We start from the raw sequence: 56,398 nt of genomic DNA, 5'->3' as shown, positions 1-56,398 counted from the left end.
CGGCCCCGCAGCCGGGCCCGGAGGCTCCCGCGGCCCCGGCGGTGAGCCGGCTGTCGGTACGACGCTGGGGCTCGGCACGGGCCCGTCCCCGTTCGCTTCCGACGGTGCGGGCACCACGGGCCGCACCGGCCCGGGCGGCGAGCCGTCCGGCGGGCCGGGGCAGCACCCGGACGGGCCGCACGGCGAGCCGCTGTCCAGCGACACCATGGTCAGCGGTGTCCCGGAGACCGGGCCCGGCAGCGGTGCCGCGGTGCCGCCGCCGGGGCCCTCCTCGGCCGGGCGGTCCGCCGGAGCGCAGGAGCCGCGGGCACCGAAGGCGACCAAGCCGGCGGCGCCGCAGGCCCGCAAGGGCGGCCGCTCCAAGCTGATGCTGGCGGGCGTCGCGGTCGTCGGCGTGCTCGGCGTCGCCTACGGCACCGGCCTGCTGCTCGACCACGCCGACGTACCCAGGGGCACCACCGTCCTGGGCGTCGAGATCGGGGGCCTGAGCAAGCACGAGGCCGTCAACGAGCTGGACTCGGCGCTCGGTGACCGCACGAAGCAGCCGTTCACCATCGAGACCGGCGGTGGCCGTACCGAGCTGAAGCCGAGCGTGGCGGGCGTGACGCTGGACACCGAGGCCACCGTGCGGGACGCGGCGGGCCGCGACTACAACCCGGTCTCCGTGATCGGTTCGCTCTTCGGCGGCTCGCGCGAGGCGGACCCGGCGGTGAAGGTGGACGACGCCAAGGTGCGCTCGGCACTGAAGCCCGTCCTGGACAAGGCGGAGGCCAAGTCGCCGTCCGAGGGCATGGTCACCTTCACCGGCGGCAAGGCCGTCGCGGTCAAGGGATCTGCGCACAAGGTCGTCGATGTCGCCAAGGCGCCGGACGCGCTGCGCAAGGCGTTCGAGCAGCGGGCGGCCAGCGGCACGAACAAGCCGGTCGACCTGCCGGGTACGGTGCACCGGCCCAAGGTGTCCGAGGCCGAGCTGAACAAGGCGGTCAAGGACTTCGGCGCCACCGCCATGTCCGGCTGGGTCTGGCTGGAGGCGGGCGACGTGAAGGTGCCGTTCAGCCAGCAGACGATCGGGACGTTCCTGACGATGCGGCCCGGCGGCAGCGGAACGCTCCAGCCGGTCGTCGACACCAAGAAGCTGAAGGCCACCTACGGTTCGGCGTTCGACGGTGTGGTGGTCGAGGGCGGCGCCGGCACGGTCAAGATGACGCCGAAGCACGCGGCCGCAGCCATGGTGCAGGCCCTGCGCAAGAAGGCCCCGCCGGAGCCGGAGCAGCGCGTCGCCAAGGTGCCGGGCGCCGTCTCCCGGTGACGCCGTCGCACGGCTGAGCCCTCGGCGGGCCCACGCGGCAGGGGCGCCCCGCGACACCGCGGGGCGCCCCTGCCGCGTCCGGCGGCCGCCAGACGTGTCATGCCGCCCGGTGTGACATCTGTCAGTCCCAGGTCACGACCGCCGACACTGCCGCCGGGCCCCGCCGCCCGGCGAACATGGGGGCATGACATCGACGCAGGCCACGACAGTCGCCAGCACAGCCGCCCGGCCCCCGGCCACGACGCCGGCCGTCCGGTTCACCGCGGCGAGCAAGACCTACGGCACGGTCCGCGCCCTCGACGAGCTGACCGTGAGTCTCCACCCGGGGGAGACCGTCGCCCTGCTCGGCCCGAACGGGGCGGGCAAGTCCACCACCTTGGATCTGCTGCTCGGACTCCGTACCCCGGATGCGGGCGGCCGCGTGGAGCTGTTCGGCACCACGCCCCGGCAGGCGGTCACCGACGGGCGGGTGGGCGCCATGCTCCAGTCCGGCGGGCTGATGGAGGGCGTGCGGGTCCGCGAACTGGTCTCCCTCGCCTGTGACCTGCACCCGCGCGGCCGGTCCACCGAGCAGGTGCTGGCCGCCTCCGGGCTCACCCAGATCGCGGACCGCATGGTCGGCAAGCTGTCCGGCGGGCAGGAGCAGCGGGTGCGGTTCGCGCTGGCGACCGCGGGCGACAGCGACCTGATCGTCCTGGACGAGCCCACCACCGGCATGGACGTCACCGCGCGGCGCACGTTCTGGTCCTCGATGCGGGCCCGGGCCGCGCAGGGCCGCACCGTGCTGTTCGCCACCCACTACCTGGAGGAGGCCGACGAGGTCGCCGACCGGGTACTCGTCCTGCACCGCGGCCGGTTGCTGGCCGACGGCAGCGCCGCCGAGGTCAAGGCCATGGCGGGCGTGCGCCGGGTCGGCTTCTGCCTGGATGCGGTGCCCGACGGGGTGCTGGAGGCCCAGTTGCGCGCGCTGCCGGGCGTGCAGGAGGTGGAGCTGTCCGGAGCGGTCGTACGGATGCGTTCGGCCGACGCGGACGCCACCGTGCACGCCCTCTACGCCCTGGGCCTCTACCCGCGCGACCTGGAGGTCACCGGGCTCGGCCTTGAGCAGGCGTTCGTGACCCTCACCTCCCGTGCGGAGCAGGCGTCGGCCGCGCAGCCCGCGCCCGACGACGGCTCCTCCTCCGACCGCACGCCCCGCGACCGTAAGGCGGCCACCAAGTGAAGACCCTCGTCAAGCTGGAGATCATGCGCTCGCTGCGCAACAAGAAGTTCATGTTCTTCTCGGTGATCTACCCGCCCGTCCTCTACGTGCTGATCGCCGGCAGCAACAGCTCCTCGAAGATGCCCGGCCTCGACATCGACCTGGCGCTGTACTACATGGTCGCGATGGCGGGCTTCGGCGCGATGACCGCCGTACTGATGGGCAACAGCGAGCGCATCGCCAAGGAGCGCGAGGCCGGATGGGTGCGGCAACTGCGGCTGACGGCACTGCCGGGACGCGGCTACGTGATCGCGAAGATCGCCTCGGCGGCGACGGTCAGCCTCCCGTCGATCCTGCTGGTCCTGCTCACCGGCGCCGTCGGGATGGACGTGCGGATGGCGGCCTGGCAGTGGATCTCCGTGGCACTGTGCTGCTGGGCGGGCAGCTTCGTCTTCGCGGCGCTCGGTGTGGCCATCGGCTACCTGGCCGTCGGGGACGCGGTACGGCCCATCACGATGCTGTTCTACTTCGGGCTCGCCTTCCTCGGCGGCATGTGGCTGCCGATGGCCAGCCTGCCCGGCTGGGTGCAGGACCTCGGAGAATGGGTGCCCACCCACGCCTACACGGCGCTCGGACAGGCGATCGAGGCCGGCCAGGCGCCGCACCTGAAGGACATGGCCCTGATGGTGGGGTACCTGTTCCTCTTCGCCGGAGCGGCCGCCTGGCTCTACCGGAAGGACACGCGCACGGCATGACGCAGGAGCCCACCCGGACCCTGGTCGTCGGCGACACCACCGAGACCAGGCGGCAGAAGTGGACGAAGGCCGCCATGATCGCGGTCTGGATGGTCTTCCTCGGCAGCCCCGTCGACGACCTGCACGCGGGCGGTCACAGCACGCCCGCGACGGTCTGCGGGGCTGCCGGACTCGGCTGCTTCGTCGTCGCGTACGTCTCGCTCGTCTACCGCCACACCCGCACCCCGCTGCCCAGCCGCACGGTCCACCTGCTGCTGGCAGCCCTCTTCGTGCTCGCCCTCACCCTGTCCCTCACGTTGGGGGACGCGTGGCTGGTGCTGTTCGTCTACTACGCCGTCGCCTCGGGCGCGGTGCTGCCGGTGCCGCGCGCCGTGGGCGCGGTGGCGGCCGGCGTGCTGGCGCTCGCGCTGCTCGGCACCGGCCTGGGGGAGCGGCCCTGGTGGGGGGTGTGGACGTCGTACGCGATCCCCGCGGTGCTCGGCGGCTTCGCGCTGATGGCCGCACGGCAGACGGTCCGCACCATGCGGGAGCTGCGCGAGGCCCGCGCCGCGGTGGCCGCGCTGGCCGCCAACGAGGAGCGGCTGCGGCTCGCCCGCGACCTGCACGACCTGCTCGGGCACTCGCTCTCCCTGATCACCCTCAAGAGCGAGCTGGCCGGCCGGATGCTGCCCGGCCACCCGGAGCAGGCCGCCGAGCAGGTCGCCGACATCGAACGGGTCAGCAGGCAGGCCCTCGTGGACGTCCGTGAGACGGTCAGCGGCTACCGCCGCCCCACCCTCGCCGTCGAACTGGCGGGCGCCCGTACCGCGCTGGAGACCGCCGGCATCACCGCCGACCTGCCCCACCGCCCGCCGTCCGCGGCGCTGGCGCCCGGCGCCGAGGGGGTGCTGGCGTGGGCGCTGCGTGAGGCGGTCACCAACGTGGTACGGCACAGCGGCGCCCGGCACTGCACGGTGACGCTCGCCCCCGTCGAAGCGGACGCCGCGCGGGACGCCGCCGCGGGCGGGTCCGGCGCCGTGCGGCTCACCGTCACCGACGACGGCAAGGGTCCCAGCGGTGCGGCGGAGGGCAACGGGCTCGGCGGGCTGCGGGAGCGGCTGGCCCTCGTGGACGGAGCCCTGAGCACCTCCGCGGGGCTCGACGGGGGCTTCACTCTGCGGGTCACGGTGCCGTCGCTACCCTGATGCGCGTGATCAGACTGCTGCTCGCCGAGGACCAGGTCATGGTCCGCGAGGCGCTCGCCGCGCTGCTCGGGCTGGAACCGGACATCGAGATCGCCGCCCAGGTCGGCCGGGGCGACGAGGTCGCGGCGGCCGTCGCCGAGCACCGTCCCCACGTGGCGCTCCTCGACATCGAGATGCCGGGCCTGTCGGGGCTGGACGCGCTGGAGGGGCTGCGCGCCGCGCACCCCGAGGTGAAGGTCCTCATCCTCACCACCTTCGGCCGCCCCGGCTACCTGCGCAGGGCCATGGAGTCGGGCGCCGACGCGTTCCTGGTCAAGGACGCGCCCGCCGCCCAACTCGCCGACGCCGTACGCCGGGTGCTGGCGGGCGAGCGGGTCATCGACCCGGGACTGGCCGCCGCCGCGCTCGCCCAGGGGGCGAGCCCGCTCACCGACCGGGAGCGCGACGTGCTCGGTGCGGCCCGCGCGGGGGCGGGCAACGCCGAGATCGCCGCTGCCCTGCACCTGTCCCACGGCACGGTCCGCAACTACCTCTCGACGGCCATCCAGAAGACCGGCGCCCGCAACCGGGCGGAGGCCGCCCGTATCGCCCGCGACCGGGGCTGGCTGTGACCCGGGGCGGAGCGCCCTGCCGAAGGCGCGCTCCCTCGCCCGCCCGGCCGGACGCCGTACGTCAGTTCAGCCGGGCCCGGGCGGCCCGGGCCGCCCGGCGCATGTGCTCCGCCGCGTTGGGCTCCATCGCCGCCACCACATCGGCGTAGCTGTCCATCTCCCGGGCGCCCCGCGCGAACGCGCCCCGCTCCACCAGCAGTTGTGCCCGCTCGAAGCGGAGCCTGCCGGGGTGGTGCGGCAGCAGCAGGGACAGCTCGACCGCCCACAGCCGCACCCCGGTCTGCTCGGGGCGGCGGGCGGCCCAGGCCCGGATGTTGTTGAGGACCCGCAGCACCGTCTCCAGCGGCCCCGCCGGCTGGAAGGAGGCGGCCGACAGCGGTGCCCCGCCGGCCGCCCCGGCGACCATGACGGACAGCTCCTCCTCGGCCAACTGCTTGCCGCCCCCGAACGGGTCGGCCAGCACATGGTCGCCCTGCGGGTCGCCGAAGCCGACCACGAAGTGCCCCGGCAGCGCCACCCCGTACACGGGGGCGCCCGCGCGCCGCGCCACCTCCGTCCAGACGATCGACAGCAGGATCGGCAGGCCGCGCCGCCGCCGCAGCACCTGGGGCAGCAGGGAGGAGGCCAGCCGCTGGTAGTCGGAGGCGGCCCCCTCGAAGCCGAGCTCGTCCGCCAGCAGCCGCCGCAGGGCGCTCGCCCACTGCGCGGGCGTCCGGCGGCGCTCGTACGGCAGCAGACCGGCCAGCCGGTCGAGCTCCGCCTGCCCCGCGTCGACGACGCGGTCGACGGCGACCTCGTCGACACGGCCGCCGGCACGGTACAGGGCTGCCTCCGCGCCGATCAGCAGGCACAGCAGCGCCAGGTCGGGCAGCGGCTCGCGCGCCGCCTCGGCGAACCGCTGCCCGAGCACGCCGGGTACGACGTCCTCGTCCGGGCCGCCGCCACCGGGCGTGCCGGGCGCTGTACCTCCGCCGGTTCCGCCGTTCTCGTCGTGTCCGCCGCCCATGTCAGTCCTGCGGGGCGAGCAGGTAGTGGTACGCGTGGTGGTCGGCGAAACCGAGCCGGTCGTAGAGCGCGATGGCCGGCTCGTTGTCCCGCTCCACCTGCAGGTAGGCGGCCGACGCGCCCTCGGTGAGCGCCGTGCGGGCGAGCTCGGCCAGCACCGCCTGCGCCAGCCCCCGGCGGCGGTGCGCGGGGTCCACCTCTATGGCGGCGAACCCGGCCCAGCGCCCGTCCACCACGGCCCGGCCGATCGCCGCCGGCGGCCCGGAAGGCACCTGGGGATCGGGCACCGTCGCACACCACACCGAGGGGCCGCCCGCCAGCACCGTCCGTGCGGCTTCCGGCAGCGTGGCGCCGTCCTGCCGGCGGTACAGGGAGAGCCACCGCTGGTCCGGGGCCCGGTGCAGCACCACCCGCTCGTCCGCGGCCCGGTCGGCCAGCGGGGCCAGCGCGGCCACCCGCAGCACCGCGTGCCGCTCGGCGCCCCAGCCGCGGGCGCGCAACTCCTCGTCCAGCCCGGCCTGCTCCTGCGGCACGATCTGGACCCGTACCGGCAGGCCGCGCTCGCCGTACCACTCGCCCGCCCGCACCAGCGCGGCGTCCAGCGGCAGGCCGGGGTCGCCCAGCGCGAGCACCGAGTTCGCCCGCGCCGTGAACCCGCCGGCGGCCCGCAGCGTCCACCCGCCCAACTGCCGCACCTCGGCGGGCGGCCAGCCCCGCGCCGCCACCGTGACCAGCTCCCGCACATCGGCTGCCGGAATCCCGCGACGGCGCGCGGGCGTGCGGGGAACGACCTTGCCGGCGACCATCGACACCTCCTCGACCTCGACCCGCTCACCATCGCGCCGCGTGATGCCGAGCACACCGCCGGTCCACGATGTGAGAATGCCCAGGGTGTCGGTGAACCGCCCACCGCGCTCGCCGGCACCGGTCAAAGACCGTACCGATACGCGTTTACCCACGTCGGAAGGGGTGATGCGGACCTCCAGGCGTCCGCTCGTGGTGAATTCCACAGCTCTATCCGCCCCTCCTGTTCGTCTTGCGTCCGGGAACGGAGATACTAGATGTGGGCATCGCCGCCGTCCGAAGCGAACCAGCGCTCCCGCGCGCCCACGGCGGAGCCGGTGCACCCCCGGCCCGCCAGCCCTAACGAGGAGGAACGACAGCGTGACGTACGTCATCGCGGAGCCTTGCGTCGACCTGAAGGACAAGGCTTGCATCGAGGAGTGCCCCGTCGACTGCATCTACGAGGGCCAGCGGTCCTTGTACATCCACCCGGACGAGTGCGTCGACTGCGGTGCCTGCGAGCCTGTCTGCCCGGTCGAGGCCATCTTCTACGAGGATGACACTCCCGAGGAGTGGAAGGACTACTACAAGGCGAACGTCGAGTTCTTCGACGACCTCGGTTCTCCCGGCGGCGCCAGCAAGCTCGGCCTGATCGAGAAGGACCACCCGCTGGTGGCCGCGCTGCCGCCGCAGGAGCACGACGAGTGAGCCACGTCGCCTGAACGACGAGTGAGCCGCCTGCGGGCGGCTTTCTTGACGCAGTCCCGTTACGTCGGTCCCGCCGGTCCGCGCGTACGGGACTGCGGCGTTTTCCGAGACTGCGCCCCCGGCCGAACTGCGGCGTTTCCCAGAAAGTGAGCCCCATGTCCTCCGTCTCCGACCGCCTCCCCACCTTCCCCTGGGACCGGCTGGAACCGTACAAGACCACCGCCGCGCAGCACCCCGACGGCCTCGTCGACCTGTCCGTGGGCACCCCCGTCGACCCGGTGCCCCCGCTGGTCCGGCAGGCGCTGACCGACGCCGCCGACAGCCCCGGCTACCCCACGGTGTGGGGCACGAAGGTGCTGCGGGACGCGCTCACCGGATGGTGCGGGCGCCGGCTGGGGGCGCGCGGCATCACCGAGCACCACGTGCTGCCCGTCGTCGGCTCCAAGGAGTTCGTGGCCTGGCTGCCCACCCAGCTCGGCCTCGGCCCCGGCGACCGGGTGGCCTTCCCCCGGCTCGCCTACCCCACCTACGAGGTCGGCGCCCGCCTCGCCGGCGCCGAACCCGTCGCCTACGGCGACCCGCTCGAACTCGACCCGGCCGGGCTGAAGCTGCTGTGGCTCAACTCCCCGTCCAACCCCACCGGGCAGGTGCTCGGCGCCGAGCAGCTCCGCTCCGTCGTGGCCTGGGCCCGCGAGCGGGGCGTCCTCGTCCTGAGCGACGAGTGCTACCTGGAGCTGGGCTGGGAGGCCGACCCCGTCTCCGTGCTCCACCCCGACGTGTGCGGCGGCAGCTACGAGGGGCTCGTCGCCGTCCACTCCCTCTCCAAGCGCTCCAACCTCGCCGGGTACCGTGCCGCGTTCGTCGCCGGGGACGCGGCCGTCCTCGGCGACCTCCTCCAGATCCGCAAGCACGGCGGCATGATGATCCCCGCACCCGTGCAGGCCGCGACCGTCGCAGCCCTCGGCGACGACGCCCACGTGGCCGGGCAGCGGGAGCGGTACGCCGCCCGCCGTACCGCCCTGCGCGGGGCGCTGGAGGCCGCCGGGTTCCGCATCGAGCACAGCGAGGCCTCGCTGTACCTGTGGGCCACCCGCGGCGAGTCCTGCTGGGAGACCGTGGCGGACCTCGCCTCCCGGGGCGTCCTCGTCGCCCCCGGCGACTTCTACGGACCCGCCGGCGCCGAGCACGTGCGGGTCGCCCTCACGGCCACGGACGAGCGCGTGCAGGCGGCGGTCGCCCGTGTGAAGGGCTGAGCGCCCCCGCCCCGGGGCGGACACGCGAAGGGCCGCCCGGACAGGACGTCCGGGCGGCCCTTCGGCACGCAGCCGGCGAGCCGGACTGCTGACGGCATCAACCGAGGGGCAGACCACCCAGGTTGCCGGTGGGCAGGCCCTTGCCGGTGGCGGAGGAGGCGGTGTCACCGAGCAGGTCACCGGCCTGGCCGGTGGCGTCCCCCGCGAGGTTCTGCGCGGCCGGCGCGGCGGCCTTGCCGGTGCTGCCGACGGCCCTCCCCGCGGCCGGGACGGCGTGCTCGACGACGTCGCCCCCGGCCTCGCCGGCGAGCTCGGTGGTGTCACGGGCCGTCTTGTCCAGCGTGTTGCCGACGCCCTCGCCGTCCAGGTTGCTGAGACCGCCGACCGGGCCGGCGGGCAGCTCCACGGCGCTCGCGGCACCGGCAGCACCGACGACGGCGGCAGCGCCAACTGCCGACAGCAGCGCGGTGCGGGCGATCCGGCGCGTGAGGGGGTTGGACATGGTGCTCCTTCGGCGGAGAGAGGTTCTTGGCGTGTCAGCCGGGGACGCCCGGTCAGACGCCGTGCCTATCGGGCGGGACGCCGGGGAGGTTGCGGGCTGCGCGGGTAAAGGATTGGCAATCCAGGTTTGCCGCGTGCGGCGCCAAACTGGGCATTCCACGCGCGCTGTTGACCTGTACCGGAGAAGTCGAAAAGGCCCGCGGCCAGCGCAGTTCGGCCCCTGCGGTTCACTCCTCGCGGTGACCGCCTCCCGAGCGACCGCGCGGCTGCCCGGTGGACCGGCTTCCCTCCCACGGGGGAGCGTGGGCACTGGTGACCGGCCGGCCACCTGCCGGCCGCGGCAGTGCGCAGGACGGCCCCGCCGGTCCTAGTGGCCGGCGGCGAGGCGCAGTTGGACGGGGCTGTCGGCGGAGGAGCCCTTCGCGTCCTCCGCGCCCTCCCCGCGCCAGCCCTCGGTGGAGCGGTCCGCGCTCCATACCCGTCCGTCGTAGGAGATCTGCGTGATGCGCAGCCCCTCGGCGTTGGCGATCGCCCAGTGGGCCAGCTCCCAGCCCTCACGGCTCCCCGGTGCCGGGACCGAGACGGTGGGCGGTGCCCCGCTGCGGGCGGCTTCGGCGCGCGGAGAGGCGCCGTGTTCCGCCGCATCCGACGTGCTCGGCTTCCCGGCGCCGTCCTTCAGCATGTCCCTGCCGAAGTCGCGGGTGAGCCGCTTGCGTACCCGCTCGGGGTCGCCCGGCTCGGCGGGTTCCTGGCCGCTCGACGTGCAGGTGAGCGCGGACGGGTGCCGCCCGGTGAGGGCCGCGGCGAGCAGGGTCGCGTCGGTCTCGTGCTTGGCGTACGCCTCCGGGTAACCGCTGCGCTGGACGCGCTGGGCCGCCACGGTCAGCGGCAACCGGGAGTAGTCGGGGATCTCCACCAGGTGGTCGTAGAACCGGTCCGTCGAGTAGATCGGATCCCTGATCTGGTCGACCGTGCCCCAGCCCTGCGAGGGGCGCTGCTGGAAGAGGCCGACCGAATCGCGGTCCCCGTGCGGGACGTTGCGCAGTTCGGACTCCTGGATGGCCGCGGCCAGCGCTGTGGTCACGGCCCGTTCGGGCAGCTCGCGCCGCGAGGCGACGGCGGCGATCGTCGCGGCGTTGGCGGCCTGCACGGGCTTGAGCTCGTACGAGGGCGAGCCGTCCGCGGAGCCGGAGGCACGTACGGTGCACACGGGGGTTCCGTGGCCCGACACTCCGCGCGCCGCCAGGTAGGCGGCGACGGCGAGCAGTACGACGCAGGCTGCGGCGATCCTGAGCAGCTTGCCGCGGCGGGCGCGTGCGGGCGCGCGCGAGGAAGGATCCGGTCCGGAGTGGGGCACGCGCCCCAAGGTAGCGGCTGAACGCGTCCCTGGGGCCTGTCGGTGGCAAGCCGCCCCAGTGGCGTGCGGCACGGTCTTCCTCCGCGCGGGCCTCCTTACCCTCCCCCGGGGGGGGCGGCTCTCACCGTCCGACCGGACCTCACGCGGCCGCGCGGCTGTCCCACCGTAGGGTTGGCACCATGACCGACAGCGCACTCGACCTTCAGCAGGATGCCGCACGGCTCACCGCGCGGCTGGTGGACTTCCCCTCCGAGAGCGGGAACGAGAAAGCGCTGGCTGACGCCGTCGAGGAGGCGCTGCGCCCGCTGCCGCACCTGCGCGTCGACCGGTACGGCAACAACGTGGTCGCCCGTACGGGGCTGGGCCGTACCGAACGCGTCATCCTCGCGGGGCACATCGACACCGTGCCGATCGCCGACAACGTGCCCTCCCGGCTGGACGAGGACGGCCTGCTGTGGGGGTGCGGCACCAGCGACATGAAGTCGGGCGTCGCCGTCCAGTTGCGCATCGCCGCGACGGTGCCCGAACCCAACCGCGACCTGACGTTCGTCTTCTACGACAACGAGGAGGTCGCCGCCCACCTCAACGGCCTCGGCCACGTCGCCGACGCCCACCCCGACTGGCTGGCCGGTGACTTCGCCGTGCTGCTGGAGGGCTCCGAGGGCGAGGTCGAGGGCGGCTGCCAGGGCACGCTGCGGGTCCACCTGCGCACCCGGGGCACCCGCGCGCACTCCGCACGGAGCTGGATGGGCGCCAACGCCGTCCACGCGGCGGCGCCGGTCCTCGACCGGCTGGCCTCCTACGAGCCGCGGCGGCCGGTCATCGACGGCCTGGAATACCACGAGGGCCTCAACGCGGTGCGCATCGAGGGCGGTGTCGCGGGCAACGTGATCCCCGACGTGTGCACCGTCACCGTCAACTACCGCTATGCGCCCGACCGCGGCGAGCAGGAGGCGGTCGAGCACGTGCGGGAGGTCTTCGCCGGGTGCGGGGTCGAGGAGTTCGAGGTCGACGACAGCTCCCCCGGGGCGCTGCCGGGTCTCGGGCATCCGGCGGCCCGCGCCTTCCTGGCCGCGGTGGGCGGGCAGCCGCGGCCCAAGTACGGCTGGACCGACGTCTCCCGCTTCAGCGCGCTGGGCGTGCCCGCCGTCAACTACGGCCCCGGCGACCCCAAGCTCGCGCACAAGAGGGACGAACGGGTCGACACCGCACTCATCACCCGGTGCGAGGAGCGGCTCCGCCGCTGGCTCACCGACTGAGCAGCCGGTTCACCGCCCGGGGTGTGTCGGCCCACCGGCAGAGGCGGTGGCCCACCGCTGAGAGGCCGCCGCGTTCCGTCCGGGCCGCGTACCTCCCGGACAGCTCCCGATCAGCCGATGGCCTCCTGTTTCCCGCACGGCCGTCCCCGCCGTCCGCCTACCCTGGACGGAAAGATCACTGACGGAAGGAGAGCCGTATATGGCCGACAAGAGCGGCGGGGAACCCGCCGAGCAGCGGCTGGGGCCCGTCGTGCGCCGCCGCGACCAGGTGCAGCCGGGCACCACCGACCAGCGGCTGCTGGACACCGCGGGCCCGTCCGACTTCATCCACCAGGACCCCTGGCGGGTGATGCGCATCCAGTCCGAGTTCGTGGAGGGCTTCGGTGCGCTCGCCGAACTGGGGCCCGCCATCAGCGTCTTCGGCTCCGCCCGCACCCCCCTCGACGCCCCCGAGTACGACAAGGGCGTCCGGATCGGCAAGGCGCTGGCCGAAGCGGGCTTCGCCGTCATCACCGGCGGCGGTCCCGGCGCGATGGAGGCCGCGAACAAGGGCGCACTGGAGGCGGGCGGCACCTCGGTGGGGCTCGGCATCGAGCTGCCCTTCGAGCAGGGCATGAACGCCTACGTCGACATCGGCATCAACTTCCGGTACTTCTTCGTCCGCAAGACGATGTTCGTCAAGTACGCCAGCGGTTTCGTCGTCCTGCCCGGCGGTCTGGGCACCCTCGACGAGCTGTTCGAGGCGCTGACCCTGGTGCAGACCCAGAAAGTCACCCGCTTCCCGATCGTGCTGTACGGCACCGCGTACTGGAAGGGCCTCATCGACTGGGTCCGCGGCTCGGTCGTCGCCACCGGCAAGGCCTCCGAGCGCGACCTGGAGCTCTTCCACGTCACCGACGACATCGAGGAGGCGGTCACGCTGGTCACCAAGGAGGTCGGCGGCTGACCGGTCCTGGCCGTGCGGCTCAGGCCAGGCCCCGGCGGGCCACCGCGGGGGGACGGTGGCCCGCGATGGAGGCCACCATGTCCAGCACCTGCCGGGTCTCGGCCACCTCGTGCACCCGGTAGACCCGCGCCCCCAGCCAGGCGGAGACGGCGGTGGTGGCCAGCGTGCCCAGCAGCCGGTCCTGGACCGGGAGGTCCAGCGTCTCGCCGACGAAGTCCTTGTTGGACAGCGAGACCAGCACCGGCCAGCCCGTCTCCGTCATCCGGCCCAGCTCCCGGGTGGCCTGCAACGAGTGGCGGGTGGTCTTGCCGAAGTCGTGGCCCGGGTCGATGAGGATGGACTCGCGCGGCACCCCGAGCCCTGCCGCGCGGTCGGCCAGCCCGAGAGTCACCCGGAGGATGTCGTCGACGACCCCGCTGGGGCCCTCGCCCCCGGCCGGAGCGGCGCCGTCGCCACGTCCCGCCGGCGGGTACGCCGTACGGTGCGGGCGGGTGCGCGGCTCGGCGCCGCCCGCGTGGGTGCACACCAGCCCGGCGCCGTACCGCGCCGCGACCTCGGCCAGCCGCGGGTCCACCCCGCCCCAGGCGTCGTTGAGCAGGTCGGCCCCGGCCTCGCACACGGCCTCGCCCACCTCGTGCCGCCAGGTGTCGACGCTGATCACCACGTCCGGCCAGCGGCGGCGCACCTCCGCGACGAAGCCGACCGTGCGGCGCACCTCCTCCGCGGCGGTCACCTCGTCCCCCGGCCCCGCCTTCACCCCGCCGACGTCGATGATGGCGGCGCCCTCGGCGACCGCCTGCGCCACCCGGTCGAGTGCCGGCTCGTCATGGAAGGTGGCGCCGCGGTCGTAGAAGGAGTCCGGCGTGCGGTTCACGATGGCCATGATCACCGGCTCGTGCTCACCGAACTCGCGCGTGCCCAGGCGCAGCATCACCCGTCCTCTTCCTCTCCCACCGGTGCCGCCCGCGGCCCGCATCCGCGTGGTCCGTGCACCGATCCCGCCGCCGACCATAGCTGTCGGTGGGCCGTGGCACGATCGGGGTCTGCCCAGATACTGAACGACCACTCGGGGAGTCGTGCCGTGTTCGTGTTCCTGCTGATCTCGCTCGTCGTGGTCGTCGCCGCGGTCACGCTCGCCCTCGTCGGCAGCGGTGGGCGCCCCGGGGCGCCCCCGCGCGGCGCACCGGGCGGCCTGGCCGACGTCCCGCCCGACCTGCTGGACGAGCCGCTGCCGGCCGAGCGCGCCGTCACGCACGCGGACGTGGCGGGGCTGCGCCTGGCCGTGGGGGTGCGGGGCTACCGGATGGACCAGGTCGACGACGTGCTCGACCGGCTCGGCGCCGAGCTCGCCGAGCGGGACGCCCGTATCGCCGAGCTGGAGTCCGCGCTGGCGGGCGCCCAGGCCGTCGCGATCGGCAGAGGCGAGGGCTCCTCCGTCACGGCGGAGGCGCAGGAGATCCGTGAGAGGCACGAGCCGCACGAGGGGCCGGGGACGCGTCCGGCGCACGGTGCCCCGACGACCTGGGGGGCGGACGAGGAACCGTGGGGCCACCGGCCGAACGGCCGCCCGGAGGGAGACCAGCGATGAGCAGGCAGACCGGGACCGAGGCGGTCGCCGCAGCGGTCGCAGCCACCGGCACCGGGCGGCAGCCCGCGGCGCCCGAGGGCGGTGCCCTGCCGGGCGCGGACGGCCGCCTGCGCTGCCCCTGGGGCACCACGGCAGAGGACTACGCGGCCTACCACGACACCGAGTGGGGCAGGCCGGTGCGCGGCGACGACGCGCTCTACGAGCGGCTGTGCCTGGAGGGCTTCCAGTCCGGGCTGTCCTGGCTGACGATCCTGCGGAAGCGCGAGGCGTTCCGCGCGGCCTTCGCGCGCTTCCACATCCCGGACGTCGCCCGCTTCACCGAACAGGACGAGCAGCGGCTGCTGGCCGACCCCGGCATCGTCCGCAACCGCGCCAAGATCGCCGCCGCGTTGCACAACGCGCGGATCGCGGCCGCATGGGAGCCGGGCGAGCTGGACCGCCTGGTGTGGTCGTACGCGCCGGACCCGGGCGGCCGCCGGGCGCCCCGCACGACGGCCGAGGTGCCCGCCACCACCCCCGAGTCGACGGCGCTGGCCAAGGAGCTGAAGAAGCGGGGCTTCCGCTTCGTGGGGCCCACCACCGCCTACGCCCTGATGCAGGCGTGCGGGCTGGTCGACGACCACCTCGCGGACTGCTGGTGCCGGGACGCGGCCACCGGGTGAAGCGCCGCGCGGCGCCCGGAGCGGGAGGTCAGCGGCCGGTGAAGCGGGGCTGCTCCTTCCGCACGAACGCCTGGACGGCGGTCCTGTGGTCGGCCGTACCGCCCACCCGCACCTGGAGTTCGGACTCCTTGCCGAGGGTCTCGGCGAGCGAGTGCGAGGCGCTGTAGGCCAGCGACTCCTTCAACGCGGCATAGGCGGCGGTCGGCCCCTGCGCCAGCGTGCGCGCCACGGCGCTCGCCTCCGCGGCCAGTTCGGCGGCCGGTACCACGCGGTTGACCAGGCCCAGCTCCAGGGCCTCCTCGGCCTTGACGCTGCGCGGGAAGAGCAGCAGGTCGGCGGCGCGCGCGGGGCCGACCAGCCGGGGCAGGGTCCACGAGAGGCCGGAGTCCGCGGTCAGCGCGATCCCGGCGAAGGCGGTGGTGAAGGCCGCGGTGTCCGCCATCACCCGGTAGTCGCAGGCGAACGCGAAGCCCGCGCCCGCACCGGCCGCCACGCCGTTCACGCCCGCCACCACCGGCTTGGGCATCCCCGCCAGGGCGAGCGTGATCGGGTTGTAGTGCTCCTCGACCGTGTTCAGGGCGCTGCCGCCGTTGCGTTCGAGAGAGCCGGTGTGCTCCTTGAGGTCCTGGCCCACACAGAAGGCCCGCCCGCTGCCGGTGAGCAGGACGGCCCGCACCTCCTGGTCGGCCGCGGCCCGGTGGAGGGTGTCGCGCAGCGCGACCTTGGTCTCGTTGTCGAGGGCGTTCATCGCGTCGGGGCGGTCGAGGGTGACCGTCGCGAGACCCTCGCTCAGTTCGTAGCGCACGGTGTCGGACATACGCTCAGCATGACGTGGATCAACGGCGCCGGACAGGGCACGCACCCGCCCGGCGGGGCCGTCCGATGTGACCTGCGTCAAACGCGCAGGCGCGGGCGGGGGAGCGGCGACGGGGCAGTATCGCAGGCCGATCGCCGGATTGGGCGGTTTTGTGGACGATCGGTCCGCAAGAGATGCGGACCGATGTTGGTCATCGGGTCCTGCGATGCGGGATAATGGTCGGGAAGCAATGTGTTCGATGCCGGTGAGGCTGTGCCTGTTCACGTGCCCACGGCGCGATCGGCTGGTTCAGGAAGGGGAACGAGCATGGCGGCCATGAAGCCGCGGACGGGTGACGGCCCGCTCGAGGTGACCAAAGAGGGGCGGGGCATCGTCATGCGCGTTCCGCTCGAAGGCGGTGGGCGACTCGTCGTCGAGCTGACACCGGACGAGGCGACGGCGCTCGGCGAGGAACTGAAGAAGGTCTGCGGCTGACGACCGGCCGGTCCGGCCGCAGGACGACCGCTGCCCCGGGTGTACGCACGCACTGCGCGCGTACGTTCCGGGGCGCTGTCGTTCTCCCGCGGCGCCGCCTGCGGTGGGCGGGGCAACCGCGCGGTCACTCACCGCGTTTGACCGCACACAGCAACCCGTCGCCGACCGGCAGCAGCGAGGGCATCAGCACCGTGCTCTCCCGCACCGTGCGCAACAGATCGCGCAGCCGCAGCACTTCGGCCGGCTGCGCCGCGGCACCGACGGTACGGCCCTCCGCGAGTACCCCCGCGAAGCAGATCAACCCGCCGTCGCGCAGCAGTCGCAACGACTCGGCGAGATAGTCCAGGCACTCGGTGCGGTCGCCGTCGCAGAAGACGAGGTCGTACCCGCCGTCCGCGAGGCGGGGCAGCACATCCAGGGCCCGTCCCGGGATGAAGCGCACCCGGTTGCCGCCGTTGCCCACGAAGCCGGCCGTCCGGAAGGCCTCCCGCGCGAACTGCTGCCGCTCCGGCTCGATGTCGACCGTGGTGAGCACCCCGTCGGGCCGCATCCCGTGCAACAGGTGCAGCCCGGAGACGCCGGTGCCGGTACCTATCTCGGCCACCGCCTTGGCGCCGGCGGTCGCCGCCAGCAGCCGCAGCGCCGCCCCGGTCGCCGGGGAGACCGAGCGCAGACCCGCCTCCTGGGCCCTGGCGCGGGCCCAGCGCAGCGCGTCGCTCTCGGCGCTCTCGACCAGCTCGGCGCCGTACGCGTCGGCGAGCGCCCAGCTCGTCTGCCGGTTGCCGGTAATGGCCCTCTCCTGTCCCCGTCCTCCACGCAATCGTGACTGTATCCGTTGGCCCGGGAACCTGCTGATGGGACTGGGCGTTGAGGAGGGAGAGACCGGCGTGCGGCGCTCGCCAAAGCCGGGCAAAGACGCTTATCCGGAGCTAACGGGAGATGTGGCTATGGTAGGGGCTCCAGTGGACACCACCAGAGCCGACAGGGGAGGTGCGGCTGCGAGCCGGGACCGCGGCGTCTTCGCCAGATTCCGCCGGTCCGCGGAACAGCCGAAATCCGTGACCGACACCGCTGACCAGGCCCGCACCGCCGACACCGCGACCACGGCGTCCTTCGAGACCGCCGCGGACGTCCAGGCGTGGACCCCTCCCTCCTGGGAGGAGATCGTCAGCACCCACAGCGCCCGTGTCTACCGGCTCGCCTACCGGCTGACCGGAAACCAGCACGACGCCGAGGATCTCACCCAGGAGGTCTTCGTCCGCGTCTTCCGGTCGCTGTCCACCTACACGCCCGGCACCTTCGAGGGCTGGCTGCACCGGATCACCACCAACCTGTTCCTGGACATGGTCCGGCGCAAGCAGCGCATCCGCTTCGACGCGCTCGCCGACGACGCCGCCGAGCGGCTGCCCAGCCGCGAGCCCACCCCGCAGCAGCACTTCAACGACACCCACTTCGACGCGGACGTCCAGCAGGCGCTGGACACCCTCGCCCCCGAATTCCGTGCCGCCGTCGTGCTCTGCGACATCGAGGGGCTCTCCTACGAGGAGATCGCTGCCACCCTCGGTGTGAAGCTCGGCACGGTCCGCAGCCGCATCCACCGTGGCCGGTCCCATCTGCGCAAGGCGCTCAAGCACCGGTCGCCCGAGGCCCGGGCCGAGCAGCAGCGTGCCCTGAGCACCACGGTGCCGGCCGCCCGGGCCGGGGAGGTGAGCGCCGGGTGACTCCCGCCGAACACCACCTCGGGGACCGGCTCGCCGCCCTCGTGGACGGCGAGCTCGGCCATGACGCCCGCGAACGCGTCCTCGCCCACCTGGCGACCTGTGCGGGCTGCAAGGCGGAGGCCGACGCCCAGCGGCAGGTGAAGAACGCTTTCGCCGCCGCCGCACCGCCACCGCCCTCCGACGGGTTCCTCGCCCGCCTCCAGGGCCTGCCCGCGGCCGACGGCCTGGGCCCGCAGGGGCCGGACGACCTCGGCCCCGGTTCCGGGCCCCGCGGCCCGGGCTCCTCGCCCGCCGACGAGGGCGCGGTGGGGGCCTTCTCCGTCGCCGGGCTGCCCGGGGGCGCCGACCGCTCGCCCTGGACGTTCGAGTATCTGCCGGTCAGCCGCGGCGGCCGCGGACCACTGGCCCCGCAGCGCGGCTTCCGTATCCACCAGACGCCGCGCCTCGACCGCCCGCAGCGGGCCGACCGCGCCGCACGCGAACAGGCCGAGCGGGAGCGGGCCGAGCGGGAGCGCTCCGCCTCGCGGGGCCGCCGTTTCGCCTTCGCCGCCGCAGGAGCGTTCTCCCTCGCGGCGCTGGCCTTCGGCGGCACCCTCGCCGCCGGCGCCACGGGCGGCCCCGGCGGCGGTGGCGACACCCCGTCGGCGAACTCGGTCCGCAGCGCGGGATCCGGCTCGGGCCCGAACTCCGCCTCCCGGGACACCCGGCGTCGCGGTGGCGACCACCGGGGTGGAACGCTCAGCACGCGCAGCGCTCCCCGCCCCACCTTCGCGCCCGCGCCCGCCGCCTCGTACGGGGCGGTCGCGCCCGCACCGCGGCTGTCGGCGTCGGAGAGCCTGTTGCAGCGGTCCACCACCTCGCCGCTCTCCACGCTCCCCGCCCTCGACCCGCGGCGCCTGTCCGCCGCCATGGACTACACCGACTGGCCACAGAAGAGCGGGCCCGCCGGGGCGTTGCGGGCGCTGAGCGGCAGCGGGAAGTCGGTTCCGAAGGGCGCGGCTTCGCCCGCCGCCTCGGCGGGCAGCAGGCAGGCCGTGGCACCGGATCCCGCCGTGCTGCGCTCCCTGCCCGGCCGCGCCCCGCTGGCGACGGCTCCCTCCACGGCCCCGACCGCCGCCACGGCGAGTCCGGTCGGACACTGAGGCGGCTGCCACCCGCCGCCGACGCGGAGAGGGAACGGTCCGGTGCCGCGTAAGTGGTGCCGGACCGGTGCCGTGTTGACGGGCGTTGGGCGGCGCCCGGCACACCTGGTTGAATCTCCTTCCGGCGACCTGTCGCCCTCCCGGTGCACTCCGTGACCCCCGCGGCCGGGAGGCCGGGCAGAGCCGGGGAGGCGAGCAGCGCGGGTGACCATCTGGAGAGAGCATGGATGAGCCGAAGGCCACCAGGCAGCCACCGAAGTGGTGGAGCCGCCCGCGCCGTACCCCCGCGTGGCACCCACCCGCGGACCCCTCGGCCTCGACGGAGCCCCTGCACCCCACCGACCCCCCGGCTGCCGCGGAGCCCACCCCCGCGGAGCCCTCACGGTCCGCGGAGCCCCTGCGTGGGGCGGAGCCCGTGAGCTCTGCGGAGCCCGCTCCCTCTGCTGACCCCGCTGCCGCGGAGCCCACCCCCGCGGAGCCCTCACGGTCCGCGGAGCCCCTGCGTGGGGCGGAGCCCGTGAGCTCTGCGGATCCCGCCAACGCCGCTGACCGCACTCCCGCGGAGCCCGCCCCCGTGGAGCCCTCCGAGTCCGCAGAGCCCGCGCGGGCGGCGGGGCCCTCTCAGTTCGTCGAGCCCGTCGATGCGGACTCCGGGGCAGGGGGGACCGCGACGGTTCCCGGTGCCCGCGCGGAGCCGTACCAGGGGGCGGAGCCGCTGCACGGGGTGGACCCGTACGCGACGCCTCCGTACGGGGGGCCGGGACCGTGGGCGCCGGCCCCGCCCGTGCAGCGTCCGGCCGTCACACCGGCGCACGGGGTCACCGTGCCGCCGCTCGCCACGACGCCCCCGTACGGGGTGCCCACAGGCGGCCCGTGCGGGGACGAGACGCCCGCCGCTGCGGCGACGCGGCCGCTGCCGCCGCAGCCGTCCCAGGCGCACCCGCCGCCGCAGCCGCCCCAGGGGGTGCCGCCGCAGCCGCCCGCACCCCTTCAGCAGCCCGTAGCCCCCGGCCCGTCGCCGCAGCGGCCGGGGCGTGGGCGCCGACGTCACTCCCGGCTGGTGATCGGCGCCGTCGTCCTGGCGCTGGCCGCCGGCGGGACGGGCGGGCTGATCGGGGTCTACGTCGAGCGCAACGGCGGCGTGGGCGACGTGAAGCTCCCGCAGACCGCCACGGGGCCGCTCGGCGAGGGCGGCGAGCGGCCGAAGGGCAGCACCGCCGGCATCGCGCGCCAGACGCTGCCCGGCGTCGTCACGCTGCACGCGCGCGGCGGCGGGGCGGAGGCGACGGGCACCGGGTTCGTGCTGGACCGGCGGGGCCACATCCTGACCAACAACCACGTCGTGGAGTCGGCCCGGGGCAGCGACGCCGTGCGGGTGACCTTCAACAGCGGGCAGACCGCCACCGGCGAGGTCGTCGGGAGCGACAGCGGCTACGACCTGGCTGTCGTCAAGGTGTCCGGGGTCTCGGGGCTCACGCCGCTGCCGCTGGGCGACTCGGACGCCGCCCGCGTGGGCGACCCCGTGGTGGCCGTCGGTGCGCCCTACGACCTGGACGGGACGGTGACCACCGGCATCATCAGCGCCAAGGAGCGCCCCGTCACCGCCGGGGGCGAGGAGCCGGGCAGCGAGATGAGCTACGTGGACGCGCTGCAGACGGACGCGCCGATGAATCCGGGCAACTCGGGCGGGCCGCTGGTCGACCGCAGGGGCCGCGTCATCGGGGTGAACAGCGCGATCAAGGGGGCCGGCAGCGATGCCGCGCTGCCCGAGGGGGAGGGCGGTGGCAGCGTCGGTCTCGGTTTTGCGATCCCCGTCAACCAGGCCCGCCGGGTCGCGGAGGAGCTGATCAACGACGGCCGGGCGACGCATCCGGTGATCGGCGTCACGCTCGACATGGAGTACGACGGCGAGGGGGCGCGGATCGGCGGCTCCGCCGGCCAGGAAGCGGTCATCAAGGGCGGCCCGGCGGACGAGGCAGGGCTGGCGGAGGGCGACGTCGTCACCGAGGTGGGCGGCAAGGCGGTGGACGGCGGCGAGGAGCTGATCGTCCGGGTCCGCAGCCACCGGCCCGGCGACAAGCTGGACCTGACCGTGCGGCCGGGCGGCTCCGGGGCGGAGCGCACCGTCGCGGTGACTCTCGGCTCGGCGTCGGGGTGAGCGGTGCCGCCGTGCCGGTGCCGGGCGGCGGTGACGCGCGGACGTAGGGGGAACGCACTGCGGGATGCGGGTGTCCGGGTGGGATCGGTGCGAGGGCGGGGTCCCGGGGACGGGCCCCGGGCGGGTACCGTGACGGGTGGCCATGAGAGCCGCGGACGGAGTGAGGGAGTCGAGCGGTGTTCTTCGACATAGGACCACTGGAGCTGGTCGCGCTCATCGTGCTCGCCGTGCTGGTGTTCGGCCCCGACAAGCTCCCCAAGATGATCCAGGACGTCTCCGCCTTCCTCCGCAAGGTGCGGCAGTTCTCCGACAGCGCGAAGCAGGACATCCGCGAGGAGCTGGGTCCGGAGTTCAAGGACTTCGAGTTCGAGGACCTGAACCCGAAGACGTTCGCGCGCAAGCACCTGCTGGACAACGACGACCTGGGCATCAAGGAGATCAGCAACAGCTTCGACTTCCGCAAGGATCTGGCCGAAGTCACCGACGCGGTCAACGGCACCGACAGCGGAGGCGACCGCGGCTCCGACACGAACGGTGCCCGGGACGGCTCCGCCGGCGGCGGCACCAAGAACGGCTCCAACGGCTCCGGGCCGATCGACATGGCCAAGAAGGGCGCCGCCTCGGCCACCCGTGGTACCCCTGACCTGGCCAAGCACGGGTCCGACGGGGTGAACGGCCGACCGGTGGCCGGGGACACCCCCCGGCGGAGTGACCCGCCGCCGTTCGACGCGGACGCCACCTGAGCTCTCATCAGGCAACGATCGGGTCACCGCCGCCCGGACGGCACCGGGACATCTACGGCGTTTGCCGTCCATCTCGTCACCCGCACCGCGTCCTGATCCCCTGGGCATGACCGACGCGGCCGACCGGTGTGGCTATCCTCCCAGTGTCGGGGGTCGCCGGGCTGGGCTGCCCAGGGCACAGGGCAATGAGGAGGCGTCGCGCAGATGGAGACGACGAGTCGGCTGGCCGGTGAATCCGGGCCCGCCGCGCAGGGGGTGCCCGGCGCGCGGCGGGCGGTGGACGAGTACCTGATGGCGGCCTTTCCGTGGTACGGACTGGACGACGCCTTCACCGGGCCGCGCTGGCTGATGCAGGTCGGTACCGCGGCCGACGGCACGGTCGAACACGGCTCCACCGGGCACGGCGAGGAGCCCTCCCTCCACGCCGACAACTCCCCCGAGGAGCAGAGCTTCGCCGTCGTCGTCACCCTCGCCAGCCGCCCGGTGCGGCGCAGCGGGGACGGTACGGGCACGCTGGAGGCCACCTCCGTCTCGACCGCGGCCTGGCTGGCCGGTTCCGGACTGCTGTCGTGCAGCTTCCCGATGGAGATGGACCGCAGCCTGCGTCAGGACTGGCTCGACCAGCAGACCGGCGTCGCCTGGGAGCTCGCCGACGACCTGGAGGGCGCGGGCTGGAACACCCTCTCCCTGCCGGTGGACGGCGTTCCGACCGACTTCCACTACCGCGAGTCCGAGTACGGCTGGGTGCTGGCCGGCTCGGCGCAGGAAGGCGTCCACCTGGGTGCCTACGGCCGCGGCATGAGCGCCTACGGCCTGGGCTTCTGCGTGGTCCGGGACATCACCGCCTACGAGCAGCGGTAACGCCCCGTCCCCTCCTCTTCAGGGGCTGTGCGCCCCCGAAGGGGCCTCAGAACTTGTTGCTGGGGGTCAGCCCCAGGGACAGGCCCGAGAGGCCGCGCTGGCGGGCACCGAGCTTGCCGGCGACGGTGCGCAGCGCCGTTCCCGCCGGGGAGTCGGGGTCGCTGAGGACCACGGGCTTGCCCTCGTCGCCGCCCTCGCGAAGGCGGATGTCGATCGGGATGCCGCCCAGGACGGGCACCTCGGCACCCGTCGTGCGGGTCAGTCCCTCGGCGACCTGCTTGCCGCCGCCGGTGCCGAAGACGTCGACCATCTCGTCGCAGTGCGGGCACGGCATGCCGGACATGTTCTCGATCACGCCGACGATCTTCTGGTGCGTCTGCACCGCGATGGAGCCCGCCCGCTCGGCGACCTCGGCGGCGGCCTGCTGCGGGGTCGTCACCACCAGGATCTCCGCGTTCGGGACGAGCTGGGCCACCGAGATGGCGATGTCACCGGTGCCGGGCGGCAGGTCGAGCAGCAGCACGTCCAGGTCGCCCCAGTAGACGTCGGCCAGGAACTGCTGGAGTGCCCGGTGCAGCATGGGCCCGCGCCAGACGACGGGGGCGTTGCCGGGGGTGAACATGCCGATCGAGATGACCTTCACACCGTGCGCCGACGGCGGCATGATCATGTCCTCGACCTGGGTCGGCCGCCCGTCGGTGCCCAGCATGCGGGGAACGGAGTGGCCGTAGATGTCGGCGTCGACCACCCCTACCTTCAGTCCGTCGGCGGCCAGGGAGGCGGCCAGATTCACCGTCACCGACGACTTGCCGACGCCGCCCTTGCCGGAGGCCACGCAGTAGACGCGGGTGAGCGAGCCGGGCTGGGCGAAGGGGACCTCCCGCTCCGCCTTGCCGCCGCGCAGGGAGGCGGCCAGCTCCCGGCGCTGCTCGTCGCTCATGACGTCCAGCTCGACCCGTACGCCGGTGACCCCGGCGACGCGCTGGACGGCCTCGGTGACCTCGGAGGTGATGGTGTCGCGCAGCGGGCAGCCGGAGACCGTCAGATAGACGCCGACGTCGACGCTGCCGTCGGGCGCGACGGCGATGGATTTGACCATGCCCAGGTCGGTGATCGGCCGGTGGATCTCCGGGTCGTTCACCGTAGCGAGCGCCGCTCGTACGGCGTCTTCGGTGGGAGTGGTCGCCTCGGTCTCGGTAGCCATAACTGAATGGTAAGGGCGCGCGGAGCGCGTCGGACAAGGGGCGCGGGCCGGGTGGCGGTGCGGGCGGCGAGGGCGGCACCGCGCCGGGCCCCGAGGGCCCGGTCAGCGGTCCTGATCCCTCTCCCGGGCGCCCCCGGAGCCGGACGGGGAGTCCGTGTCCCGCTCCTGGAGCTCCTTGAGGAGGTCGGCGAGTTCCGAGCGCATCCAGTCGCGGGTGGCGACCTCGCCCAGCCCCATCCGCAGCGCGGCGATCTCGCGGGTCAGGAACTCGGTGTCGGCGATGCTGCGCTCGTTGCGGCTGCGGTCCTGCTCCAGGTTGACCCGGTCCCGGTCGTCCTGGCGGTTCTGCGCCAGCAGGATCAGCGGGGCGGCGTAGGAGGCCTGGAGGGAGAGAGCCAGCGTGAGGAAGATGAACGGGTACTCGTCGAACTTCCAGCCCTGGGGGGCGGCGATGTTCCAGCCCATCCACACCACGATGACGATCGTCATCCACAGCAGGAAGCGCCCGGTCCCCAGGAAGCGGGCGATCCGCTCCGAGACGCGCCCGAACATCTCCGGGTCATAGGCCGGCAGCAGCGCCCGGCGCGGGGCACGCGGTACGTCGAGCCGGGGGCCCTCCCGCTCAGCCATGGCGCCCCGCCTCCCCGCCGGTTCCGGTCCGGGTCGCGTCGCCGGTCGTCTCCAGGTGCCGGTCGGGGAACCCCGGCAGCCCGCCGGCGGCGGTGGCCTCCCGCCAGTCCTCGGGCAGCAGGTCGTCCAGTACGTCGTCGACGGTGACGGCCCCCAGCAGGTGGCTGCCCTCGTCGACCACGGGGGCCGAGACGATGTTGTAGGCCGCCATGTAGCCGGTCAGCGCGGGCAGCGGCGTGTCCGGCGGCAGCGGACGCAGGTCGGCGTCCACGATGGCGCCGACCAGCGCGAACGGTGGCTCCCGCAGCAGCCGTTGGAAGTGGACGACGCCCAGGTAATGGCCGGTGGGCGTCTCGTCCGGGGGGCGGCACACGTACACCTGGGAGGCCAGCGGGGCGGGCAGATCCTCCTCCCGGACCCTGGCCAGCGCCTCGGCGACGCTCGCGTCGGGACGCAGCACGATCGGTTCGGTCGTCATCAGGCTGCCGGCGGTGCCCTCTTCGTACGTCAGCAGCCGCCGCACCGGCGCCGCCTCCTGGGGCTGCATCAGGTCCAGCAGCCGGTTCTTGTCCTCCTCGGGCAGCTCTCCGAGGAGGTCGGCAGCGTCGTCGGGGTCCATGGCCTCCAGGACGACGGCGGCGCGTTCGTCGGCGAGCTTGCCGATGATCTCCACCTGGTCGTCGTCGGGCAGCTCCTCCAGCACGTCGGCGAGCCGGTCGTCGTGGAGGGCGGCGGCGACCTCGGCGCGGCGCTTCTCGGAGAGGTGGTGCAGCACGTTGGCCAGATCGGCGGGGCGCAGTTGTTCGAAGGTGGCGAGCAGGTTGGCGGTGCCCTGTTCCGGTTCCTCCAGGGCGAAGCCGGTCACCGCCTCCCACTCGACGGTCAGCGTCTCCCCGCGCCGGCCGCGCAGTCCGCCGCCCTTGCGCCCCTTGCGGACGAAGAGCCGGTCGATCTCCCAGTCCCGGCGTGCGGGCAGCCGGTGCAGGCCCACGTCCAGCACCGTGACCTCCTCGCCGGTCTCCTTGAGGGTCACCCGGCGGTCCAGGAGCTCGCCCAGCACGAGGTGCTCGTTGGGGCGCCGCTCGAAACGGCGGATGTTGAGCACCCCGGTGGTGATGACCTGCCCGGACTCCACGCCGGTCACCCGCGTCATCGGCAGGAAGACCCGGCGCCTGCTGACGACCTCCACCACCAGGCCCAGCACGCTGGGCAGCTTGCGCCGCCCGCCCAGCAGCGTCACCACGTCACGGACCCGTCCGACCTGGTCGCCGTTGGGGTCGAAGACGGCGACGTCGGCGAGGTGGGAGACGAAGACCCGGGGAGCGCCGGCTGGCATGAGCTGTCCGTCCTGCTTTCATCCTGTGTGCCCGTGTATGAGGGTTTCAGGCTAGCGTGACCGGCGCCACAGCCGTCGCAGCGGTGTGGTCCGGACGGCTGCCTTCCGGAGGGGGCGCTCCGTACGGGTAGGGTGCCGTCCTGCCGCCGACCACAGGAGGAGCCCCTCGTGACTGGACGCGCCCGCGCACCCCGGAGTGCAGCGCTGCTCGCTCTCGCCAGTGCAGGAGCCCTCACGGCGCTGAGCGGGTGCGGGAGCGAGGACCCGGACGCGGGCACCAACGGCGTGGGAAAGCTGTCCGCCGGCACAATCGAGAAGAAGGCCCGCACCGCCTCCGAGCGGGCCAGATCCGTGCGGGTTTCCGGCAGCGTCGTCAGCAAGGGGCACACCTACCGCCTCACGATGCGGCTGCGGAGCGACGGCGGCGTCGGCAAGGTCTCGGCCAAGGGCGGCTCCGCCTTCCAGCTCCTGCGCGTCGACCGCGACCTCTACCTCAAGGCGGGAACCGGGTTCTGGGCCCAGCAGGAGGGCGGCAAGGAGCCCGGCAAGAGCGATGTGGCCGCCGCCGGGAAGCTCAAGGGCAAGTACGTGAAGGTGCCCAGCAGCGACCCCGCCTACAAGCAACTGAGCGTCTTCACCGACATGAACACCCTCCTGGACGGCCTGCTGGCCATGGAGGGGAAGCGGGAGACGGGGGAGCGCGGCGAGGTGGGCGGCACCAGGACGGTCCGGGTCACGGCAGGCGGCGGCCGGGGCGGCACCGTCGACGTCTCCCTGGAGGGCAACCCGTATCCGCTGCGGCTCCAACGCGCGGGCGGCGCGGGGACCGTGCGGCTCACCGACTGGAACGACAGCTTCGCGCTGCACGCGCCGAAGAAGCAGGACACCGTCGACTACGGCAAGAAGATCTCCCCGGAGCGGACGGGCTGACCTTTCCCGGACGGCCCGAACAGTCGTACCGGTCCCGGCTCACTATGATCGCTCGTACTGTTGCGCCCGTTACGGTGAACGCTCAACGGACGAACGCGAACAACTGATTGCTGATGAGGGAGACGGAGCGGTGGCCGTAACGCATGGGGAGTACGTGGGCCGCTACCGACTGCGGGAGCGCCTCGGAGCCGGCGGTATGGGCAGCGTGTGGCTGGCCGACGACGAGACCCTGGGCGCACAGGTCGCCATCAAGCAGATCGAGATGCCCGCCGGCAGCGGCGGCAGCGATCCCGACAGCGAAGGCAGCGACGGGTCCGGCGAATTGGCGCCCATCCGTCGCGCCCGCCGCGAGGCGCTGCACGCCACGAAGCTGCGCGGGCACCCGCACGTGGCGACGGTCCTCGACGTGGTGCAGCACGAGGGGCTGCCCTGGATCGTCATGGAGTACGTCTCGGGCGCGACCGACCTGGCCAAGGTCATCCGCGACGAGCCGCGCCTGCCGGACGCCGAGATCTGCCGTATCGGCGTCGCCGTGCTCAAGGCACTGGAAGCGGGCCACGCGCACAGCATCCTGCACCGCGACGTGAAACCGGCGAACATACTTCTCGCGCCCGACCATGCCGGGAACCGGCACGGACGGGTCATGCTGACCGACTACGGCATCTCGCTCGAAGCCGACTCCGGGCAGACGCGGATGACGCAGACCGGCGTCATCGGCACCCCCGGTTTCACGGCGCCCGAGCGGATGCAGGATCAGGAGCGGCGCGAGTCGGACCTCTTCTCGCTCGGCGCGACGCTGTACAGCGCCTCCGAGGGGCACGGCCCGTTCGACCGGAGCTCGCCCATCGCCTCGTTCTCCGCCGCACTCCTCGAACCGCCGCAGGCACCCGTCAACGCGGGCCCCGAACTGCACGCCCTCCTGCTCGGCCTGCTGGAGAAGGATCCCGACCGGCGCACCGACACCGGTTCCGCCATGACGCGGCTCAACCGCGTCGCGGCGGGCCCGGCGGTGGACGGCGTCACCTGGGACATCCGGGGCTCGGGGCGCGGTACAGGCGGCCGTGCGGAGTCCGGTGCGGGCCGGGTTGCGGCGCAGACGCCGGGCCCGGCTCACGGTGGCAGCCGTCAGGCGGCGTCGTCCGGCCCCTCGGACGCACCGGGCACCCCCGGCGCACCCGCCGCCCCGAGCACTCCCGGCGCACCGAGTGCCCCTGGCGTACCGAGCACTCCTGGCGCATCGAGTGCCCCTGGCGCACCGGGAGCGCCGGTCCCGGCGGACGCACCCCCCGCGGCCCGCCCCGCGTACGGTCCGCTCGACATGGCCGGTGCCGACGCCGGCGGTTCGGCCGCGCGGAAGAGCAACCACGTCCTCATGACCGCCTTGAGCGTGACGGGCAGGGGCCTGTTGGCGGCATGGCGCTGGGTGTGGGGCCTGAGCCTCAAGGGGAAGGTGCTGCTGATCCTCGCGATCATCGCGCTCACCTTCCTCGCGGAGATCTTCGGCCGCCTGGACGCCAGCAACAACGCGCTCGGGGACGCCACGAGGCCTGCGAGTGTCTCCGTCGCCGCCGCGGGGGCGGTCGGTACGGAGAGCGAGGCCGGAACCGAGCTCTGCGCCGGCAAGGGCGAACTCCCGCACCGGACCTGACCTGACGACCTCGCGGACGTGGCGTGGGCGGTGGAAGTGCCGCAGGTCAGCTGGTCCGCTTGCGCTTCCGGCGCCGCGTGAGCAGCCGCGGCAGCCCCGCGGGCTGCGGGCGGCGGGTGGTGGCCGGGCTTGCCACCGGCGGCGCCGCCTGCGAGTCGCGGGGCATCGACCCGGGCTGTTCCAGGGGCCGGCCCGTCGTCGGCTCCAGGCGCAGGACGCGGCTCTCGCGAGCCCAGCGCTCCGTCATGGTGTCCGCGTCCGGTGCGTTGAGCCGCTTGCCCTTCAGCTCGTCGACGACCTCCTGCCACTCCCGTCCGTGGGGGGCCAGTTCGCGGACGCGGGCGGACCAGACGACCAGCCGGGCTCCCTTGTCCTTGCCGCGCACGGTGACGGTCGCGGTGGCGCCGTCGGTCAGGCCCAGGTCCGCCAGCGGCTGCTCCAGCGAGCCGTCGCCGACCAGGCAGACGGCCCCCTCGCGCCACACGTGCCACAGCCCCCGCGCGGGGCCGACCGGCCCCCGCACCCACACGAGGCCGGACTTCTTGGCCGTCTCCTCGATCAGGGCGCGGTCGAGGTGGGTCGCGGCGGAGTCGGCTCCGGTGGGGGCGGGTGTGGCGGTCATGGCGGCAGGCTACAGCCAGCCGTTGCGCTTGAAGCCCCGGTGGATGCCGTAGCAGATGGCGACGATCAGCAGCAGCACCATCGGGTAGCCGTACTTCCAGCGCAGCTCCGGCATGTAGTCGAAGTTCATGCCGTAGATCCCGGCGATCATCGTCGGTACCGCGAAGATGGCGGCCCAGGCGGTGATCTTGCGCATGTCCTCGTTCTGGGCGACCGTCGCCTGGGCGAGGTTGGCCTGAAGGATGGAGTTGAGCAGGTCGTCGAAGCCCAGCACCTGCTCGTTGACGCGGGTGAGGTGGTCGGCGACGTCCCGGAAGTACTTCTGGATGTCGGGGTCGACCAGCCGCACGGGCCGCTCGCTCAGCGTCTGCATCGGCCGCATCAGCGGGGAGACGGCGCGCTTGAACTCCAGTACCTCGCGCTTGAGCTGGTAGATGCGGCTCGCGTCGCCGCCTCGCTTGCCGCCGCCCGTGCGCTCGGAGAAGACCTCGATCTCCACCTCGTCGATGTCGTCCTGCACGGCGTCGGCGACGGCGAGGTAGCCGTCCACCGTCTGGTCGGCGATCGCGTGCAGCACGGCGGATGGGCCCTTGCCCAGCAGCTCGGGGTCGTCCTCCAGGCGGTGCCGCAGCGCCCGCAGCGAGCCCTGGCCGCCGTGCCGCACGGTGATGATGTAGTCCCGGCCGGTGAAGCACATCACCTCGCCGGTCGCCACCACCTCGCTGGTGGCGGTCAGTTCGGCGTGCTCGACGTAGTGGATCGTCTTGAAGACGGTGAACAGGCTCTCGTCGTACCGCTCCAGCTTCGGACGCTGGTGTGCGTGCACGGCGTCCTCGACAGCCAGCGGGTGCAGCCCGTACTCCCGAGCGATCCCGGCGAACTCCTCCTCGGTGGGCTCGTGCAGCCCGATCCACACGAACCCGTCACGGCTCTGCCCGTCGGCGGAACGCACCCGGCTCAGCGCCTCGTCCGGGGTGAGCGCCTCGCTCTGGCGGCGCCCGTCCAGGTAGGCGGCACAGTCCACGACGGCGGTGCTCATGGCCTGATCGCCGCCCTCGTACCCGGTGCCGTATCCGGCGCGGTTGTCCTTGCGCAGCGCCGGGCGTACAGCGGCGCGCAGCTCTCGGATCATCGACATGAGGCCCTCCACGGTGGTGCCGTGCCATGCCGTCGGGGGTCGGGCCGGGGCGTCGTACTGCCCGGAACGGGGGCCTACGGGCAACCACCCGGAGGTCCGCAAAGCGGGCACCACACGCGGGCCGCGGCGACGGCAATCGCTGACAGACGAAACAGTGCGTGACTGCGAGACGCAGTCGCTCTACCGCTGTGCGCGGCCCGGGAGGGAGACGGACCGGAACCGGTCCTGGGTCTCCCGGTCCTGCCGGAAGGTGTCGTGTCGCGTAGGCCGCGGGGAACTCAGGGCCTGTGCGGCGCGCTCGCTGCCGGGGCGGAAGAGCGGCTGGTACTGCACGGTCGACTCGGATCCATGTCAGTCCCACCTCCTCCGGCCGGGCCCCTGTGGGGGACGGTCTGTACATGCCTTGACCGGCAGCCAACGGTAGCACTGGAAACCGGGTACTCCTGCCTCCCACGGCTGTTACGGGTGCCCCTTTGCCGCCTCCTTACGCGACGATGCCGCGCCTCTTGCGCCGCCGGGCGGGTTCTATGCTCGCCGGATGAACGACGTCCTCACACTGGTCGACGCCCATGTGCAGCAGACATTCGGCGAGCCCGACGCCCGCGCCTCGGTCACCTTCCTGGGGACCGGGCGCATCGAGGTGCTGCGGTTCACCGACGCGGAGGCGGGCACCGTGCGATACGTCACGCTGGGGATGTCGGCGGCACCGATGACCGACCCGGCCCAGGCCCTCGCCGACCCCGAACGCGGGCCGCGCGCCGAGCTGCTGCTGACGGTACGGGCGGGGGCGGCCGACACCGACAAGGTGCTGCGGCCGTTGGCCGTGCTCGCCGCCTCGCCACAGGTCGAGGGCGTCGTCGTCGCGCCCGGCGCCTCCCTGGACACCGGTGAACCGCTGTGGCCCGGCGCCCCCTTCACCTCCGTCCTGGTGGCCGAGGGCGGCGGGTTGGTCGCGGACCTGGAGCTGGGCGCCCCCCGGGAGCCGGTCCGCTTCCTTCCGCTGCTGCCCCTGACGCCGACGGAGGCGGCCTGGAAGAGGGTGCACGGCGCCGAGGCGCTGCGGGAGCGCTGGCTGCGGTTCGAGACGGATCTGCGTGATCCGGCACGCCGCCCGGTACCCCTGGGGGAGTGAGGTCCGGCCCTCGGGGGAGTGAGCCGGGGCGGCTCAGCCCGCGCGTACGGGTGCGGCTTCCCCGGCCCGTGGCGCGGAGGTGGGGGAGTGCTCGGCGGCGAGCTCCTCGGCCTGTGTCACCAGTGCCTTCCGCCGGACGCCGATGATCGCGGCTCCGACGACGGCGGCCGCGGCGGCCACCACGAACGGGACGTGGATGTTGCTCCACTCCTCGATCTTCGGCGCCAGGAAGGGTGCCGCGGCGGCGGCGAACCAGCGCACGAAGTTGTAGCCGGCGCTGGCGACCGGCCGCGGTGCGTCGGAGACCCCGAGGGCCAGCTCGGTGTAGACCGTGTTGTTCAGCCCGATGAAGGCGCCCGACAGCACGGTGCCCACGACGGCGGCGGTGTGGTTGCCGTACCCGAGCACCAGCAGGTCGACCGCCATCAGCACCAGCGAGCCGCCCACCACGCGCAGCGAGCCGAAGCGCTCCTGGAGCTTCGGTGCGATCAGCACGGAGAAGACGGCCAGCAGCACGCCCCAGGCGAAGAAGACCGCTCCGGAGCGGTAGGGGGACATGTTCAGCACGAACGGGGTGAAGGCCAGCACCGTGAAGAAGGCGTAGTTGTAGAAGAACGCCGAGACGGCCGCCGAGGCGAGCCCGCCGTGACCCAGGGCCCTGACCGGGTCGAGCAGGGAGGTCTTCCGGGTGGGTCCGGGCGCTTCCTTGAGGAAGGCCGTGATGGCGAGGAAGCCGACGGCCATCAGAGCGGCGGTCCCGAAGAACGGGAAGCGCCAGCTCGCGTCGCCCAGCACGGCGCCCAGCAGCGGTCCGCAGGCCATGCCCAGGCCCAGTGCCGACTCGTACAGCAGGACGGCCGCCGCGCTGCCGCCCGCCGCGGCTCCGACGATCACGGCCAGCGCGGTGGAGACGAAGAGCGCGTTGCCCAGGCCCCATCCCGCGCGGAAGCCCACCAGTTGACCGACGGAGTGCGAGGTGCCGGACAGCGCCGCGAACACCACCACGAGCGCCAGTCCGAGCAGCAGCGTCCTGCGGCCGCCGATACGGCTGGAGACGAAGCCGGTGACCAGCATGGCGACGGCGGTGATCAGGAAGTAGGAGGTGAACAGGAGGGAGACCTGACTCGGCGTCGCCTCCAGGCCCTTCGCGATGGAGGGGAGGATCGGGTCGACCAGTCCGATGCCCATGAAGGCGACGACGGAGGCGCCCGCCGTGGCCCACACGGCCTTCGGCTGGCGGAGGAGGCCGGCCGGGCTGCCTCCGCCCTCGTCGAACGGGTCACCACTCATGCCTGCGGCTCCTTACCGGGTTCGGCTGTGTTCTGGGGAAATGGTTGGTATATGCAGACGATAAATTAGCCTGGCTAATTAGTGCAACTGACACCTATGTGGAGAGGTGGCAGATGTTCTCTCGCGACGCTTGCGCCACCTGCGAGCCTCACTCGGCGTGGAGCGCGGGCCACGGCTCCGGGCGGGTGATCGTCCTTGACGGACGGGCTGCCCGGTAGGACCGTTGGAGCCCATGAGGGGCGAACCCAGTTGCCCGAAGTGCGGTGGCCGGGTCAGGGCGCCCGGTCTCTTCGCCGACACCTGGCAGTGCGGCGAGCACGGTGCCGTGCATCCGCTCCAGCCGGTCCTCCCGCCCAGCGTCGACGCCCTCGCCGTCGCCGTGGGCCGCACCCAGGTGCCCGTATGGATGCCGTGGCCGCTGCCCGTCGGCTGGCTGTTCACCGGAGTCGCCTGCGCGGGCGACGACCGCAGCGGCGGCCGGGCCACCGCCGTCGCCTGCTCCGGCCCCGCGCCGCTCGGCGGACCCGGCGAACTCCTGCTGATCGCCGAGGAACTGGGTATCGGGCTCGGTGCCCGCCACGCCGGTATCGAGGGCCCCGACCCCGGCCCCGCCCTCGCCACCGGCGCCCCGCCGCAGGCCAAGGTCCTGGCGGCGGGCCACCCCACCCCCCTGTGGCTGGTGGACGGCGCCCCGAAGGACCGCGCCGTCTTCGCCGGTGAGGCCTGCGGGCTGTGGCTGTGGGCGGTCGTCTGGCCCCAGGAGTCCGGACTGATGCTCTACGACGAACTGGTGCTCACCGACCTGCGCGACGCGGGCGCCGAGGTCGACCTGGTGCCCTGCGGAGCGCTGTCGCCGCGCCTCATCTCCTGAGCGGGGCGGAGCGTGGGCACTCCCGGTGCGCCCGGGGGCCCGGCGGCCGGGAACAGCGGTGTCCGGCGGGGCGGCTATGGTGGAGGAGCGCTCGCCCCGAGCCGGCCATCCCGTCCCCGACCACCCTTCGGAGCCCGTCGAAGTGCGCATCGACCTGCACACCCACTCCACCGCCTCCGACGGCACCGATTCCCCCGCCCAACTGGTGCGCAACGCCTCCGCGGCCGGGCTCGACGTGGTCGCCCTGACCGACCACGACACGGTCGCCGGGTACGAGGAGGCCGTCGCCGCGCTCCCCGCGGGGCTCACCCTGGTCACCGGCGCGGAGCTCTCCTGCCGCCTCGACGGCATCAGCATGCACATGCTGGCCTACCTGTTCGACCCGGCCGAGCCCGAACTCTCCCGCGAGCGCGAACTCGTACGCGACGACCGCGTCCCCCGCGCACAGGCGATGGTCGCCAAGCTGCGCGAACTGGGCGTCCCCGTCAGCTGGGAGCAGGTCCGGCGTATCGCGGGTGACGGCTCGGTGGGGCGGCCCCACATCGCCACGGCCATGGTCGAGGAAGGCGTCGTCGAGACCGTCTCGGACGCGTTCACCGAGGAGTGGCTCGCCAACGACGGGCGCGCCTACGTCGGCAAGCACGAGCTCGACCCCTTCGACGCGCTGCGGCTGATCAAGGGCGCGGGCGGGGTGGCCGTCTTCGCCCACCCGCTGGCCGCCACGCGTGGCCAGTGCGTTCCCGAGAGCGCCATGGCCGAGCTCGCGCAGGCCGGACTGGACGGCATCGAGGCCGACCACGCCGACCACACCCCCGAGACCCGCGCCCGTCTGCACGCCCTCGCCGGCGAACTCGGTCTGCTGGCCACCGGGTCCAGCGACTACCACGGCAGCCGCAAGCCCATCGCCCTCGGCGACTTCACCACCGCCCCCGACGTCTACGCCGAGATCGCCGCCCGCGGCTCAGGCGCCACCCCCGTCACGGGCTGAGCCCGCGGGGGGCCGCACGCACGGAGAGGGCCGTACGAGGGCGTACGTGACCGCACGAGGACGTCCGCGCGGCCTCATGAGGACGAGCGCGTCCGCAGCCCCGTCCGCGCCCCCTCGGCCCGCCACCCAGCCGCACGCCCCCGGGCATCGGTGCGGGCACAGCGCAGGGAGCGCGGCGGCACGGGGGCGCCACCCGTGCCGCGTCGGCGCCGCCCGGCGTGACAGCCCGCTCCACAGGGCGCCCCGCTCCGCCCCTGCATCCCTCCCGCATCCGCCCCGGCACCACGTCCGTTCCGTACCAGCTCACCTCTAGGCACAGGCATTCTCGTGTTCGACTTCGCCCTCTTCGGCTCCGTCTTCCTCACCCTGTTCGTCATCATGGACCCGCCCGGCATCACGCCCATCTTCCTCGGCCTCACCTCCGGACGGCCCGCCAGGACGCAGCGCAGAATGGCCGGGCAGGCCGCAGCGGTCGCCTTCGGGGTGATCGCGCTGTTCGGGCTCTGCGGCAAGCAGATCCTCGACTACGTGCACGTCTCCATCCCCGCCCTGATGGTCGCCGGCGGGCTGCTGCTCCTGCTCGTGGCGCTCGACCTGCTGACGGGCAAGTCCGACGAGCCGACCCAGACCAAGGACGTCAACGTCGCGCTCGTTCCGCTCGGCATGCCGCTGCTGGCGGGCCCCGGCGCCATCGTCTCGGTCATCCTCGCCGTCCAGCGTGCGCACGGCTGGGCGGGGCAGGTGTCGGTGTGGGCCGCGATCGTCGCCATGCACCTGGTGCTGTGGCTGGTGATGCGGTACTCGCTGCTGATCATCCGGCTCATCAAGGACGGCGGCGTCGTGCTCGTCACCCGGCTGTCGGGCATGCTGCTGTCGGCGATCGCCGTGCAGCAGATCGCCGGCGGCATCACCCAGTTCATCCAGGGCAAGGGCTGATCAGGCGGCACCTGGGACGCCGTGCCAGAACTCCGCCAGCGCACGGGCCGTCTCCTGCGGCCGCTCGGCGTTGGGGGAGTGCCCGGCATCCGGTACGACGGTCCGCCGCGCGGCGAGCTGCTCGGCCATGCCGTCCAACTGCGGCACGGGCCAGGCGTCGTCCTGTGCGCCGGAGACGACGTGGAACGGCAACGGGAGCGCCGCCAGCTCGGCCACCCGGTCCGGCTCGCTCAGCAGTTGCCGGCCCGTCGCCGTCAACTGCTCGGTCACGTTGCTCATCCAGCGGTGACGCAGGAACTCCTCGACCGCACCGGAGGCTTCCGCCGCCTCCTGGCGCGAGTACGGGGCCTCGCCCGCGGCGCCGACCGACTGGTCCAGCTCCTGCATGACCGTCCAGATGGCCGCCATGGACATCGACGTGAGAGCGCCCAGCAGCATCCGCACCCGCTCCTGCTGGGAGGGGGCCACGGCGCCCGGGCCACTGCTCACCAACGTCAACGAGGCGAAGGGGGCGGGGTCCTGGAGGACGGCCGCGCGGGCGATCAGACCGCCCAGGGAGTGGCCCAGCAGGTGGATACGGCCCCGGGCCGTGTTGCCGAGTGCCGCGGCCACGGCGTGCACGTCCCGTGCGAGCTCCTCCTGGGCGTAGGCGGCCTCCCGGTGCGGGCCGCCCGTCTCGAACTGCCCGCGCCCGTCCACCGCCACCACCCGGAACCCGGCCGCGGCCAACGGTTCCAGCAGCCCGATGAAGTCCTCCTTGCTGCCGGTGAACCCCGGCAGCAGCACCGCGGTGGCTCCGCTCCCCGCCTCGTGCACGGCGAACTCCCCGCGCGCGGTGGCCAGACGGTACGCCCGCGCCCTGGCGGGCAGCGCGAGAAACGGCGGCTTGCTCATGCACAGACGCTACCCGCGCACCCCCGGCCGGGATGCCCGGGCCCGCCCCTGGACACCATCGCCCTGACCGCTGACCGCTGACCGCTGACCGCTGACCGCTGACCGCTGACCGCTCCGGCCGTACCGCCGGAGTGCCGGGCGCCCTCCTGCTCGGCCGATCGCCGCCCACGACGACGCACGGCCCGGCACCCCTCGCAGAGGGGCGCCGGGCCGTGCGGTACCGGCGACGGGGCCGGGTCAGCTCTCGGTGCCGGGCTGCTCCGCGGAGCGGGAGGCGGCCGAGCGGGAGCGGGTGCGCCGCCTGCGCGGCTTGCGGGGCCCGTCCTCGGTGGGGGCGCCCGCGGTGCCCGTCTCCGTGGCGCTGCCCGCCTCGGCGGTGGCCGTGCCGGCTGCCGGGGCCCCGGAGCGGGTACGGCGGCGGCGCCGGGGCTTGCGGGGCTCGCCCTCACCGGCCGCGGCGGTGTCCGCGCCCGGCGAGGTGACGTCCTCGGCCGTCGCGGGGCCGCCCTCGCCGGTCTCCGTGCGCAGCGCCCCGCGCGTGCGCCGGCGCTGGCGCGGCTTGCGCTCCGTACGGGTGCGCTCGCCGGACCGGTCGCCCTCGGTACGGGTGCCGCCGGACGGGGCGGACCGACCGCGGGAGCGGCCGCCCGGCTCGCCCAGGTCCTCGATCTCCTCGGCGCCGAGGCCGGCCCGGGTGCGTTCGGCGCGCGGCAGCACACCCTTGATGCCCTCGGGGATCCCCAGGGCCTCGTGCAGATGCGGCGAGGTGGAGTAGGTCTCCTCGGGGTCGTTGAAGGCGAGCCCGAGCGCCTTGTTGATCAGCTGCCAGCGCGGGATGTCGTCCCAGTCGACCAGCGTGACGGCGATACCGGACGCACCCGCGCGGCCGGTACGGCCGATGCGGTGCAGATAGGTCTTCTCGTCCTCGGGCGTCTGGTAATTGATCACGTGGGTGACGTTGTCGACATCGATACCGCGGGCGGCGACGTCGGTGCAGACCAGGACGTCGACCTTGCCGTTGCGGAAGGCGCGCAGCGCCTGCTCGCGCGCCCCCTGGCCCAGGTCGCCGTGGACGGCACCGGCGGCGAAGCCGCGCCGGGTGAGCTGCTCGGCGACGTCGGCGGCCGTCCGCTTGGTGCGGCAGAAGATCATCGCGAGTCCGCGGCCCTCGGCCTGCAGGATGCGCGCGACCATCTCCGGCTTGTCCATCGAGTGGGCGCGGAAGACGTGCTGTGTGGTGTTCGCCACCGTCTGGCCCTCGTCGTCCGGCGCGGTGGCACGGATGTGCGTGGGCTGGCTCATGTAGCGGCGGGCGAGGGAGATGACCTGGCCGGGCATCGTCGCGGAGAACAGCATCGTCTGGCGACGGGTCGGCAGCATCTCGATGATCTTCTCGACGTCGGGCAGGAAGCCCAAATCGAGCATCTCGTCGGCCTCGTCCAGGACGAGCGACCTGATCTGCGAGAGCCGCAGCTTCTTCTGGCCCGCCAGGTCCAGCAGCCGACCGGGCGTGCCCACGACCACGTCGACGCCCTTGTTGAGGGCCTCGACCTGCGGCTCGTAGGCGCGGCCGCCGTAGATGGACAGGACGCGCACGTCGCGGGCCTTGCCGGCGGTGAGCAGGTCGTTGGTGACCTGCTGGCACAGCTCACGGGTGGGGACGACGACGAGCGCCTGTGGCGCCTCGGACAGCTGTTCGGGCGTGGCGCGGCCCGACTCGACGTCGGCGGGAACGGTCACCGACTCCAGGAGCGGAAGCCCGAAGCCCAGCGTCTTGCCGGTGCCGGTCTTGGCCTGGCCGATGACGTCGGTACCCGCGAGGGCGACCGGCAGCGTCATCTCCTGGATCGGGAAGGGGGACGTGATGCCGACGGCTTCGAGGGCCTCGGCTGTCTCGGGAAGGATCCCCAGATCTCTGAACGTGGTGGACAGGGTGCTTGCCTCTTCTGTGTGACGCGCGAGTGTGGCTGCGGCGTCCGCCCGCCCTGGTCTACGGGCAGGTCGGCGGAGCGAGGAGAGGATCTACCGCACCCGGGCGGCCGTCGTATCGGCCCGCCCTGGTGGGTGCGGGACCACTGGCTCCCGCTCAAGCGCCTCACTCGCGCGAGCGGTCCCTCTCAGCACGGCGCGCACGGGGAGCGCACGCCGGTGGAAGGCTGTCGGGTCGGAGCCGATCGGGCCACCGACCGGGCATCCGCATTCATGCATGCAGTGCTACAGCACATACGGCGAGTCCACCTCATCCAGTGGACCCATATCACTGTACCTCGAATCCGCGCATGTGTACCGGGCCAATCGTTGTGTACGAGTTCCCAGGGAGCCCCGTGGGGCCGTCGAAGCGGGCTGTGCGGGGCTCTGGGAGTCCGGGCAGGGGCCCCGCGACCTGGGGCCGCGGGCTATCGTGCGGAGTATGGAGACGCCTGAGAAGACCGCCGACGGTTCCGAGCCCCCTGCCACCTCGATCGCCGGACAGGACTGGGAGCGGGCCTCGGCGGACCCGACCTACCGTGCCGCGGTCGTCGACCTGCTGGGGGCGCTGGCCTACGGCGAACTGGCGGCCTTCGAGCGGCTGGCCGAGGACGCCAAGCTGGCGCCCTCCCTGGCGGACAAGGCCGAGCTGGCCTCGATGGCGTCGGCCGAGTTCGGCCACTTCGAGAAGTTGCGCGAGAGGCTGTCCCGTATCGACGCGGAGCCCACGGCGGCGATGGAGCCGTTCGCGGGCCCGCTGGAGGAGTTCCACCGGCTGACCGCCCCGTCCGACTGGCTGGAGGGCCTGATCAAGGCGTACGTGGGTGACTCGATCGCCTCGGACTTCTACCGCGAGGTGGCCACCCGGCTGGACAGCGACACCCGCGACCTGGTGCTCAGCGTGCTGGCCGACACCGGACACTCCAGCTTCGCCGTGGAGAAGGTGCGCGCCGCCATCGAGGCGGACCCGCGGGTGGGCGGCCGGCTCGCCCTGTGGGCGCGGCGGCTGATGGGGGAGGCGCTCTCCCAGGCCCAGCGGGTGGTGGCCGAGCGGGACGCGCTCTCCACGATGCTGGTCGGTGGGCTGGCCGACGGGTTCGACCTCGCGGAGGTCGGCAAGATGTTCTCCCGGATCACCGAGGCCCATACGAAGCGGATGGCTGCGCTGGGGCTGGCGGCCTGACCCGGGACCCGGCCCGGGCGGTGCGGGGAGCGGGCGTGGTGCGCAAAGTGTCCCGGCGCCACTGCCGGCGTTCGGGCGCGTCCCGCAGCAGCAGCGAGAGCAGTGCCGCGCTGACGCCCAGCGCGACGCACAGGGCGACCGGCGTGTGGCCGGGCCCGAGCACGGTGTGTGTGATGAGACCGCCGGTCAGGGCGGCGACCGGCCCGGTGGCGAGCACGAGCCGACGGTCGGGAAGCCGCTCGGGGAACCGCCGGCTCGCGCCGAGCGCGAGGGCGAGTCCGAGGCTTGCGGAGCCGAGAGCCTCCCAGATCATGAGGACCTCCTCGGGTCGGACGGTGGCGTGACCGCGGTGCGCGGTCGTTCCCGTCCTCCCCCTGGCTGCGGAGGTCGAAACGGCGGCCGCGGGAGCAATCCCACGGCCGCCGTCGCATCTGTCTGCGGGCCCGGCGCACGCGTCGTCCGTGCGCCCTCCACGCGCCCCCGCTCGCCCCGCGTTCCGCCGGTGTGTGTCCGTCGCGTGCGGGTGTGCCCGCCGCCCGCACGCGCCGTGCCCGGTGCCGCGCTCCGCGCGGTGGCGGACACGGCCGCACCACGGCTGGGGCCGGGCGTGGGCTCAGATCGCGCCGAAGCCCACCTTGCGTCCCGTGGGCTCACCGATCTCGACGTAGGCGATCCGGTCGGCCGGGACGAGGATCTTCCGGCCGTGCTCGTCCTCGAGGCTGAGCAGTCCGGAGCCCTTCTCCAAGGCCGCCGCCACCGACTTCTCGACCTCGTCAGGAGTGTGCTTGCTCTCCATGACGATCTCGCGGGGCGCGTGCTGCACGCCGATCTTGACCTCCACGGCCATGTCCCTCCGACGGTCCTGGTGTCCCCGCGCGCCGTGCCCGGGAACTGGTGCGCGGCCAGCCGCGCCGTACGGGAGCAACCCTAGCCGTCGGTGCAGACGCCGAGGAGGCGCGGTCGCACGCCCGCAGCGAACAACCGCGCCCCCTCGGGCGGGAACGCACCCGCGCCCTCCTGGGCCGGGACTGGTCCGGCTACTGCATCGGGAAGCCGGCGATGCCGCGCCAGGAGAGGGAGGAGATCAGCTTGGCCGCCGCGTCCCGCGGGATCTTCTGGCCCGCGCCCAGCCAGTAGCGGGCAGTGATCTGCGCCATCCCGCACAGCCCCACGGCCAGCAGCATCGACTGCTCCTGGGGCAGCTTGGTGTCCTCGGCGATGACCTCGCTGACGGCCCGCGCGCAGTCCAGGCTCACCCTGTCCACACGCTCACGCACGGCCGGTTCGTTCGTCAGGTCCGACTCGAACACCAGGCGGAACGCGCCGCCCTCGTCCTCCACGAAACCGAAGTAGGCGTCCATGGTGGCGGCCACCCGCTGCTTGTTGTCCGTGGTGGACTCCAGCGCCCTGCGGACCGCCTGGAGCAGCGCGTCGCAGTGCTGGTCGAGCAGCGCGAGGTACAGCTCCAGTTTCCCGGGGAAGTGCTGGTAGAGCACCGGCTTGCTGACGCCGGCGCGTTCGGCGATGTCGTCCATCGCCGCTGCGTGGTAGCCCTGCGCGACGAAGACCTCCTGAGCTGCGCCCAGCAGTTGGTTGCGTCGGGCCCGGCGGGGCAGACGCGTGCCACGCGGGCGCGCCTCGGTCTGCTCGATGGCTGTCACGCCGCCTCCCTGAATGTTCTGAGCGCGAGCTGCGCTGCGCCGCCATCGTACTTTTCAGTAACGGCGGTGTGGGGTTCGCGGGCTGCGAATTTTCTCCCGTCGTCACCCGCCCTCCGGGGCAGGCGGGGGCTTTATCGGTACTCGTCCTCATTCAGCTCCACCACGCGCGCCTGCTCCGCCGCGTCGGCGGGATCGGCCTCGTGGGAGCCGCGTTCGGCCAGCGGCTCGTCGCGCTGACGCAGCAGGTCGGTGTGCTGTTCGGCCGCGTCGGCCTCCGCTGCCTCGGGGGTCTGCGTCCCCTCCGGCTCCTCCTCGTAGGCGTCGTCGGCGTACGTGTCGGCAAAGGTTTCCGGATCGGTCGGGTCGATCGACATGTCGGCTCCCCTTTCCAGAGTGCGGCCCGTCATGCGGGCCCCGCTTTCGAGACTACGGGCGGGTCACCAGGGGCGCACATCGCATGCCTACCTCCTGCCTTCTGCGGACCCGGTGGCCACGAGCCCCGCCCCCCCCAGGATGCCGCCTGCGCCCCTCGCGTCCGCCTGTGCTTCCCGTGTCCCCCGGTGTGCTCCTTCTGTGACGGCACACACGTGGGGACTCATGTGATCGTCTCGTAACATTGCCCCATGTCTTCGACCGAGCAGCCGGGACCCGCCGCCTCCGCGGCCCGTACCGCTGCGCCGTCCCCCGGCCCGTCGCGGTCCCGCGTCGGAGAGCGGGAGACGCTCCGCACGGTGTCGCTGCCCGGCCTCACCCTGGCCGTGCGCGCCCTGCGCGAGGACGGCCCCGCCGCCAACCGGGGCCCCGGCACGCCGCCCGCCTCGGAGGACACCCGCCCCGCCGCGCTGTACGTGCACGGGCTGGGCGGCTCCTCCCTCAACTGGGCGGCGCTGATGCGAGAACTCGCCGGCGACGTACGGGGCGAAGCGCTCGATCTGCCCGGCTTCGGTGACTCCCCGCCGCCCGACAGCGGGGACTACTCCGTCTCGGGGCATGCCCGCGCGGTCGTCCGGTACCTGGACGCGAGCGGATCCGCCCCCGTGCATCTGCTGGGCAACTCCCTGGGCGGCGCCGTCGCCACCCGGGTCGCCGCCGTACGCCCGGACCTGGTGCGCACCCTGACGCTGATATCCCCCGCGCTGCCGGAGATCCCGCCCCAGCGCTCCGCCTGGCCCACCGCACTGCTGGCGGTGCCCGGCATCGCGGCGCTGTTCTGCAGGCTCACCCGGGGCTGGTCGCCCGAGCAGCGCACCGGCGGCGTACTGGGGCTGTGCTACGGCGACCCCGCGCGGGTCTCGCCCGAGGACTTCGCGGCCGCCGCCGAGGAGTACGGGCGCAGGCTGCAACTGCCCTACTTCTGGGACGCCATGGTCCGCTCGACGCGCGGCATCGTGGACGCCTATACCCTGGGAGGCCAGCACGCGCTGTGGCGACAGGCCGAGCGGGTGCTGGCGCCCACACTTCTGGTGTACGGCGTGCGCGACCAACTGGTCGCCTTCCGGATGGCCCGGCGCGCCTCGGCTGCGTTCCGTGACTCCCGGCTGCTGGCCCTGCCGGACGCCGGGCACGTCGCCATGATGGAGTACCCCGGGATCGTCGCGGGTGCCGTCCGCGAGTTGATGGACGACGCCGCCACGGCGGCACAGCGGTCGAACACCCCCGCAGCCGGGGCCGCCAGGCAGGGCACCGGCAACCTCGAAAGGTGACCAGTGGGACGCCACAGCCGTAAGGGCAAGGCCGGTACCGTACGCGGCCAGGAGCGTCCGGGCATACCCGGAAGGACCGGCCCGGAACGCGCCCGGCCGCGCGCCACCGGTGCCCCCGGGGAGCCCGGGGAGCCCGGGGAGCCCGGAGCCGCCGCCGCTGCCGCGCCCGTGCGGGGGCCCGGCGGCCCCGCCGGGTCCGGCCCGCAGGGCACGCCCGCGCACGGAGCCCCCGCCTACGCGGACGAGCCCGCCCGCGGCGGCCACCCCCAGCAGGCCGAGCCCCCGGCCCCGGGTGGCCCGTACGCCTACGCCTACGACTACGCGCACCCCCACGGCACCGGCTCGGCGCCTGCCCCCGGCCCCGGCCTCTTCGGGTCCGGTGCCGGGCCGGACTTCGGCGCCGGGGCGCACTCCGGACCCGTGTCCGGTCCGGGGCAGGGGGGCGCCACCGGGCAGACGTCCGGGTACGCAAGCGGTCACCCGGGCCCGCGCCAGGAGTACGTGGAGGCCTTCGACGACGACGTGTTCGCCTCCGGCGCCCCCGGAGCCGGACACCGGGCCCCGGCGGCCGGGCCGCAGGCCGGAGCGGTCGGCGCCCCCGCGGAGCCGTACGGCGCCGCCCGGGCCGCCGGAGCCGCCGGGCCGGTCCCCGCCGACGAGGCCGAGCAGGACCGGGATGCGGCCGGCGTACCGCCGCACGGGACGCGGGCGGCGGCGGGGCGTGCGGCGTCCGGCCCCGGGCGGCCCCGCGCCGGCGGCCGGGCCCGCGCCTGCACGGGCGTCGCCGCGGCCGCGGTCACGACGGTGCTGGCGGTCGTCGTCGCCGGACAGGTCGCGGGCGGGGAGCACAGCTCCGGGCGGCCCGGCCACGGGCTCAAGACGGGCGAGCGGGCCGCGGACGCGGGCCCGGCCACGGGCACCGGCCGTGCCGACCGCGGAGCACGGCCCACCCCCGGTGGCGGGGCCGACACGTACGACGCGAAGATGGCGCGCGTCTACCCGCTGGCCGACGATCTGAAGGGCAGCGGGTCGTTCACCGCCGTCCCCGGTCACCAGAAGGCGCCCGGCAAGGGCGAAGTGGTGCGCTACCGCGTGGACGTGGAGAAGGACCTCCCGCTGGAGGGTGAGCTGTTCGCCGAGGCCGTCCACAAGACGCTGAACGATTCGCGCAGTTGGGCGCACGGCGGCAAGCGCACCTTCGAGCGGGTCTCGTCGGGGAAGCCCGACTTCGTCATCACGCTGGCCTCTCCCGGAACCACCGACGAGTGGTGCGCGAAGTCGGGGCTGGACACCAGCCAGGACAAGGTCTCCTGCGACTCGGCCGCCACCGAACGTGTCATGATCAACGCCTACCGGTGGGCGCGCGGTGCCAAGACGTTCGGGCCCGACCGGATGCACGCCTACCGCCAGATGCTCATCAACCACGAGGTGGGCCACCGGCTCGGTCACAACCATGTCGGCTGCCCGGGCGACGGCGAACTCGCACCGGTGATGATGCAGCAGACCAAGTACCTCACCACGCACGGCAAGACGTGCCGGCCCAACGCCTGGGTGCATCCGCGCCGGTGACGCCTCGAACGCGTGACGGGCTGGAAAGTCACGGCTGTTCACCCCATCCGGTGGTGTGACGGACAACCGTCCACCGTGCGACGGGGACGCGCATAGCGTCGTCCGCGTCCCGCCACCGAGCCGCCGTCGGCCGGTGGCACGCCACGAGAGGGTTGGGGGGTGCGCACGTGCGCATCGCGCTGCTTACGGAGGGTGGTTACCCCTATCTGCGGGGTGATTCCGCGCTGTGGTGCGACCGTCTGCTGCGTGGCCTGGACGGTCACGAGTTCGTCGTCCACGCCCTCAGCCGGAGCCCACGCCAGGAACGGGCCGGCTGGTGGGAGCTGCCGGCGAACGTGACCCACGTCCACACCGCCCCGCTGTGGGGTCCGGGACCGGCCGCCGGACACGCACGCGGCTTCGCGTACGGCTCCTACGGGCGGCGCGAGAGGCGGCGCTTCTGCGAGCACTTCTCCGCACTCGTCGGCGCGGTCTGCGCCACCGGGGCTCCCACTGCCGCGGTCCCGGCGTCCCGTCCCACCTCGCAGGCGGACCGTTTCGCCGCAGGTCTGTACGGACTGGCCGAACTGGCGGCCGAGCGCGACGGGTTGAGTGCCGCGCTCCGCTCCGAGCAGGCCCTGCGGATCCTGGAGGCCGCCTGCCGCACGCCGGGCTCCTCGCGCGCCGTCCACGCGGCGCGCGTCGGCGACCTGCTGACCGTCGTCGAACGGCTGGAGCGCGCCCTGCGTCCGCTCTCCCAGGACTGGTACGGGCTGCGCGGCGGAAAGCCGGGGCTGGCGACGGCCGACCTGTGCCATGCCGTCGGTGCCGGACCGGCCGCGCTTCCCGGCCTGCTGGCCAAGTACACCCACGGCGTCCCCCTGCTGATCACCGAGTACGGCGTGCGGCTGCGCGAGCACTACCTGGCGAGCGCCGCGGGCGCCACCGCGGCCGTCGCGCGCGGTGTCGCGGGCGCCCCTGTGCGCGCCCTGCTCGCCTCCTTCCAGCGGCTGCTGACCCAGGAGGCGTACGCGCAGGCGCACGCGATCACCCCCGGAAACGCCCACGACCGTGCCTGGCAGGAGCGGTGCGGCGCGGACAGCGCCCGGCTGCGCACCGTCTACCCCGGCATGGATCCCGCGCCGTTCGAGGCCGTGGGGGAGCGGACCGGCCACCTGCCGCCCCCCGACGGACCGCCCGCGGGCGGGGTCCCGACGCTGGTGTGGGCGGGTCGGATCGGTCCCACCAAGGACCTGAGCACCCTGCTGCACGCCTTCGCCTTCGTACGGCAGGTGCTGCCGCAGGCCCGGCTGCGGATCGTCGAGACCGGCCGGTGTGCCCCCGAGCGCTCCGCCGTCGGCCACTCCGCCGCCGAGCAGCCCGGTGCCGCGGTGCCCGCCACGGCGGGAACCGTCACAGGGACCCCTGCCGCGGCGGGCTCGGCGGCACCGGCGGGCGGCGAGCCGGCTGAGGAGTACCTGTCGCTGTGCCGGGCGCTGGCCGCCCAGTTGTTCCCCCCGGACGGCGACGGTGTCTGTGCTGTCGCCTTCGACGAGGTGGGCAGCCGCGCCGTACCCACCCTGGCGGACACCTACGCGGCGGGGGACGTGGTGGTGCTCTCCAGCGCGGCGGAGGGCTTTCCGCTCTCCCTTGTGGAGGCCATGTTCTGCGGGCGGGCGACCGTCTCGACCGACGTCGGGGCCGTGCGCGAGGTCATCGGCGGCACCGGCCTGGTCGTCTCCCCCCGCGACCCGCGCGCACTGGCGGACGCCTGCATCGCGCTGCTGGAGGACCCCTCGCGCGCCGCGCGCCTGGGCGCGGCGGCGCGTGCGCGAGCGCTCGAACTCTTCACCGTCCGGCAGAACGTGGAGACCTTCCGCGGTCTCTACCTGGAGCTGATGCCCCGGCACGCCACCGGCGAGCAGGCAGCGCCCCCGCGGGGCGGCCCCGCGGACGACGGGCCGCCGCCGTTCGCCTGCCCCGCCGAGGCCCACCTGCCCGGACAGTGGGCGGGTCCTCCTCAACGGCGCGCTGCCTCCGCCCCCGCGCCTTCCGACAGCCGCCGCCCCGCGAACCGGACGGGCCGCCACGGCGGTGCTGTCCGCGTCACTGCCGACGGCGCCACGTATGCCTCGCCCTCCGGCGGCATCACCGTGTACGTCCCCGCGGGCGGCGTCACCCACGTCCCCGTCGGGGGCGGCGCAACCGCCGGGCAGACGCCGGCCGGTGGCAGTTTGCGGCGTGCGTCGGCGGGCGGGGGCCCGGGTCACGGTCCGTCCGGCGGCGCCGCGCATGTCCCGAGCTGGGCCGGGGCGGGCAGCCCGGCGGGCGAGCACCCGTCGGACGAGGGTCCCCCGAGCGGAGGGCCGCCCGGTGAGCCGGTGTCGCACAGCGTGCCCGCGCGACGCCCGGCCCCGCGGCGGCCTGCTGCGGGCGCCGAGCCGGAGGAGGCGACGGCGCCGTGAGAAGTCAGTCGGTCTCGCCCTCCGGCAGCACGCACGCCGACCCTGTGCGTGCCCTGTTGCAGCGCCACAGCACGCTGTGCCGCAACGCCGTCGACCCCTTGGAGATCGTCGCCGGACTGGAAGCCGGCGGTGTCACCGACCGCACCGCCGCCTCGTGCCGCCACCGTGACGTCTTCTCCCTCGCCGAGGAGCTGTACGCCCGCGCCCCCCGCCCGTACGAGGACGCCCTGCGGGACAGCGCCGCGGCGGACGGCCACCCGGACGGGAGCAGCCCGGACGAGGGCCACCAGGACGGCAGTGGCGCCGACAGCAGCCCGGACGAGGGCCACCCGGACGGTGAGGGCCGGGTGCGCCGCCACCGTGCGGGCGCGGACCCCACCGGCGCGCCGACTGCCGGGCGTTCGCCGGCCGCCCGCTGGGGTGCCGTGCTCGCCCTCCCGCTGCTGCCGGGGCTCCTGTGCGCGGGCACACTGGCCTGGCTCGTCCTGCTGGACGGCGCGCCCTCGCCGGTGCGCACCGCCGTGTGCGGTATGGGTACCGTCGCCGTTCTGGTCAGCGCCGTGGCAGCGCTGCGCACCGTGTTCCTCGACCGGCGCACTGCGGGCCACCGGGTGCGCCGGGTCCCGGTGCTGGCGACCCTGTACGTGTGCTGGCTGACCGGGTACGCGCTGTACGGCGACCGGCTGTCGGAACAGCTCCTCACCGGCGGGCCCGACCTGCCCGCCGGTGTCCCCGCCCCGCCCGCGCCGGTCGTCGTGCTGAGCCTCACCGCGGCGCTCGCCCCGGCCGTGTGGTGTGCGCGGGCGTTCGAGCGGGGCGCGCGCCGCCGGCTTGCGGACACCCGCGGCCTGGAGCGGTACTCCGCCCGGGTCCGGCCGCTGCTGGTGCTGTCGGTCCTCGCCTTCGTGCTGTCCCTGCCCGTCCTCCAGTGGGCCGCTCACCGAGCCGACCGCGGGCCGCTCGCCGCCGTGGGGCCGGCGCACGGGCCGGGCGGGCTCGCCCTCGCGGCCACCGCCGCCCTCGCCCTGCTGCTGTTCGCCGCACTGCTACTGGCAGCGCACGGTTTCCGGGGCGCCGCCCGCGCCGGACTCGCCACGGCCTGCGCCCTGGAGGCCGCCGTCATGCTGTCCGTCCCGGCCGCGCGACTGCCCCACCTGGCGCCGCTGGGCCGCCCCGCCGAACTGCTGGCCGCGCACCAGGCCGTGGCGGCCGTTCCGCTGGCGGCCTGCGGCTGCGCGGCGCTGGCTGCGCTGGCGTACGCGGCCGTGACGCTGACCCGCGCCGCGGCCCACCACCGGGAGGCAGGCACCGCATGAGTGCCCCGCAGCCCTCCCGCCTTCGTACCGGCACGGGCTTACCCGACCCGCCGCCCGACACCGACAAGGAGCACGACCCCATGACCTACGCGCTGTTGGCACACCGAGACACCGCCGGGGGACCGGCGCACGCAGGCGTGCGACCGTGTCCGGCCGGCCACCAGGCCGGGGAGGTCGCACGATGAGGGTGCTGCTGCTGGGCGCCGGCGGGTATCTGGGCCGGTTCGTCGCCGACCGGCTGCTGGCCGACCCCGCCGTGCAGCTGACCGCGCTCGGCAGGGGTGACGACGCGGACGTGCGCTTCGACCTGTCCACCGGCAGCCCGGGGGCGCTCACCCGCTTCCTGGACGCGGTCCATCCGGGCGTCGTCATCAACTGCGCGGGCACCACCCGGGGCAACGGGCGCGAACTGATCCGGCACAACGTGGTGGCCACCGCCGCGGTCTGCGAGGCGCTGCGGCGCAGTAGCTGCGGCGGGCGTCTCGTGCACGTGGGATGCGCCGCGGAGTACGGGCCCTCGCAGCCGGGTTCGTCCACCGGTGAGGACGCGGTGCCGCGGCCCGGTGGTCCGTACGGGGTCAGCAAGCTGGCCGGCACCGAGCTGGTGCTCGCCTCCGGGCTGGACGCCGTCGTCCTGCGGGTCTTCTCGCCCATCGGTCCCGGCACCCCGGCAGGCTCACCGCTGGGGCGGGTCGCCGAGGCGATGCGGCGGGCGATGCAGCAGGGCGACAGCGAACTGAAGCTAGGCGGCCTGGGGGTCCAGCGCGACTTCGTCGACGTGCGCGATGTCGCGCGTGCCGTGCACGCCGCCTCCCTGTCGGCGGCCCAGGGCATCGTCAACATCGGTACCGGGCGGGCCGTGCGGCTGCGGGACGCCGCCTCGCTGCTGGCCCGGGTCGCCGGGTACGCGGGCGCCGTGCACGAACAGGGCGCGGGCCCGGCGCCCGCCGACGGCCATCCGCCCCTCGGTCCCGGTGGCCCCGGTGGCCCCGGTGGCCCGGGCGGTCACACACCGGTGATCCCCGCACAGATGCACCCTCACGCCGCACAGGCCACGCACGCCGCACACGGGCACTCCGGCGCCCTTGGGCCGCATGCCCAGCACGCCCAGCCCGGTGCGCAGGGCACACACGGACAGCCAGGTGCGCACGGGCAGCCCATGGCGCATCTCGCCCAGGCACCCTCCCCCGCCCCGCCCGTCCCCGCGGCTCCGCCCGCCTCGTACCCGTACCCCGACGGATGCGGGGCCTGGCAGCAGGCGGACATCCGCACCGCCCGGGACCGGCTCGGCTGGCGCCCCCGCATCGGGATGGAGGAGTCGCTGGCCGACATCTGGATGGAGGCCGCATGCCGCATCTGACGACGCCCCCGGGGCGGGCCCGCCGCACCGGGGAGGGCGGTGGGGTGCCCCGGAGCCGGATGGGGCTCGGCGTCCCGTGCTGCCCCCACCCGATGCTGGCGCCCGCGGAGTGGGCGGAGCTCGCCCTCCCGGGGGTCGGCGCCTTCCCGGGGTACGAGCAGGACCCGGGCCCGCTCCACTGGGCGGTGCTCGACGTCGCGAACGGGCCCGGGGCGCGGCCCGACCCGTACTGCGCGCCCGCGGCCGCGGCGCTGCGGTCGGCGGGCGTCGCCCTCCTCGGCCGTCTCGACATGCAAGACGGTGCGCGGACATTCGGCGAGCTGGTCTCCGAGGCCCACCGGTTCCTGGACTGGTACCGGGTGGACGGCTTCCACCTGGCGCACTGCCCGGCCGGCCCGGAGTGGCTGGGGCACGTGCAACGGCTGACGGCCACCCTGCGCGCCCTGCTCGGCGGGGAGCACGAGGGCGGTCACCTCGTCCTGGCGCCCGACGGCCCCGCGCGCCCGGAGCACCTGGAGTGCGCCGACCAACTGGTCACCTACGCCGGGAACTGGGCGGACTACCGCTGGTCGCAGGCGGAGGAGTGGACGGCCGCGCACGACGCCGAGCGCTTCTGCCACCTGGTGCACGCCCTGCCGCGTGGTCACCTGGAGGAGGCGCTGCGCATCGCCCGCTGGCAGGGGGCGGGGACCGTCTGCTTCACCGACCGCACCGGCACCAGGGGACAGGACCCGTGGGAGACGCTGCCCGGCTACTGGGACGAGCTCGTCTCGTGCCTTGGACCAGGTGTCTCGGAATGAGACAGCGCGTGGCAGTGTTACGAGAGGAACGGCCCGCCTCCGGGCGGGTGACTTCCCGCACGTCCCACCGACCATCGGAGTCTCCGTGTCACTGCCACCCCTGGTCGAGCCAGCCGATGAGCTCACCGTCGACGAGGTCCGCAGGTACTCGCGTCACCTGATCATCCCGGATGTCGGGATGGCAGGGCAGAAGCGGCTCAAGAACGCGAAGGTGCTCTGTGTGGGCGCGGGCGGCCTCGGTTCGCCCGCCCTGATGTATCTCGCCGCCGCCGGTGTCGGGACGCTCGGCATCATCGAGTTCGACGAGGTCGACGAGTCGAACCTGCAACGGCAGATCATCCACAGCCAGGCGGACATCGGCCGCTCCAAGGCCGAGTCGGCCAAGGACACGGTGCTGGGGATCAACCCCTACACCCAGGTCAACCTGCACGAGGAGCGGCTCGACTCCTCCAACGTGATGGACATCTTCGCGCAGTACGACCTGATCGTGGACGGTACGGACAACTTCGCCACCCGCTACCTGGTCAACGACGCCTGCGTGCTGCTGAACAAGCCCTACGTGTGGGGTTCGATCTACCGGTTCGACGGGCAGGCCAGCGTCTTCTGGAGCGAGCACGGCCCCTGCTACCGCTGCCTGTACCCGGAGCCCCCGCCGCCCGGCATGGTGCCGAGCTGCGCCGAGGGCGGCGTGCTGGGCGTGCTGTGCGCCTCCGTCGGCTCCATCCAGGTCAACGAGGCCATCAAGCTGCTGGCGGGCATCGGTGAGCCGCTGGTCGGCCGCCTGATGATCTACGACGCGCTGGAGATGACCTACCGCCAGGTCAAGGTCCGCAAGGACCCCGACTGCGCGGTGTGCGGCCCGAACGCCACCGTCACCGAGCTGATCGACTACGAGGCCTTCTGCGGCGTCGTCTCCGACGAGGCACAGGAGGCCGCGGCCGGCTCCACCATCACTCCCAAGCAGCTCAAGGAGTGGATGGACGACGGGGAGAACCTCGACGTCATCGACGTGCGGGAGCCGAACGAGTTCGAGATCGTCTCGATCCCCGGCGCCCGTCTGATCCCCAAGAACGAGTTCCTGATGGGCGACGCGCTTCAGGACCTCCCGCAGGACCGGAAGATCGTCCTGCACTGCAAGACGGGCGTCCGCTCCGCCGAGGTGCTGGCCGTGCTCAAGAACGCCGGGTTCTCCGACGCCGTGCACGTCGGCGGCGGCGTGATCGGCTGGGTCAACCAGATCGAGCCCGAGAAGCCCGTCTACTGACGGCCTGCACCGCCCGTTTCCACTTCGTGGGGCGGTCCGTCCGGACACCGGACGGACCGCCCCACGGCATGTTTCCGCCGGGGCGTGCCCCGGACCGCCCCCGGCGTCACCGGCAGCGCGTGCCGTCCTCCGGCACCTGTCCGTGCAGCAGGTAGCCGTCCACGGCGCCGCGCACGCACGCGTTGCGGCTGTCGTAGGCGCCGTGCCCCGCGCCGCGGTAGGTGACCTCCACCCCGACGCCGTCCCCCAGCTCCTGCTTCATGGCGCGGGTCCCTCCGTAGGGGGTGGCCGGGTCGCCGGTGGTGCCGATCAGCAGGATCGGGTCCGCACCGGCCGAGCCCACCGGAGGCGAGGTCCACCGGCCCTTGACCGGCCAGTCGTGGCAGGAGGAGAGCCCCCACGCCGACATCGGCCCGAAGACAGGTGAGGCATCGGCGAAGTCGGGCAGTTCGGACCTGATCGTGCGGGCGCCGTAGCGCTGCCTGTTGTCGGCGCAGCTGACGGCCGTCAGCGACGACTGGAGCGTGCTGTAGGTGCCGTCCTGGCTGCGCCCGTTGAGCGCGTCGCCCAGCAGCAGCAGTGTGCTGCCGTCGCCGTCCCGCAGTGCCTCCTCCAGCCCCTGGGAGAGCATGTTCCAGGTGTCCTTGGAGTACAGCGCCTGGGCGATGCCCCCTTCGGCCAGCGACTCGGTCAGCTTGCGGCCGCTGGTGGTCGGCATGGGCTCCGCGTCCAGGTCGGCCAGCAGGTCGGTGATGCGCCGCCTGCCTTCCTCCGGGTCCTCACCCACGGGGCAGTCCCGGCCGCGTGCGGTACAGGACGACAGGAAGGCGTCGAGCGCCGACTGGAAGCCGCGGGACTGGCTGAGGGAGCCGCGTACCGGGGTGGCGCGGGGGTCGACGACGGCGTCGAAGACGGCCCGCCCCACGCGCTGCGGGTACAGATGCGCGTAGACGCCGCCCAGTTCGGTGCCGTAGGAGATGCCGAAGTAGTGCAGCCTCCGGTCGCCGAGCACCCGCCGCATCAGGTCCATGTCGCGGGCGGTGTTCTCGGTCGTCAGATGCGGCAACAGCGCGCCCGCCCGTTTCTCGCAACCGTCTGCGAAGGCCTTCTGGCGGGTGAACAGGCGCCGTTGCTCGCTGTCGGTGTCGGGCGTCCAGTCGGCGGCGAAGTAGGCGTCCAGTTTCTTGTCGTCCAGGCAGCGGACGCCTTCGCTGCGGCCCACTCCGCGCGGGTCGAAGCCCACCAGGTCGTAGCGGTCGCGCAGCTTCTCGTAGTCCTTGGCGAACGCCGGCAGCGTGGCCACCCCGGAGCCGCCGGGGCCGCCGAAGTTGAACACCAGGGAGCCGATCCGCTCGCCGCCTCCCGTGCGCGCGGTCGCCCGGATCATCTCGATCCCTATGGTGCGGCCCCGGGGCTCGGCATAGGTGAGCGGCACCTTCAGCGCGGCGCACTCCCAGCGGGTGCCGCCCGGCAGCGGGGAGGGGGAGCCGGCGTCGCTGCCCTGGGCCGCATCCGGTGCCCGGCAGCGGGACCAGTCGAGCTTCTGCCGGGTCAGCGAGGCGGGCAGCGCGGGGGAGCGGGGCCCGGTGCTGTGTGCACGGCCGCCCGGAGGGCGGGAGGGCGGGGCGGAGGTGTCGTCCGACGGCGTCCGGGAGCGTCCCTGGCCCGGGGTCCTCTCCCTGGTGGCGGTGGCGTCGGAGGCGTCACCGGCGCAGCCGCTCGACACGGCTGCGGCCACTATGAGCGCCGCCACGAGGGCGGCTCCCGGCCGCAGGGAGCGGGGATGGCGCATGGGACGTCCTCCCGTGCAGACGGTGGGACGTTCATCGTGGGTACGGCGGTGTCCGTGCGGCGCGCTGTGTGACGCGTACGGGTGGCATCCGGTGACACCGGTACGGCCACCCTCGGGGCTGCTCCGGTCAGGTGCTCACGGCGCCCCTCAGAGCGCTCCCTTGCGGGTGAGCTGGGTGAAGGTCAGCCAGCCGGGCAGCACCGGCAGCCAGAGCGTCATCAGCCGGAAGAGCAGCACCGCCGGGGTGGCCACCTCTTTGGGTACTCCGAAGGCGATCAGCGCGGCGATCAGTGCGGCTTCGACGGCGCCGAGGCCGCCCGGGGTGGGTGCGGCCGAACCGAGCGCGTTGGCGGTCAGGAAGACGACGGCCAGGTTGGCGTAGCTCGTCTCGTGCCCGAAGGCCCGTACGCACGAGTCCAGGCACATCACGAACGCCAGCGTCAGCAGCAGCATCCCCAGCACGCCGGTGAGCAGCTTCTGCGGCCGCTGCACCACATCCAGCATCCGCGGCACCACGCCCGCGAACAGCGAGCGCACCCGGTTGGAGACGAACCTGCGCAGCGCGGGCACCGCGGTGACGATCAGTGCCAGCACGGCCGCCGTCAGCAGCCCCGCGATCACCGCGCGGGACGGCGAGAGGGTCGGCGTGTGCTCGGTCCCGGTGATGTAGCCGAACAGCAGCAGCAGCGTGACGTGGCTGCCCAGCCCGAACAGCTGGGAGGCGCCGACGCTGGCCACCGCGTGCCCGGGCCGTACCCCGGAGCGCTGCAGGAAGCGGGCGTTGAGCGCGACCCCGCCGACCGCCGCGGGCGCGACCAGCTTCACGAAGGAACCGGCGACCTGCGCCTGCACCGTCCGCCACCAGGACACCTTCTCCGGGACGAACCCCAGCAGAGACATCGCCGCGCACACGTAGGTGAGTGCGGAGAAGGCGACGGCGCCGCCGACCCAGGCCCAGTTCGCCTCCAGCACCACGTCCACCGGCACCTGGGAGAGCTGGGTGAGCAGGAAGTAGGCGGCCAGGGTTCCGGCGATGAAGCTGACCAGGGTGCGCGGCCGGATGCGCTCCAGCCGCGCGGGCTCTATGGGCGCCTGCGGCCGGATACGCAGCACCTGGTGGCGGATCTGCGCCAGCAGATCCTCCTCCCGGGCCTCCTCCAGCGCCTCGTCTATGGCCTTCTTCTCGGCGTTCTTCTCCGCCCGCAGCGACTTGCGGTGCGCCCGGCCCCCGGCGGCCGTCGTCGCCCCCTGCGCGGCCTCGCCCCTCGCCCTGGCCTCCCGGGCCTTGGTCTCCTTGTTGGCGCGGGACGCCTCGATGACTGCCTCGCGCTCCCGCTCGGCCCGTTCCTTGGCGAGCTGCCGCAGGGTGGTGCGGGTGCTGCGGCTGAGCGCGATGGGCTGGAGCAGCGGCAGGCTGTCGGCGATCGCGTCGGGGCCCAGCACGTCCACGGCCGCGGCCACGGCGCGCTCGGCGCCCACCCGCAGCCCCAGGGTCGTCAGCAGCTGGGCGACGTCCATGCGCAGGATCAGATCGCCCGCCGCGATCTCACCTCCGCGCAGGTCCGTCAGGTAGACCGCGCCGGAAGGATCCACCAGCAGCGCGTCCCCGACCAGCCTGCGGTGTGCGATACGACGCGACTGGAGCGCCTCGACCTGCCGCCAGGCCGCCCGCATCAGCTCGTCGGTGACCTCCTCCTCCGGCAGCGCGTCCAGGCTCGCTCCCGGCAGGTGCTCGTAGACCAGCATCACCGCGTCCGGGCCCAGCTCGGAGGTGGCGATCAGGCGCGGGGCGTTGGCGCCCGCGTTGATGGCCGCGTACGCCAGCAGCGCCTCCTGCTCCAGTGCCTGGCGCAGCGACTGCAGGCTGCGCCGCTGGGTGATGCCGCGCAGCGCCAGCCGCCGCCAGACCCGGTAGAAGAACCCGTGCGCCTGCTGCTCGCGGTCGACGACGGTCACATCGAGCGGGGGGCCGTCCTCCAGGGTCACCCGGTAGCGGCGTCCGCGGTCGTTGTGGTCGCGCTTGTCGGCGTCGCCCGGGTCCTGTACGCGCAGCGCGGCGGCGGGCTTGAACCCGACCCTCCGCAGCCCTGCCAGCAGCGTCTGCCCGGTCGGCCGCACGTTGGGGGTGCCGACCGCGTACAGCGTGCCGTAGGCGATCGTCCAGCCGATCAGGATCGTCACGGCGATGGAGAAGGCGGTCGTGTAGCCGGGCACCAGCACGGCGAACGCGTTGAGCAGCAGCACGCCCCACAGCACCACCCGCCAGCGCGGACGGCGTGCCATGCCGACCGCCGTCATGTACGCGATGACGGGTGCCAGGTAGCTGTGCACCGGTGTGGTGGCGTCCTGCGGGGTGATGGCCTTGGTCAGCGCGTCCCGGATCGAGTCCGGCGCCGCCTGGGCCACCCACAGGTCCACCGCGAGCGAGGCCCCGTGGGCGAGCACCGCGGCCAGTACCCCGTCGGCGATGCGCAGCCCGTCGCGTTTGATCAGCCGCTCGATGGCGAACGCGACGGGAACCAGCAGGACGGCGATGCTGGAGGCCAGGCCGGTCAGGCTGATGAGCAGGTCGGGCGCTTCCGCCGTCCCTTTGTCGATGTCCTGTTCCAGTCCGGCGGTGGTCCCGTGGGCGAAGTTGGCGATCGTGAGGACCAGCGCGATGCCGAACAGGCCCAGCACCGT

The 56,398-nt window shown here is 73.8% G+C and carries 52 protein-coding genes (2 of these 52 only partly in view); 31 read left to right on the top strand and 21 right to left on the bottom strand.

Going from position 1 to position 56,398, the window contains the following annotated elements; translation table 11 throughout:
- The 5 genes from H297_RS0102715 to H297_RS0102695 all read left to right on the top strand — a co-directional run.
- A protein-coding gene (locus H297_RS0102715; protein ID WP_027735798.1) for a hypothetical protein crosses the window boundary here: on the top strand, positions 1 to 1,309 show its 3' portion. It extends 1,295 nt beyond the left edge of the window; the window shows 1,309 of its 2,604 coding nt (coding positions 1,296–2,604); its start codon lies beyond the left edge, outside the window; its stop codon occupies positions 1,307 to 1,309.
- 184 nt (positions 1,310 to 1,493) lie between these two features.
- Positions 1,494 to 2,531, top strand: a complete 1,038-nt coding sequence (locus H297_RS34095) for an ABC transporter ATP-binding protein (protein WP_051351428.1) — start codon at positions 1,494 to 1,496, stop codon at positions 2,529 to 2,531.
- A complete protein-coding gene (locus H297_RS0102705; RefSeq protein ID WP_027735797.1) occupies positions 2,528 to 3,265 on the top strand; it encodes an ABC transporter permease in 738 nt (245 codons plus the stop codon). Before H297_RS34095 ends, H297_RS0102705 begins: the two co-directional genes overlap by 4 nt.
- Positions 3,262 to 4,449 (top strand): sensor histidine kinase, encoded by a 1,188-nt coding sequence (locus tag H297_RS0102700; protein WP_037792514.1) that lies wholly within the window; start codon positions 3,262 to 3,264, stop codon positions 4,447 to 4,449. Before H297_RS0102705 ends, H297_RS0102700 begins: the two co-directional genes overlap by 4 nt.
- Positions 4,449 to 5,060, top strand: a complete 612-nt coding sequence (locus tag H297_RS0102695; protein WP_027735795.1) for a response regulator transcription factor — start codon at positions 4,449 to 4,451, stop codon at positions 5,058 to 5,060. The genes H297_RS0102700 and H297_RS0102695 overlap by 1 nt, the downstream gene beginning before the upstream one ends.
- A 61-nt stretch (positions 5,061 to 5,121) precedes the next feature.
- Here H297_RS0102695 and H297_RS0102690 read toward each other — a convergent pair whose 3' ends face one another.
- Together H297_RS0102690 and H297_RS0102685 are read right to left on the bottom strand one after the other, a co-directional pair.
- Entirely contained in the window at positions 5,122 to 6,066 is a 945-nt protein-coding gene (locus H297_RS0102690; RefSeq protein WP_078513683.1) for a transglutaminase-like and tetratricopeptide repeat-containing protein, read from the bottom strand.
- Between the two features lies 1 nt (position 6,067).
- A complete protein-coding gene (locus H297_RS0102685; protein ID WP_027735793.1) occupies positions 6,068 to 7,075 on the bottom strand; it encodes a GNAT family N-acetyltransferase in 1,008 nt (335 codons plus the stop codon).
- A gap of 154 nt (positions 7,076 to 7,229) precedes the next feature.
- On the opposite strand from H297_RS0102685, the gene fdxA reads away from it, so the two are divergent.
- Positions 7,230 to 7,556, top strand: a complete 327-nt coding sequence (fdxA, locus tag H297_RS0102680) for a ferredoxin (protein ID WP_027735792.1) — start codon at positions 7,230 to 7,232, stop codon at positions 7,554 to 7,556.
- 155 nt (positions 7,557 to 7,711) lie between these two features.
- Positions 7,712 to 8,809, top strand: a complete 1,098-nt coding sequence (gene dapC / locus H297_RS0102675) for a succinyldiaminopimelate transaminase (RefSeq protein WP_027735791.1) — start codon at positions 7,712 to 7,714, stop codon at positions 8,807 to 8,809.
- Between the two features lie 97 nt (positions 8,810 to 8,906).
- On the opposite strand, the gene H297_RS0102670 is transcribed toward dapC, so the two are convergent.
- Both H297_RS0102670 and H297_RS0102665 read right to left on the bottom strand, forming a co-directional pair.
- Entirely contained in the window at positions 8,907 to 9,311 is a 405-nt protein-coding gene (locus H297_RS0102670) for a hypothetical protein (protein ID WP_027735790.1), read from the bottom strand.
- Between the two features lie 366 nt (positions 9,312 to 9,677).
- Positions 9,678 to 10,667 (bottom strand): VldE C-terminal domain-containing protein, encoded by a 990-nt coding sequence (locus tag H297_RS0102665; RefSeq protein WP_027735789.1) that lies wholly within the window; start codon positions 10,665 to 10,667, stop codon positions 9,678 to 9,680.
- Between the two features lie 179 nt (positions 10,668 to 10,846).
- Between H297_RS0102665 and dapE the strand changes: the two genes are divergently transcribed.
- Complete coding sequence (gene dapE, locus H297_RS0102660; RefSeq protein WP_027735788.1) at positions 10,847 to 11,926, top strand: succinyl-diaminopimelate desuccinylase; 1,080 nt, start codon at positions 10,847 to 10,849, stop codon at positions 11,924 to 11,926.
- A gap of 199 nt (positions 11,927 to 12,125) precedes the next feature.
- Positions 12,126 to 12,872 (top strand): LOG family protein, encoded by a 747-nt coding sequence (locus H297_RS0102655; RefSeq protein WP_027735787.1) that lies wholly within the window; start codon positions 12,126 to 12,128, stop codon positions 12,870 to 12,872.
- 19 nt (positions 12,873 to 12,891) lie between these two features.
- On the opposite strand, the gene folP is transcribed toward H297_RS0102655, so the two are convergent.
- Positions 12,892 to 13,803 (bottom strand): dihydropteroate synthase, encoded by a 912-nt coding sequence (gene folP / locus H297_RS0102650; protein ID WP_027735786.1) that lies wholly within the window; start codon positions 13,801 to 13,803, stop codon positions 12,892 to 12,894.
- 150 nt (positions 13,804 to 13,953) lie between these two features.
- On the opposite strand from folP, the gene H297_RS42500 reads away from it, so the two are divergent.
- Together H297_RS42500 and H297_RS0102640 are read left to right on the top strand one after the other, a co-directional pair.
- Positions 13,954 to 14,460 carry a DivIVA domain-containing protein gene (locus H297_RS42500; protein WP_106959530.1) on the top strand — a complete coding sequence of 169 codons (507 nt, stop codon included), beginning with the start codon at positions 13,954 to 13,956 and terminating at the stop codon, positions 14,458 to 14,460.
- Positions 14,457 to 15,122, top strand: a complete 666-nt coding sequence (locus tag H297_RS0102640; RefSeq protein WP_078513682.1) for a DNA-3-methyladenine glycosylase I — start codon at positions 14,457 to 14,459, stop codon at positions 15,120 to 15,122. The genes H297_RS42500 and H297_RS0102640 overlap by 4 nt, the downstream gene beginning before the upstream one ends.
- Before the next feature lie 28 nt (positions 15,123 to 15,150).
- Here H297_RS0102640 and H297_RS0102635 read toward each other — a convergent pair whose 3' ends face one another.
- The gene (locus H297_RS0102635) at positions 15,151 to 15,939 is read right to left on the bottom strand and encodes an enoyl-CoA hydratase-related protein (protein WP_027735784.1); all 789 of its coding nucleotides are present in this window, start codon (positions 15,937 to 15,939) and stop codon (positions 15,151 to 15,153) included.
- Positions 15,940 to 16,245: 306 nt separating this feature from the next.
- Between H297_RS0102635 and H297_RS41020 the strand changes: the two genes are divergently transcribed.
- Positions 16,246 to 16,413 (top strand): DUF3117 domain-containing protein, encoded by a 168-nt coding sequence (locus tag H297_RS41020; protein ID WP_016469583.1) that lies wholly within the window; start codon positions 16,246 to 16,248, stop codon positions 16,411 to 16,413.
- 124 nt (positions 16,414 to 16,537) lie between these two features.
- Here H297_RS41020 and H297_RS0102625 read toward each other — a convergent pair whose 3' ends face one another.
- Positions 16,538 to 17,233, bottom strand: a complete 696-nt coding sequence (locus tag H297_RS0102625) for a class I SAM-dependent methyltransferase (RefSeq protein WP_027735783.1) — start codon at positions 17,231 to 17,233, stop codon at positions 16,538 to 16,540.
- A 127-nt stretch (positions 17,234 to 17,360) separates the two neighbouring features.
- On the opposite strand from H297_RS0102625, the gene sigE reads away from it, so the two are divergent.
- From sigE to H297_RS0102600, 5 genes are all read left to right on the top strand, one after another.
- Complete coding sequence (sigE, locus tag H297_RS0102620; RefSeq protein WP_078513681.1) at positions 17,361 to 18,134, top strand: RNA polymerase sigma factor SigE; 774 nt, start codon at positions 17,361 to 17,363, stop codon at positions 18,132 to 18,134.
- Positions 18,131 to 19,276, top strand: a complete 1,146-nt coding sequence (locus H297_RS0102615; protein WP_027735781.1) for a zf-HC2 domain-containing protein — start codon at positions 18,131 to 18,133, stop codon at positions 19,274 to 19,276. The genes sigE and H297_RS0102615 overlap by 4 nt, the downstream gene beginning before the upstream one ends.
- A 223-nt stretch (positions 19,277 to 19,499) precedes the next feature.
- A complete protein-coding gene (locus H297_RS41015; RefSeq protein WP_078513680.1) occupies positions 19,500 to 21,434 on the top strand; it encodes a trypsin-like peptidase domain-containing protein in 1,935 nt (644 codons plus the stop codon).
- Between the two features lie 176 nt (positions 21,435 to 21,610).
- Complete coding sequence (locus H297_RS0102605) at positions 21,611 to 22,177, top strand: sec-independent translocase (RefSeq protein WP_027735779.1); 567 nt, start codon at positions 21,611 to 21,613, stop codon at positions 22,175 to 22,177.
- Positions 22,178 to 22,381: 204 nt separating this feature from the next.
- On the top strand, positions 22,382 to 23,038 hold the full coding sequence (locus H297_RS0102600; RefSeq protein WP_027735778.1) for a hypothetical protein: 657 nt from the start codon (positions 22,382 to 22,384) through the stop codon (positions 23,036 to 23,038).
- A 46-nt stretch (positions 23,039 to 23,084) separates the two neighbouring features.
- Here H297_RS0102600 and H297_RS0102595 read toward each other — a convergent pair whose 3' ends face one another.
- The 3 genes from H297_RS0102595 to H297_RS0102585 form a co-directional block, all read right to left on the bottom strand.
- Positions 23,085 to 24,242 carry an Mrp/NBP35 family ATP-binding protein gene (locus tag H297_RS0102595; RefSeq protein ID WP_051351427.1) on the bottom strand — a complete coding sequence of 386 codons (1,158 nt, stop codon included), beginning with the start codon at positions 24,240 to 24,242 and terminating at the stop codon, positions 23,085 to 23,087.
- Positions 24,243 to 24,344: 102 nt separating this feature from the next.
- A complete protein-coding gene (locus tag H297_RS34085) occupies positions 24,345 to 24,872 on the bottom strand; it encodes a DUF1003 domain-containing protein (RefSeq protein ID WP_037792512.1) in 528 nt (175 codons plus the stop codon).
- Complete coding sequence (locus H297_RS0102585) at positions 24,865 to 26,208, bottom strand: magnesium transporter MgtE N-terminal domain-containing protein (RefSeq protein WP_027735776.1); 1,344 nt, start codon at positions 26,206 to 26,208, stop codon at positions 24,865 to 24,867. The genes H297_RS34085 and H297_RS0102585 overlap by 8 nt, the downstream gene beginning before the upstream one ends.
- Positions 26,209 to 26,376: 168 nt before the next feature.
- On the opposite strand from H297_RS0102585, the gene H297_RS0102580 reads away from it, so the two are divergent.
- Together H297_RS0102580 and H297_RS34080 are read left to right on the top strand one after the other, a co-directional pair.
- The gene (locus H297_RS0102580; protein ID WP_027735775.1) at positions 26,377 to 27,138 is read left to right on the top strand and encodes a hypothetical protein; all 762 of its coding nucleotides are present in this window, start codon (positions 26,377 to 26,379) and stop codon (positions 27,136 to 27,138) included.
- 130 nt (positions 27,139 to 27,268) lie between these two features.
- Complete coding sequence (locus H297_RS34080; RefSeq protein WP_486589377.1) at positions 27,269 to 28,786, top strand: serine/threonine-protein kinase; 1,518 nt, start codon at positions 27,269 to 27,271, stop codon at positions 28,784 to 28,786.
- 46 nt (positions 28,787 to 28,832) lie between these two features.
- On the opposite strand, the gene H297_RS0102570 is transcribed toward H297_RS34080, so the two are convergent.
- A complete protein-coding gene (locus tag H297_RS0102570) occupies positions 28,833 to 29,408 on the bottom strand; it encodes a hypothetical protein (protein WP_027735774.1) in 576 nt (191 codons plus the stop codon).
- 9 nt (positions 29,409 to 29,417) lie between these two features.
- Positions 29,418 to 30,545, bottom strand: coding sequence for a magnesium and cobalt transport protein CorA (locus H297_RS0102565; protein WP_027735773.1), 1,128 nt, complete (start codon positions 30,543 to 30,545; stop codon positions 29,418 to 29,420).
- 538 nt (positions 30,546 to 31,083) lie between these two features.
- Here H297_RS0102565 and H297_RS0102555 point away from each other — a divergent pair.
- Complete coding sequence (locus H297_RS0102555) at positions 31,084 to 31,677, top strand: suppressor of fused domain protein (protein ID WP_027735772.1); 594 nt, start codon at positions 31,084 to 31,086, stop codon at positions 31,675 to 31,677.
- Between the two features lie 33 nt (positions 31,678 to 31,710).
- Here the strand turns inward: H297_RS0102555 and H297_RS34075 are convergent, their stop codons facing one another.
- Complete coding sequence (locus H297_RS34075) at positions 31,711 to 32,967, bottom strand: MFS transporter (RefSeq protein WP_037792511.1); 1,257 nt, start codon at positions 32,965 to 32,967, stop codon at positions 31,711 to 31,713.
- 232 nt (positions 32,968 to 33,199) lie between these two features.
- Here H297_RS34075 and H297_RS0102545 point away from each other — a divergent pair, with 232 nt between their 5' ends.
- From H297_RS0102545 to H297_RS0102535, 3 genes are all read left to right on the top strand, one after another.
- A complete protein-coding gene (locus H297_RS0102545; protein ID WP_027735771.1) occupies positions 33,200 to 33,838 on the top strand; it encodes a DUF6758 family protein in 639 nt (212 codons plus the stop codon).
- A gap of 142 nt (positions 33,839 to 33,980) precedes the next feature.
- Positions 33,981 to 34,826 (top strand): PHP domain-containing protein, encoded by an 846-nt coding sequence (locus H297_RS0102540; RefSeq protein ID WP_027735770.1) that lies wholly within the window; start codon positions 33,981 to 33,983, stop codon positions 34,824 to 34,826.
- 327 nt (positions 34,827 to 35,153) lie between these two features.
- The gene (locus H297_RS0102535) at positions 35,154 to 35,762 is read left to right on the top strand and encodes a MarC family protein (RefSeq protein WP_027735769.1); all 609 of its coding nucleotides are present in this window, start codon (positions 35,154 to 35,156) and stop codon (positions 35,760 to 35,762) included.
- Here the strand turns inward: H297_RS0102535 and H297_RS0102530 are convergent, their stop codons facing one another.
- Positions 35,763 to 36,656, bottom strand: coding sequence for an alpha/beta hydrolase (locus H297_RS0102530; RefSeq protein WP_027735768.1), 894 nt, complete (start codon positions 36,654 to 36,656; stop codon positions 35,763 to 35,765).
- Positions 36,657 to 36,893: 237 nt separating this feature from the next.
- Positions 36,894 to 38,495, bottom strand: a complete 1,602-nt coding sequence (locus H297_RS0102525; protein ID WP_037792510.1) for a DEAD/DEAH box helicase — start codon at positions 38,493 to 38,495, stop codon at positions 36,894 to 36,896.
- 571 nt (positions 38,496 to 39,066) lie between these two features.
- On the opposite strand from H297_RS0102525, the gene H297_RS0102520 reads away from it, so the two are divergent.
- Positions 39,067 to 39,807: a ferritin-like fold-containing protein gene (locus tag H297_RS0102520; protein WP_027735766.1), complete on the top strand. Its 741-nt coding sequence runs from the start codon at positions 39,067 to 39,069 to the stop codon at positions 39,805 to 39,807.
- Here the strand turns inward: H297_RS0102520 and H297_RS0102515 are convergent.
- From H297_RS0102515 to H297_RS0102500, 4 genes are all read right to left on the bottom strand, one after another.
- Complete coding sequence (locus H297_RS0102515; protein WP_027735765.1) at positions 39,758 to 40,120, bottom strand: hypothetical protein; 363 nt, start codon at positions 40,118 to 40,120, stop codon at positions 39,758 to 39,760. The two genes, H297_RS0102520 and H297_RS0102515, sit on opposite strands and share 50 nt — an antisense overlap.
- A 300-nt stretch (positions 40,121 to 40,420) precedes the next feature.
- A complete protein-coding gene (locus tag H297_RS0102510; protein WP_027735764.1) occupies positions 40,421 to 40,648 on the bottom strand; it encodes a DUF3107 domain-containing protein in 228 nt (75 codons plus the stop codon).
- Positions 40,649 to 40,844: 196 nt separating this feature from the next.
- A complete protein-coding gene (locus tag H297_RS0102505; RefSeq protein WP_027735763.1) occupies positions 40,845 to 41,468 on the bottom strand; it encodes a TetR/AcrR family transcriptional regulator in 624 nt (207 codons plus the stop codon).
- A 131-nt stretch (positions 41,469 to 41,599) separates the two neighbouring features.
- Positions 41,600 to 41,842, bottom strand: a complete 243-nt coding sequence (locus tag H297_RS0102500; protein ID WP_027735762.1) for a hypothetical protein — start codon at positions 41,840 to 41,842, stop codon at positions 41,600 to 41,602.
- Between the two features lie 249 nt (positions 41,843 to 42,091).
- Between H297_RS0102500 and H297_RS0102495 the strand changes: the two genes are divergently transcribed.
- The 7 genes from H297_RS0102495 (at position 42,092) to moeZ (ending at position 51,924) form a co-directional block, all read left to right on the top strand.
- On the top strand, positions 42,092 to 43,171 hold the full coding sequence (locus tag H297_RS0102495) for an alpha/beta hydrolase (RefSeq protein ID WP_027735761.1): 1,080 nt from the start codon (positions 42,092 to 42,094) through the stop codon (positions 43,169 to 43,171).
- Between the two features lie 3 nt (positions 43,172 to 43,174).
- Positions 43,175 to 44,740, top strand: coding sequence for a DUF3152 domain-containing protein (locus H297_RS0102490; protein ID WP_027735760.1), 1,566 nt, complete (start codon positions 43,175 to 43,177; stop codon positions 44,738 to 44,740).
- Positions 44,741 to 44,907: 167 nt separating this feature from the next.
- Positions 44,908 to 47,184, top strand: coding sequence for a DUF3492 domain-containing protein (locus H297_RS34070; protein ID WP_051351424.1), 2,277 nt, complete (start codon positions 44,908 to 44,910; stop codon positions 47,182 to 47,184).
- The gene (locus H297_RS43560) at positions 47,181 to 48,500 is read left to right on the top strand and encodes a hypothetical protein (protein WP_051351423.1); all 1,320 of its coding nucleotides are present in this window, start codon (positions 47,181 to 47,183) and stop codon (positions 48,498 to 48,500) included. Before H297_RS34070 ends, H297_RS43560 begins: the two co-directional genes overlap by 4 nt.
- A gap of 181 nt (positions 48,501 to 48,681) precedes the next feature.
- The gene (locus tag H297_RS0102475) at positions 48,682 to 49,860 is read left to right on the top strand and encodes an SDR family oxidoreductase (RefSeq protein ID WP_027735759.1); all 1,179 of its coding nucleotides are present in this window, start codon (positions 48,682 to 48,684) and stop codon (positions 49,858 to 49,860) included.
- Positions 49,848 to 50,660 (top strand): spherulation-specific family 4 protein, encoded by an 813-nt coding sequence (locus H297_RS0102470; protein ID WP_027735758.1) that lies wholly within the window; start codon positions 49,848 to 49,850, stop codon positions 50,658 to 50,660. Before H297_RS0102475 ends, H297_RS0102470 begins: the two co-directional genes overlap by 13 nt.
- Before the next feature lie 85 nt (positions 50,661 to 50,745).
- Positions 50,746 to 51,924 (top strand): adenylyltransferase/sulfurtransferase MoeZ, encoded by a 1,179-nt coding sequence (gene moeZ / locus H297_RS0102465; protein WP_027735757.1) that lies wholly within the window; start codon positions 50,746 to 50,748, stop codon positions 51,922 to 51,924.
- Between the two features lie 106 nt (positions 51,925 to 52,030).
- Here moeZ and H297_RS0102460 read toward each other — a convergent pair whose 3' ends face one another.
- Positions 52,031 to 53,716 carry an alpha/beta hydrolase gene (locus H297_RS0102460; protein WP_027735756.1) on the bottom strand — a complete coding sequence of 562 codons (1,686 nt, stop codon included), beginning with the start codon at positions 53,714 to 53,716 and terminating at the stop codon, positions 52,031 to 52,033.
- Positions 53,717 to 53,863: 147 nt separating this feature from the next.
- Positions 53,864 to 56,398, bottom strand: the 3' portion of a protein-coding gene (locus H297_RS0102455; protein WP_037792781.1) for a flippase-like domain-containing protein. 279 nt of this gene lie beyond the right edge of the window; only the last 2,535 of its 2,814 coding nucleotides appear in the window; the start codon falls outside the window, past its right edge — the gene reads right to left on this strand; it ends in the stop codon at positions 53,864 to 53,866.

It is taken from the genome of Streptomyces sp. CNT360, assembly GCF_000424785.1.
The sequence above is the reverse complement of the archived record's forward strand: the minus strand, read 5'-3'. Positions and strand labels throughout refer to the sequence as shown.

Bases quoted from the DNA above. Each gene is read 5' to 3' on its own strand.
- H297_RS0102635 (WP_027735784.1), bottom strand. From the start codon at position 15,939: ATGTCCGACACCGTGCGCTACGAACTGAGCGAGGGTCTCGCGACGGTC.
- H297_RS0102495 (WP_027735761.1), top strand. From the start codon at position 42,092: ATGTCTTCGACCGAGCAGCCGGGACCCGCCGCCTCCGCGGCCCGTACC.
- dapC (WP_027735791.1), top strand. From the start codon at position 7,712: ATGTCCTCCGTCTCCGACCGCCTCCCCACCTTCCCCTGGGACCGGCTG.
- H297_RS0102565 (WP_027735773.1), bottom strand. From the start codon at position 30,545: ATGTCGATGATCCGAGAGCTGCGCGCCGCTGTACGCCCGGCGCTGCGC.
- H297_RS41015 (WP_078513680.1), top strand. From the start codon at position 19,500: ATGGATGAGCCGAAGGCCACCAGGCAGCCACCGAAGTGGTGGAGCCGC.
- H297_RS0102520 (WP_027735766.1), top strand. From the start codon at position 39,067: ATGGAGACGCCTGAGAAGACCGCCGACGGTTCCGAGCCCCCTGCCACC.
- H297_RS34085 (WP_037792512.1), bottom strand. From the start codon at position 24,872: ATGGCTGAGCGGGAGGGCCCCCGGCTCGACGTACCGCGTGCCCCGCGC.
- H297_RS0102530 (WP_027735768.1), bottom strand. From the start codon at position 36,656: ATGAGCAAGCCGCCGTTTCTCGCGCTGCCCGCCAGGGCGCGGGCGTAC.
- dapE (WP_027735788.1), top strand. From the start codon at position 10,847: ATGACCGACAGCGCACTCGACCTTCAGCAGGATGCCGCACGGCTCACC.
- H297_RS0102655 (WP_027735787.1), top strand. From the start codon at position 12,126: ATGGCCGACAAGAGCGGCGGGGAACCCGCCGAGCAGCGGCTGGGGCCC.
- H297_RS0102555 (WP_027735772.1), top strand. From the start codon at position 31,084: ATGAACGACGTCCTCACACTGGTCGACGCCCATGTGCAGCAGACATTC.
- folP (WP_027735786.1), bottom strand. From the start codon at position 13,803: ATGCTGCGCCTGGGCACGCGCGAGTTCGGTGAGCACGAGCCGGTGATC.
- H297_RS0102585 (WP_027735776.1), bottom strand. From the start codon at position 26,208: ATGCCAGCCGGCGCTCCCCGGGTCTTCGTCTCCCACCTCGCCGACGTC.
- H297_RS0102525 (WP_037792510.1), bottom strand. From the start codon at position 38,495: ATGACGCTGCCGGTCGCCCTCGCGGGTACCGACGTCATCGGCCAGGCC.
- H297_RS0102670 (WP_027735790.1), bottom strand. From the start codon at position 9,311: ATGTCCAACCCCCTCACGCGCCGGATCGCCCGCACCGCGCTGCTGTCG.
- H297_RS34095 (WP_051351428.1), top strand. From the start codon at position 1,494: ATGACATCGACGCAGGCCACGACAGTCGCCAGCACAGCCGCCCGGCCC.
- H297_RS0102470 (WP_027735758.1), top strand. From the start codon at position 49,848: ATGCCGCATCTGACGACGCCCCCGGGGCGGGCCCGCCGCACCGGGGAG.
- H297_RS0102690 (WP_078513683.1), bottom strand. From the start codon at position 6,066: ATGGGCGGCGGACACGACGAGAACGGCGGAACCGGCGGAGGTACAGCG.
- H297_RS0102570 (WP_027735774.1), bottom strand. From the start codon at position 29,408: ATGACCGCCACACCCGCCCCCACCGGAGCCGACTCCGCCGCGACCCAC.
- H297_RS0102600 (WP_027735778.1), top strand. From the start codon at position 22,382: ATGGAGACGACGAGTCGGCTGGCCGGTGAATCCGGGCCCGCCGCGCAG.
- H297_RS34075 (WP_037792511.1), bottom strand. From the start codon at position 32,967: ATGAGTGGTGACCCGTTCGACGAGGGCGGAGGCAGCCCGGCCGGCCTC.
- H297_RS0102500 (WP_027735762.1), bottom strand. From the start codon at position 41,842: ATGTCGATCGACCCGACCGATCCGGAAACCTTTGCCGACACGTACGCC.
- H297_RS0102515 (WP_027735765.1), bottom strand. From the start codon at position 40,120: ATGATCTGGGAGGCTCTCGGCTCCGCAAGCCTCGGACTCGCCCTCGCG.
- H297_RS0102700 (WP_037792514.1), top strand. From the start codon at position 3,262: ATGACGCAGGAGCCCACCCGGACCCTGGTCGTCGGCGACACCACCGAG.
- sigE (WP_078513681.1), top strand. From the start codon at position 17,361: ATGGTAGGGGCTCCAGTGGACACCACCAGAGCCGACAGGGGAGGTGCG.
- H297_RS0102545 (WP_027735771.1), top strand. From the start codon at position 33,200: ATGAGGGGCGAACCCAGTTGCCCGAAGTGCGGTGGCCGGGTCAGGGCG.
- H297_RS0102460 (WP_027735756.1), bottom strand. From the start codon at position 53,716: ATGCGCCATCCCCGCTCCCTGCGGCCGGGAGCCGCCCTCGTGGCGGCG.
- H297_RS0102640 (WP_078513682.1), top strand. From the start codon at position 14,457: ATGAGCAGGCAGACCGGGACCGAGGCGGTCGCCGCAGCGGTCGCAGCC.
- H297_RS0102475 (WP_027735759.1), top strand. From the start codon at position 48,682: ATGAGGGTGCTGCTGCTGGGCGCCGGCGGGTATCTGGGCCGGTTCGTC.
- H297_RS0102595 (WP_051351427.1), bottom strand. From the start codon at position 24,242: ATGGCTACCGAGACCGAGGCGACCACTCCCACCGAAGACGCCGTACGA.
- H297_RS41020 (WP_016469583.1), top strand. From the start codon at position 16,246: ATGGCGGCCATGAAGCCGCGGACGGGTGACGGCCCGCTCGAGGTGACC.
- H297_RS0102695 (WP_027735795.1), top strand. From the start codon at position 4,449: ATGCGCGTGATCAGACTGCTGCTCGCCGAGGACCAGGTCATGGTCCGC.